This window comes from Bacillus sp. UNC322MFChir4.1 (assembly GCF_000746135.1).
Classification (GTDB): Bacteria; Bacillota; Bacilli; order Bacillales; family Bacillaceae_G; genus Bacillus_A.
In genome coordinates this window covers 1-57,671 of the sequence record NZ_JQKQ01000015.1, presented here as the reverse complement: position 1 = coordinate 57,671, position 57,671 = coordinate 1, and the positions used below count along the sequence as shown (strand labels likewise).

The following is a 57,671-nucleotide window of genomic DNA, read 5'->3' as shown; positions in this document are numbered from 1 at the left end:
TAATTCTAAAACACTTAATTACGATAGACCGTTTTGTACACTATACGGAATATATTTACTAGTATAACATATTAACCCATAAGCGAACATACGTTTCTATAAATGTATGATATATAACATCATCAAATTTCTATACTTACAATTTATAACTATATATCCTGTCATATATCGTTATATTTATTTGTAAAATTTAAATGTTGTAATATTTATAGGGTCGCTGTAACAAGATTTGACATTAACTTATTCCCTAGCTAACAGTTAAAATATTCTTTTAAAAACGCATAAAATGTTGACCAAGTTTCCTTTAACTCTCCACTTAAAAGCAGCTCATCTCCGCCTTCAAAATGAACCGAATAAACTCGATCAGTTACACTATCAAGTATTAGTATGGCATTTGCTGACATCTCACTTAAAACTAGATACTTTTTAGGAAATCCATGCTCATTTCGAGCAATCATTGTATTTGATTGAATATTGTTCTCTTCATCTACAATATCTAACAACTCGTAGGGAACGTGCTCTTCCCAAAAAGGGCCAGCATACCGATCATAAAATTCACTGAATGTATCAGATACTTCTACACCTAAGCTAATTAAGGCCTCTTTCACATTTTTCTTATCTTCACGCTTATAAATATCTTCTTCAAGAACTTGGTTTAATTTATTGGGCAACACATTCACTTTCATTCCCTCCTAAAGCTTCTTTCCCTGTGATTTTCCAACGATTTACAAAACCTTTTTTAGTGTTCCCAACCAAACTTCCCCAACATTAACCTTATAAAGAACGTCATCTCCATCACTGAGCTTAATCTTCTGTGTTTTATAAGCCTTATTTATTATTTCATTTACCTCGTCTTTTGTTCTAAACCCTGTTACTATATCTTCTTTTAGTTCCTCATCCCAATACATTTCGGTATCAATGTGAGCTTCCCAATCAAACAAAGCTAACTTATCCTTTAATGATTCATATTTATGAAATGGAAATTTCTTTGTAGTAAGGTTTTTGTCAAAGGTATCATTGTAAGTATTTATACAATCCTTGTAAGAAACGACAATTTGAGAACTTATAAAGTCTGGTTCATATAACCAAATTTTTAGGTAAAAGTTTTCATCCTCCATTGTCATTTTTTCATACCAGTTTAGATATACATCTATCATTTCATTTAATAATAAACGGTTATACCAAGTAGGAGGGTTTCTACGGACTAAAGAATAAAAGGGATGAATCCACAACTTTGCATAATCTCTTTGATGCTCACGAATGTAATCCATATCTATGTCGATTACATTTTGCTTCCATCTTTCTATCTTTCTCTTATGTCGTTTCCACCCTCGTATTTTCTTCTTTTTAGAGTGATAAAACTCTTTCATTCACACACATCCCTTCCACCTACTGATTTCCAGCTAATTTTCTATAAGTTATTACTATCTCATAATGATTGTATTGAGTCGTTTCATACCATTTTAAAGTTGATTTCTTCAGTGGTGGTACAAACACGTTTGATACGGATATCGCGTATCAAAAAAGACAACAAAAAACCGAAATGACACTAATTTATCAAATCGGTTTTTATTCTATATGAAAGAATTTTCATCAGCCTCTTTTAATTTACTAAGAATTTCATTAGCAACGCCCTCGAATCTTTTAGGATCGTCAGAAATAATTTCATTAAGCAAATTGATTACTGTTAATTTTATATCACTATTCATTCCTACAAGAATTTTAGCATACTCACTTCTATATAAATCATTATTTAAAATTCTTATGTTTAGTAGCATTGCCCACTCTTTTGCACTCTCAACCATTTTTGGTAAAGCTTTAGGCATCTCTGTTAGATATTTTTCTATTTCAAAACTTTCAATTAAGTGAACTAGACCAAACATAACTTCTTCCTCTTGTGTTTCATCATCAAATATCATACACAAATCTTGAATAAGCTTTTCATCATCATAATCCGCTAAGCTTTCTAATGCACCGTCAAACTCTTCACATTCTGACTGATTTTTTAAAAATCTACAATTATATAATCTCTTGATCTCAAATCTACTATCCATATGAACTCCCCCTTTAAAAAAATTAACGAAATCAGATATTATTGAAAAACATAAGACACATGAAATGACAAACTATAATGTTCTACGAAATCAATAGCTTTCATTTTAAAGTCAATCGAAAAAATCTTCTTTTCCCCCAAAAAAATCCCCTCCACAATAAACAGTACAGTAACTTTCTTTCAGCTGTCTACTACAGGGGGAATGCCACAATACAAAAATCATCTTTTTAAATTAATGTTCTTTACAAAGGACATATTTCACAAAATTATTAAGTATCTTTATTCATTTGTTATCAAAGATTTTCTATTCAGTGTCTTCTAATATTCTATCATCTAAGTCTTCTCTTTCTCTCGCTATTTCTCTATACGTTTCAATTAAGTTGCTCAACAGTTCAAGAGAGATCTGTCTATCTCCTTCCTCAAGAATTCTTACTTCTGCACCCAATTCGTTCAAATAAACAACAACATTTTTAAGTTTAATCAATTCTTCTGTATCATAATAACTAAACTTTAAAACTGGAGTTTCATCTTCTATATTTCTTTTCAGCTCACTAATTGGTTTATGACTAAATTTTCTTAAAGAAGTAATGTACTTAACAATATTCTTATCTGGTCTAACTATTAAGGACATATAATACACTTTAAAACCCTCCTTAAAAACGTAAAACATCTAGCATTGGCTCTCCTTGTAAACTATTCCCCCGTACCATCCATACAAATCATTAAGCGTAGCATGGAAAATTCCTAGAAATACTAAGTGCTACACTGAATGATGTATTCGCTGAGGAATTTAAAGTTCGTTATCAAACAGGAAACGAACTTATAAAATTTATTTTAAAAAAGGAAAGGATTATTTACCCTTCAACCACTTAGCTCTAAACAATTCTTTATCTTCAAGTGAGTTGTTCCTAGCTAGTTCATGACACACTAACCAAAAATCTTTTTCCCACTTTGTACAATCTTCCTCGTAATCCATAAGCATCTGAATCATACAATATGAATCAGATGGTTCAAAATGAATCATGTCATTTTTAAAAAATAAAGCTATAAGACCATGTTCAATAGATAACAAGCAACCTTCATCATGAAATGAAATTGCAAAGTAAGCATAGTTGTCCTTCGTATAGTTAGGTAAAATCTCAAATGTAGGAGTCCCTAAATAAGGATGAATTTCTTCCATACTATTAAAAGTAATAGGACTAAAGGAATAATCATTTTCATTATATATCTCGTAACTCATGAAACCTTTCACTTGCAATTCAAATAGACCCTTTAGTATATTTTCATAAACAATATCAAAGTGTTCCTTTACATAACATAGCGTATTATAAGCTTCTTTTGTTAAAGGCTGATTACTTTCTAAATACCCCCCTAACTCAATTTTGTTTTGTCCAAAAAACGAAACAGAACAATTTACGTTTATAGATCCATCCCAACAATCATATTTTTCAGAGAAGCAAAAATCATCCACTTTATCTACCATCATTCACACCTACCTAATTGAATTTTGTTATTCATAATTAATGCCCTAGGGCGTAGTATAAATACTAAATCCAGATGGTACAACGGTGCAACTTTTTTAGAAACTGTTAATCTTTCTTATAAGCGATTAAACTTTATTTCAAATCCCCATCAGTTTCAGCCGTCAAATTTTCCTTTTCCTACTTTGTTTTTGGCCATAAAAAAGGCTCATTCCTCCTCATTATTCAAGTTGGAATAAGCCTTCTAAATGTATTAAGCGTGTTTGTCATTTACCTTTAAAAACGTCTCTTAGATTCTTGCTCAATTTATACCTTCTTTTTCTGTTAATCCCTATTAATAAATTCCCTATTCAAATCGCAACATCCTGGTAACCTACTTCAGTTACTATTTCATTTAATAAAGTGAAACTTTAATCAGTGGGGGTTTTCTTCATCCCCCACTGATTATTAGTTGAACCAATCGGGCTTTTACGGGCAGTAATACTCCCACCTAACTTCTTTGCCTTGAGGTGGGAGTATTACTGCCCGCGAATAGCGGGATAAACGCAGCCCTAGTCCATTAACTCTTCCAACCCTTTAGGGTTTTCATTTTCTGACATCGGTTTAAGGAAATTTGAATCCACGACAATAGCATGCATCTGTTGTTGTACATTGACGCAAACAGGACAAACTCCATTCATTAGCTCAGTTTCATAACCCATCTGAAAATGATATGATTACAGTGGCAATAGCATTAATTATTACCTAATTATTGAAATACAAAATGAGAAAATGACAACGTGGAGGGGAAATTATGGGCTTTTTTAGTAGATTTTTCAAAAAAGTAGAACAAGCAAACAATGGAGAGGTAACCCTCAATGAATTAAATGAAGAATTATATGTTGAATCTCCAATAGAAGAAGCTAATAGTTTTTGGGTATCAATGGCACAAAATTTAATTGTCAATACTGTAAAAGCCGCCGACAATAATGTGGAACGCGCTTTTGTTTTGGTTAATTTTAAAAAAGGAGAGGCTTCTTTTGATATTTTTTATCAAATTAACGGGCAATTGTATTTCTGGGATCAGCTAGAAAATCAGACGATTAAAAATAGAATTAAGAATGAGTTGTTACCACAAGCTTCGGAAGTTTCAGATGCAGTAAACCTGCAATTTCACGAAGCGGACCATCCTACAATCTCGTTTGCAGAACTGCAATTTGAATGGGAAACAAAGGCCTGGTTTTCACACATCATCTGGGAAGACGATCCCGCCTCACAATTACCAAAAGCTCAAATATTAAACGAATGGTTCAGCCTAATTAAAAAGGAAACTCAGAATAAACCACTTGATAGTGATACAAAATTTTCTTGGTATCCATCAATCCCTTAAAGTTGATGAGCATGGGTGCTACCTAAACGTCAAGTAACTCCAAAATATACAATAAAAGTTGATTTTGGAATTATTTTTTGTCTACGTTTCAGATAAAATTAAACAAAAACCTTGTATAAAGGTGGAGAACAGATGAACATTCCTAAACAATTCATTAAACCCTTTCCTGCATATGAAGAAGTATTTTATGATAATTTAGAACAGCATAAAAAACACTTTTTACCCATTTGCTCTATAAACTTACAATGCATTGAACCAGAATGGGACGAATGGTTACATATTGTGTCAGCAAAGGAAATTCACGAGGGATGTGTTGGCGATTTTACCCAACCATTTCACACGAGTTTTACGAAAGAAGATACGTTAGGCTTTGCTGTCGTTGACGGAAAGTATAAATTTGAAGCAGATTGGAATTACTTTAGAATTGAACAGAGCCCTTCCGACATTGTAGAGAAAGCCTATGTGCGTAATGAAAAAGACTATCAAATCCGTAAAGAATTTTTCCAACGTAATCAGAAAATTTATCCTTATTCTAGCTTTGGAAAAGAATTAACATCCGTAGAAGCATTAGAGCAAGAGTTTATCGAAAAGCAAACAAATGGCTGGGGATTAGATTATCCCGAGGTAAATGGAATTTTGGATGATATACGTTTTATGACAGAAGAAGGGCAAGAATTATTGGAAGATTGCGTTAGCGAAGACGAAATTTTTGACTATACCAATCTACTGTATGTGCCAAAAGATGAAGATGGCCATCCATTTACATATGTTGGATTTGCTACAGGCTATTATTTTCAAGCTTATGGTGCGGATCGTATATACCTATTTTTCAATAAAGAATTAAGAAAAGCAGTAATTTGTTTTGAGTATACATAAGGTACAAGAAGCAAAAAAGGCCCTTGAGAAAAAGGGTGATTATATGAAAGTTTTACAGCTTACAAAGTGAAAAAGGAAATCATTTCGATTTCCTTTTTTATATTCTATTCATACACCAGAAGATCATTGATGAATGTTTATCTATAAATACTTAATTTCTTTAACTAGTCATGAGCGCGGATGAATTGCTCAACAGTTCAAGAGAGATCTGTCTATCTTCTTCCTCAAAAATTCTTACTTCTGCACCCAATTCGTTCAAATTACGACATCCTGGTAACCCACCTCAGTTACCTCACCTTTTATAAGACAAAGACCTAACCCATTTTCTATATCCCATGTACAATCAAACGTAAGTCCGATATCAAGAAATTCAGAGAGCTCATTGTCTGGTACAAAAATCCCAACTAAGGTTATTTTTTTAAGAAGTTGATCAGTTGCTTCAATTTATAGAGTAATAGTATCTGTCCAAGTTTGAAAGACTATTTTCAATCATTTTAAATTTTCTGCACCAGAACCAGTTTAAGTTCGTTTAGAAAACTTTGCAACAGAACCAAAGTCCCATTATAAATTAACATCTGTGAAATTATTTGAAGTAGGTAAATCTTTCGGTTTCATTATTACACTCGCAAAAATCCCAGTTATGACCAAAGAGATTCCTATGAAATGAGCTAATGTAATTTTTTCTTGAAGAATAATATAAGATAAAATAATGGTAACTACAGGTATCACAGCAGTAAATACAGCTGATATACTTGCGGGTACTTTCAAAACCCCGTTATACCATAAATAAAATGCTAGGACCGTTACTACAATAGCATAGTATAATACATAAGACCATTCTAACAATGTTGGATAAGTAAAATCGAAATTGATACCCTCATAAATACTAAAAGGAAGAAAAAAGACAAAACCAATTAGTGTTACAAATGTTGATATAGCTAAGGGGGTTATATTAGGAGATAATAGTTTTGCAAGTATTGCGAAAAGAGCCTCACCAATCACCGCTACTATAATTAAAGAATTGCCTAGTAGTGGGAAACGCCCTTCCAAAGTATTTCCCTCTCCAAATAAGTTAATTGAGATAAGACCAAGCACTGCCAAAAGTAATCCTATAACTACATTTTTAGATATTTTTTCTTTAAGAAGAATAACGGATAATATACCTATTGCCATTGGAGTAGTACTTGTAATAATTCCACTCTCTGTTCCTGTAGTAAATTGAACCCCGTATAAAAGACAAATACTAAATAAAAATACACCTGCAAATGATTGGATAATTAGGATACACAAGTCTTTACGAGTAATAGTGGGAAACCCTTTTTCAAAAACAAATAATAAAGTTATTAATATTATTGAAGCTAATCCAAAACGCAAACCAGAAGATAAAAATACGGGTATACTTTGAACCATCAATTTCCCAACAACTATGGAGCTTCCTACAATTGACATAGCTAATGCTAATGAAATATATGCTGTAATTTGTTTCCTCATAATTAATCACCTCACTTTTTATTAAATATAACATCAAAAATTGGTCTTCAGTAGTTCCACTAAAACATTATTTTTTAGTACCACTTATACCATGAGTGGCACTAAAAATAAAAATCTCATTACAAAAACCCTGATACCTATTTTGATTGCAGTATCAGGGTTTTTATCTAGCTAGTCAATAATTCTGTTTTTTCACATTTTTTAATCGGTTTCCCAATCATAAAAATATTATTGCCATCAATCCCATCAGTCACATTTTTGGTATCTAATATTTTCTTAGCATATTTTGATATTAGAAATGGATTGTATATAGTATGTGGTGTCATAAGTACTATACAATCATATTCATTTAATTGCTCATAGTGTAAGGAGATATTAAATATTTCTTTTCCTTCTTTATCTTGTATAGTACTAGCGTATGGTTCGTTGACCCAAACTTCTGCTCCAAAATTTCTTAGAAGATGATAGACTTCTAAACTTGGTGATTCTCTACAATCACCTACATTAGGTTTATATGACATCCCTAATAACAGAATTTTCGCTCCATTTAAACACTTTTTATCTATATTTAAAATTTCTCCAATTTTTTTCACTACGTATTGCGGCATACTTTTATTAACTTCTTGTGCAGTTTCAATGAATCGACTGAAAAAATTTGCACCCCTTGCTTTCCAAGATAGATACATTGGATCCAAAGGAATACAATGTCCTCCTATTCCTGGACCAGGATAAAAAGGCATAAAGCCAAAAGGTTTGGTTTCTGCTGCTTTAATAACTTCCCATATATTAATATCAAGTTTTTCACACATTATAGCCATTTCATTTATAAATGCAATATTAATACTTCTAAAAGTATTCTCTAGTAATTTAGACATCTCTGCTACACGTGGAGAAGATACTGGAAATATATCTTTTACTATGTTACTATATAATCTTTTTCCTAATTCAAGACAATTTTTAGTGATACCACCAATTACTTTAGTTGTATTATATAAGTTGTATTTTTTGTTACCTGGATCTATTCTTTCTGGAGAAAAACATATATATACATCTACTCCAGTTGTGAACCCTTGTTGAACCAAAGAAGTATTGAGTATCTCTTCGGTTGTTCCTGGATATGTAGTAGATTCTAATATGATTAAGCAATCTTTCTTCAAAAAAGATTTTAACTTCTCAATTACCGAAACTATACAGGAAATATCTGGCTGAAGATTTTCATCTAATGGAGTTGGTACACAAATAATTATAACATCTAAATCTTTTATCTTATGGTAAATGCTGGTTGCTTGAAATTTTCCTCTATCAACAAGTTCTTTAAGTATACTTTTATCTATTTCTTCAATAGAGGAGTCTCCATTATTTAATTGGTCTACTTTTTGTATGTTATTATCTATACCAATAACATCAAATTCACTTTTTGCAAAAGCGATAGCTAGCGGAAGACCAACATATCCTAAACCAATAACGCCGATCTTAGCACTCTTTGTATCTATTTTATCTATTAAATTCATTCGAGTAGCCTCCTAAGTATAGATTAAACTACGGTAGATATATCATAAAAAGATGCTAAACGATCTAGCGCTTGTTCAACAGCATTTTCAACATCTTCTTTTTTAATACCATTGATTTGGCAACCCATTACTCGAATTTCAGCTGTATGAGCAGTGATTTTCTGAAATTCACTATCTCTATAACAAAATTGAGAAAGAACTTTCTCTTCATCTCTTAGTATTAAAGTACCTGGATCCAAATTTATTATTTCTTCTGCCCCTAAAGGAAGGAATTTATCATTACATTTAGAAACATCAAGAATAATTTCACCTTTGACTTTTTGTAAATCAAATACTCCTAAAGGGATAAGTGAACTAACTGCTGCTAAATTAACTAAATCTACTATTTGATTTATCTTTGGGTACTTATTTATTTCAGTTTTTATTAAAAATCTCTGAATAATATTCTGAACAGAAGGAGGATACTTCTTCGTATCGATACCTAAATATTCAAAAAATTCTTTATATAAGTAAATATTTTTAAATTCTAATAGGTCTTTTTTTGATTTCCCTCTCCACTTATCATGCTGTTTTTTCCATAATATTTCTATCGAGTTATCCATTTCAGTTTTTTTGGAATTGAGATATAAATCTTTATAATATATATTAAGATGGGGAAATAAATTTTTTACTGCATCTGTTACATTCATACTTTCAAACATTAAGTATTCCTCCTACTTAATTAGATATTTTTGTTTCCTGAATCTACAAAAATAATAGGATCTTCAATTATAATATCTAGATCTTGAGAAGATAATACCTTATCAGTCTTAATAATAATGTTATAATGATTTGGAAAATGGCATTCATCAAAACCCAGCACTGTACCAATGTGTTTATCTGCCACTTTTACAATATCACCTTTTTGTATTACTCCACCTTTATTTATCTCAATAAATCCTAAAAAACCTACTACATTAATGATATCACCTTCAACCAAATCACCATAAATTGTAGTTACTATTTCGTGAATTTCCCCTTCTCTTATACATCTAGTTTTAAAATTGGCTAAATTCATTTTTCTGTTATCTTGTTTGTGAAATAATAGCTTAACAAATTGACCAGCTACATTTCTCTTTATTTTTTGTTTTACTATCATTTTATCCCCTCCTTACTTGCATTAAGCTTTTCCATAGAATAAACACTATTAACTAATCTGACAGCATCTAAACCAGCTTCTCCGTATTGAGCGCCTTCATTAATGATCTGACAAAAATCTTTAATTATTTCTCTATACTCGTGATACAGAGATGATTTAAATATAGTAAAGTTATTTAGCATATCGATAAAAATACACTTACCATCTTTTGTAAATATTTCTACATCTTTTTTTTCTCCGAATTTGTATTCCCAATCTAATTCCACTTCAATTGGTATTCCTTCATTGTTTTTTAATTTAACAAACGCCTGTAGATCGATGTCTTGATTATTTCTAATAACTTCTACATCTGTTACGTGAAGTTCTCCTAAAAAGAATGAGAGAGTATCAAACACATTTGGACCGTTATCAACTACACACCCGCCTCCACATTTTTTTGGCTCTAAATACCAGCTATCATTTCCGGCATGCTCTTTTATATCTTCAAGATAGCTTGCTTTAACTTTAGTAATATCTTTTATAAAATTAATTTTTTTCAACCCAGCTAAGAAGTTTTCATTATATCTTCTGTGAAACGCGGTAAAAAGTGTTGTTTTTTTCTTTTTTGCAATTAAAGATAATTCTCTCGCATCATCAATTTTTGTAGTTAATGGTTTTTCACAACAGACATTAATACCTAATTCCAAAGCATGTTTACATATTTCATAATGTTTATCATTAGGTGCGTTAATAATTACTCCATCAAGATCTGTTCTCTGAAATAGTAATTTATAATCTTTATAACAATCTATTCCCTGCTCAGAAAACTTTTCAAGCTTTTTAATATTAATATCGCATACTGCAATTAACTTCACATTTTCAAGATATCCTATAGCGTCCAAATAAAACTTTGAAATCACACCTAAACCAATAATACCTAATTTAAATTCCACTTGATTTCCTCCTTATAAATATTAATTAATAATAAGATCACACTCTTCTAATAACTTGTGTTCAGGAATAGATATATTTATATTTCGAGATAAATTTTTTAATGATTTTACAATTAATTCATCAATAACTATATTTTCTTGTTTCCGTGTACTTTCTAAATAACCAGGATATAATACCTGTTTAGAATTTGTATTTGTAGGACAGTTAAGTAAAGCTTCTAACATAGAATCCATACGATTTTTAAAATTATCTATAGATTGAAAGGCCTCAATATTTATTGCCATAAAAAAATGCCCTATATTATAATCGTTTTTACATAGATCACTATGAATAAGCGCATTCTCATTAGGACCAACATCAGCTCCTGATAAGATTCCACATAAGATATCAACTAATAAAGCTAAACCATAACCTTTATTACCTCCAGTTTCTGGAGATCCTCCAAGAAACTGAATATAACCTCTTTGCTCTATATAATCGATAGGATCTGTTGTTGATTCACCGTTTTTATCTATTAACCAACCTTTTGGAATCTGTTTTCCTTGTCTAGCTGCTTCCTTAATTTTACCTGTAGCTGCTACTGTAGTACTCATATCTAATATATAAGGAGGATTCTTTTTTGCAGGCGCACTAACACTAATAGGATTAGTTCCTATCATATTCACAATCCCCCCTACTGGTGGGGCTACACCTTGTGAACCAAGATTTGTCATTGAAAAACCTATCATATTTTCAGATAGCGCCTTGGTACTGTAGTAACCTGCACTACCAAAATGAGAACTATTGCGCACTACAGTTATGCCTACTCCAAATTCTTTTGCCTTTTGAATTGCAATATTCATTGCATTGTCTCCCACTACCAGCCCTAATCCGTTATTACCATCTAACACTGCAATAGCTTTTTCGTTTTTTATAACTTTAACTTGAGCTTTACAATTAATTTCTTTGTTTAGTATTTTAGTAATGTAAATTCTTTCTAGGTTTGCGATACCATGTGTTGAAAAACCATTTTTATCTGCATACGATAAAACTTTTGTTGCTACTTCGCTATCTGTTGCATTAAGGCCGTATGATACAAAGACATTTTTTACAAAATCAAATATATCTTTCTGATTGAAACTATAGAATTTCAAATAATCACCTTCTGCTTTTGAGAATTTTTATTAAAACATAAAAGAATATTCTTTATATCATTACAAAAACTTTCAAGTTGATTCTTATTAATAAATTCATTGTTACTGTGTGCATGATTCTTCTCTAAACTACCTGGACCATATACTATTGTGTAGTTATTTTCTTTTTGTGCCCACATCGCATCACATGTAAATGCTTTATTACTAAGCTGACTTGGTAAGCGTTTAAGTCCAGCATCATAAAGTAAACGCTCAAAAAAGTTATTTCGATTATTTAAAACTGGGAGTCCCTTTTTTAGCCACTTTAATTCAGTTATATCTTCAATCGTATTTACAGTTCGGGTTATTTCTACAGTATCCCTAAACTTGTCTTTAAATTCTCGAAGAGATTGATGGTAGGTTGCCTCTACTTCTCTTTCAATTATTTTTTGTACCTCAATAGATGGATATGCAAAATTAAACTTTAACGATCCAGAACCATAAATTTTATTATGCATGGAACCTGTATATAGTCCTGATAAGCATATCTTTGCACCTATTGCATTTAGTTTCTCTGATAGTGGTTTCATCATACTTTGAGCTAAAAAACCTAATATCAATGTAGCATTATGTCCTGAATTAGGTGCATCATCTGTTGAATCTTCTCCTTTTACAACGATATTAGCAGTCATTGAAGTTGTAGATTTGTCAATAAAATACCCTTCTGTCGGTTCTACAAATATATTTAAAGACCCTAAATATCCTTTTTGACACATTAATTTTGTCCCATAAATCCCCATCGCACCACCTTCTTCACCCGATACAGCTTGTATCAGAATTCGAGTATTATCTTTTAGAGATGGCACCTCTTTCAAAGCAGCATCAATACCAGCTAACAGAGCAACTGCAGGTCCCTTCATATCCACAGCCCCTCTTCCAGTAAAAACACCATTTTTATAACTACCAGGAATATATCCTTCTACTGTGTCTATATGGAAATTAAACATAATTGTCTGGTTAATATGCTTTGCATTTCCATACTCCAATACTAAATTAGGCTGTGAAGATAAAAATGTTTCGCCCATACTTTCATAATGCTGTATTACAATTTGAGGAGTTTTATCTGTTAACACATCCTCTTTACTAGGTGATTTAAGATATATAGTTTTAAACCCTAATTTATGTGCGGCTGTTTTGTATATATTTAAAGCTCTTAAGTTTTCACTAGGTGAGTTAGTCTCCATTGGCGTTACCGTATTAACATTTATTAAATTCAGGAGTAAACATTCATAATATTCATTCAAAAATGAATGCACCATTTTAATACCCTCCAATTTTCACATCTTGTTCAATTATTTCCCTCAATGCTCTACCATACCGAATATAAGAAGAGAGCATATTAGTTTCACCTAAAGTATTTCTAAGATGAGGAATTAAATGGATATGTGGTTCTATAGCTAATATTCCTTCATATCCTTTATCAAACAGAAACTGTAAACAACTAAGAACATTTGAATTTCCCTCCCCAGGAAATGTGAAAATCACTGTATTATCTTCTCTTCTTAAACTATCCTTAACATGCACATGTACTGTAAATGGATGTACTTTTTTGAGAAAGTCAAGGCTTTCATAACCATAAGAAACACCATTACCAATATCAAATAGAACTTTTAATGAGTCACTATTAATTTTTTCAAGCATTTCAAGTGTGTGCATAGCGCTTTGCCCAGCCCATCCAGCACAATTTTCATGAACAAGAATAACGTTCTCTTTTTCTGCGAGTTCTGTTAATATACTGATTCTTTCAAGAACTCGCTCTTTCCAATCATAATCTGTCATTCCATCGTTTGGATATGACATTATCCTTAAGTAAGTTGAACCTAATTGGTGCATCCTATCAGAAAGAACTTTTAATTCTTCTTTATCTTGAAAAAATTCAGTGGTAATTGGTTTATCCCAATTTCCTATTGTGGAAGATACCGTTGTAACTTTTAAGTGGCTGGAATGAATCATTGATTTTAGTTTTTGAAATTTGATATGGTCTACTTCTGCCAAAGCTATTCCTTCAATTGATCTCAATTCAATTTCATCCCAACCTAGTAAAAGATGTGCTTTAATTTGAGATTCTATAGATGAACCAGCTTCATCAGCTATTCCACTTAACTTAATACTTTTTTTGATCATAGAAGGCTTTCACCTCATTTACAATACTATAAGCTTCTTCTTCAGACATCTCCGGATACAAAGGCAGTGCTAAACTCATTCTTGAAAAGGCCTCAGCTTTAGGAAAGTCTCCTTTCGCATATCCTAAATAACTAAATGCCTCCTGTTCATGAAGTGCAAGCGGATAGTAAATAACAGTCTCAATACCTTTTGAATATAAGTATTTCTTTAGCTCATTTCTATCCAAAGCTTTTATCACATATGTGTAATAGACACGTTTATAATCAACAGTTGGTGGAATTTGAAGATAAGACTTTAATAAAGATAATTCTTCATTGTATATATTTGCTATCATCTGCCTCCTATGATTAAGTTGATCAAGCTTTTCTATTCTAGAACTAATAAAAGCCGCTACTAGCTCATCCATACGACAGTTATATCCTAAAAGTTGATGATAAAATCGTTTTTTTCCATCTTGACCATGATTTCTCAACATTCTACACTTTATAGCTAATTCATCATTATCAGTTATAATTATCCCTCCATCTCCAATACCACCTATAGGCTTAGCTGGGAAGAAAGAGTATAAACCAATATCTCCTAATAATCCTGATGAGATACCATTCATTTTGCTACCTAATGAAACCGCACTATCTTCTACTACTGTCAACCCATATTTATTTGCAATTTTTTTAATCTTTATCATATCTGCCATAACAGAAAATAAGTGAACAGCGATTATTATACGGCTATTAGATGTTATTTTTTTTTCTAAATCTTCAGGATCAATCATTCCTGTATTTTCATCAACTTCTACAAATACCGGTTTTCCTCCTAATAAAGCTATAGCACTTGCAGAAGAAATAAAAGAGAATGCAGGAGTTAAGACCTCTACGCCAGGTCCTACTCCTAAAGCTTTTAATATAATCATTAACGCAGCCGTTCCATTAGAAACAGCAATAGCATTTTTTGCACCTGTATAACTTTTTATTTTCTTTTCTAACTTCTCTACTTTTTCTTTTAGTATAAAATTATCTGAGATACCCACTTCATAGACAATCGATTTAATGTTTTCTTTTTCATGAGCATATCTCTTAGCATAATTTAGAAATGCATGCTTCATTTGTATCCTCCTCCCGCATAGAAGCCTTTTATCACATTACATACATACCCAATCTCTTTTTCAGTTAGATCTGGATAAAGTGGCAACCCTAAAGCGTGTAAGGAAGCTTTCTCAGCATTTGGGAAATCCCCTAAGTTATAATTTAGGTAATCAAAGCAAGGTTGCATGTGTAGAGGATAAGGATAATATGCCTCAGTACCAATACAATGTTCCATCATATATTTAGCCAGTCGGTCTCTATTTTCAGCTTGTATTAAATATACATAATATACGTGATTAAACGAATACGTATTTTGAGATATCACGGGTGTTTTTACAAACGGATACATTTCCTCTAAATGTTTATCGTATAACCCAGCTAAGTAGTTTCTTCGTTTAATATCATCTGAAAGATACTTTAGCCTTACCTCTAAGACAGCTGCTTGAATATCATCCATCCGACTATTAAAACCAATTATATTGTGTATATATTTGTTATTATGTATTTGTCCATGATGTCTAATCGCTTTGCATTTTTCTGCAAAATCATCACTGTTTGTAAGAATCATTCCTGCATCCCCAATTGCACCTAATGTCTTAGTTGGAAAGAAAGATAATACACCAGCTTGGCCGTGCAAACCAGCATGTATTCCTTCTGTCCACATTCCTATACCTTCCGCGCTATCCTCTAAAATTGTAAGGTGATATTTGTGAGCTATCTCTTTTATTTTTTGCATGTCTGCCATTTGTGTGAACAAATGAACTGGCATAATCGCTTTAGTCTTAGCTGTTATTTTTTGTTCGATTTTTTCCGGACAAATATTATAAGTTAATGGATCAATATCGACAAAAACAGGTGTAGCACCTATATTAGCTATGCTAGAAGCAGAAGCGAAAAAGGTATAACAGGGTACTATTACCTCATCTCCAGCCTTTATTCCAGATGCTTTTAAGATAATTTGTAATGCATCTGAAGCATTATTAACAGCAATGGCATGTTTCGCATTGGTATATGTTTGTATTGAAGATTCAAATTTTTTCACCATAGTTCCATTTATAAACTCTCCATCCAAAACTAACGAATCTAATAATTCAGATATTTCATCCCATTGACTTAGAAATGACTGTTTATTAGAGAAAAATGGCACATCTATATCCATCTTCACATTCATAACATTTCTCCTTTTGATTAATTAATGATTAAATTCTCAATAGCCAGTTTTTTTGCTTGATCAAGCATAGCCACTACTTGTTTGTTAAAATGCATATCACTAACCGGTTTTTTTGATTTCATATCATTAAAATAAGTATAATATTCTAGAAAACAGGAGCTAAGTGAATCATCATAAATTAATTCTGATGTAATGAGTTGGTGATTTTTATTAAAGAGCATAAATTTTGAATAACTATCATCTGAACCTGATGGATAATATCCAACTATGGTGTATTCATCAAATGAAACTTTTATCATTCTTTTCCGTACCAGACTAGTTAGATTCGATTTTATAAAACACAGGCTACCACTGGGATGTTGCAGTGTGATTTCTGCTCCTCCCATACCAACTAGTTTCTTTTGATCAATATTCATATCATAAATTTTAGAATGAACAATTTTTGTATTAACACCTAATAAATAACACGCAAGTGCTAATTGGTGTGGTGTTTCAACTTCGAAAGCATTTGTGTGTGAAGTATTATTTATACTCCTACTAAATCTAGGTTTATCTTGTTCTAGTAAAATCTCACGAACATTTCCATATAAACCATTGTCAATATGATCCTTTATTTTATATGTCAAACTACTGGACAACCAATTAGCAATTATAATAATATTAATATCTTTATCTTCTGAGTATTCAATCAATTTATTCAACTCTTTTATATTTGTAGTTAAAGGTTTTTCTACTATAATATTTTTAAAACCTAAATTTACACCTTCCATAATTGTCGGAACATGTTGATTTGGTGGTGTACATATATGGAGCACTGAATCTTTGATAACATTTGGATTACACTTAACTAGTTCATATATACTTCTATATAATGGTAGGGGTTCAATACAATTATTTTTCTCTATAAACGGATCTACTATTAATATATTTTGTTTAAATAATTGTTTATTTTCAGCAGAAAAAGCTGCTTTTTTTATACAAGGAAGATGTAAATACTGACCAGAACGACCAAATCCAACTATTATTGACTGTAACATGATTCGCTCATCCCCACTTTTTGTATATTATATTTCTGACATATTTTCACAAACTCATACATTCGTTTCATATCTTTCATACCATCTTTTTCTACTCCACTACTAACATCTACAGCTAAAGGCCTAATTTTTTTAATAGCTTGAAGTAAGTTTTCAGGCGTAAGCCCTCCAGCTAATATGACGTTTCCATATTCACTTGCCTTTGTTGCTAAATTCCAATCAAATACTTTACCTGTCCCACCAGATTGACCTTGAACAAAACTATCCAGGACAAAAGCATAAGTATTATATTTCTTCATAGAATAGATATCTTCTTCACTTTTTACTTTTATCGTTTTAATAACAGGTACATTGATTTTAGAACAATATTCAGGAGATTCTACTCCATGAAGTTGCACATATGTTAAACCACAGTATTTTGCTATTTCGTTTACTTTTTCTATTTCTTCATCAACAAATACTCCAACTGCATTAGTAAAAGGAGGTAGTTTACTAATTATTTCCTTCACAGTATCTGAGTCAACTTGTCTTTTACTAGATGAAAATACAAACCCTATAGCATTAGCCCCTAAAGAAACAGCTGCTAAAGCTTCTTTATATGTTCTTATTCCACAAATTTTTATAAGTGGCATTATTTATTTTCACCTCAAACTCTATTTTCACTTAATTTAGTACTTTCTTTGAGTGCTTTAATAAAATTTGAAACAGCTCCTAATCGATTTTGAGGAGGTGTTTCTTTTATTAAGCGTATTAAAGCACTACCAACTATTGCCCCATCAGCATATTTCGATACACTTGCAACATGACTAGGGTGTGATATACCAAACCCAATGGCAAGAGGCAGTTTAGTTCTAGGTCTTATTTTTTTCATGAAATTTGGAAGGGCCTCCGGTAGATTATCTCTTTCTCCTGTTATACCCATTACAGCAATACAATAGATAAAACCTGAACCAGATTTTGTAACAAAATCTATTCTTTCTTCATCACTTGAAGGAGATAAAAAAAATATAATGTTAATATTGTGGTTTCTCGCATAATTAATCCAATCTTCAGCCATTTCTGGTGGTAAGTCTGGTATAATCAGGGCGTTAACACCCACCTCATTAGCATCTACAACAAAATTTTTAAAATTATAAGCTAAAAATGAGTTACAATACCCCATTAATGCAATCGGGATATTATTACCACTTTTTCTAACTTGCTTGACAACTTCAATGCATTTTTTCAACGTAACCCCTTCGCTTAATGCTATTTTTGAAGCTTCTTGTATAATAGGCCCATCCGCTAATGGGTCTGAGCAAGGAACACCTAATTCAATAATATCTGCTCCCGCTTCAGTAATAGTGTTAATATATTCAACTGTCTCTTTTAAATTTGGATATCCTACAGGTATGTAAGGAATCAGTGCCGCTTGATCTTTATTCTTTAATTTTTCAAAAGTATTTTCAATTATACTTTTCATAGCATAAATACCTCCTTAGAATAAAAGTTTAAAGCTTTTATTGCCTGATCTAAATCTTTATCACCTCTTCCTGAAAGATTTACAATTATTGTTTGGTCATTAGTCATAGTAGGAGCAATCTGCAAGGCTTTTGCGACAGCATGTGCTGATTCTATCGCTGGAATTATGCCCTCTGTTTTACTTAATATTTGAAAAGCTTTTAAAGCCTCCTTGTCATCAATAGCTGTGTATTCTACCCTACCAATATCTTTTAGATAACTATGCTCGGGCCCTGCCCCAGGATAGTCAAGACCAGGTGCTATACTTTTTGTTTCTTTTATTTGCCCATCTTCATCTTGCAGGATATAGGTTTTGAAACCTTGTATAATACCGATTTTCCCTTCAATAAGAGGAGCAGCATGTTGTCCGCTTTCTATTCCTAGACCAGCAGCTTGTACGCCAATTAATCTAACATTTTTATCCTCCAAAAAGGAACTAAATATACCAATTGCATTACTTCCTCCTCCTACACAAGCAATGATACAATCAGGAAGTTTACCAGTTTCAGTTAATATTTGTTGTTTGGCTTCCTTTCCAATGATAGATTGAAAGTGTCTAACAATTTTAGGGAAAGGATGCGGCCCCACTACTGAACCTAACAAATAATGGGTATTATCAGCGTTAGTTATCCAATCACGAATAGCTTCAGTAATAGCATCTTTAAGAGTCCCTGCTCCTTTTTCCACCAACCTTACATCTGCTCCTAACAGCCTCATTCTTTGGACATTTGGCGCTTGCCTTTTAGCATCATAAGCACCCATGTAGATAACACATTCTAAGTTAAGGAAACTGCAAACAGTAGCCACTGCAACACCATGTTGCCCAGCTCCAGTTTCAGCAACAATTCTCTTTTTTTTCATTTTCTTTGCCAAAAGAGCTTGTCCCAAAGCGTTATTTATTTTATGCGCTCCAGTATGTGTTAAATCTTCTCTTTTCAAATAAATCTTTGCACCATTTAAATCATTAGTTAACTGCGTAAGCGGCGTAAGCGGCGTTGGTCTTCCTACAAATTTTTCTAATAACCTATCTAATTCCTCATTGAATAAGCTATCTTTAATTAAACGATTAAATTCACTTTCAAAAACATTTAAATTTCCAACTAAAGATTCAGCCACATAGGCACCGCCATATTCACCAAAAAAACCTTTCACTTCTATCATTCCTTTCATTGAATAACTGTATTTTAATGTTATTTAACATTTATCAATTCTTTAATCTTTTTTTCTATATTTGTTGACTGCAGTATTGCTTCTCCAACAAGCATACCGTCAAATCCCATCTCTTGGGCTAGGATTACATCCGATTGATTTTTTATGCCACTTTCACTTACAGTTAAATAATTACTAGGAATCGCATTTTTCATAGCTTTTGATTTATTTAAATCTACCTTAAACGTTTGTAAATCTCTATTATTTATACCAATAATACGCGCACCTGCTTCAATGGATAATTCAACTTCTTCTAAAGTAAAAGTTTCAGTAAGAACTTCCATTTCTAACTGATGTGCAGTATTTATTAGTTTTATTAAGTTTGGTTTATCTACTGCTCTTACAATAATGAGAACAGCATCAGCACCATTAGCTCTTGCTTCGTAAATTTGATATTCATCAACAATAAATTCTTTATACATAACGGGAAGAGATATTTGAGGATCAGTGGCAATTAAACGTAAGTTTTCAACACTCCCGCCAAAAGATTTTTCATCCACTATCACCGATATAGCCCTCGCACCACTTCTTTCATACGCTCTTGCTAGTTTAACTGGTTCAAACTCTTCCCTTAGTACCCCTTTTGACGGAGATTTATGTTTAACCTCAGCAATAAGTGACATATTTTCTTTCCCTATTGCTTCATAAAAGTTCCTTGTTTCTCTAACATTTTTAATTCTTTCTATCAGTACTTCTTTGGGTATATTTTTCTTTTTATTCTCCACCTCTGGTATTTTATATTTAATTATTTGGTCAAGTATATTCATAAAAGTCTTCCTCCGGCTAAAAGTTTATTTTGTTCTTTAATCTTTTCAAATTTTTCTTTTACTTTCCCATTGTGCAAATTTTTTTGGGCCAGGTTAACTCCCTCTTTCAAAGACTCTACCCTATCACCGATATAAAGAGCTGCTGCAGCATTTATGACACAGAAATCCTTAATTGGAGATGGTTTATTATTTATAATATCGTTAAATATTTCTATATTTCTCTTTACACCATCACCTTTAATATCTAAAAGACTATATCTTCGTAACCCTAGCTCTTCTGGTGTAACAGTGAAATTTTTTATCTCACTATTATGCACTTCATATATAACAGTAGGGGAGCTTATGCTCATTTCATCTAAACCATCCATGCCATGTACTATCAAAGCCCTTCTTCTTCCCACCTTCATTAGAAGATCAGCATATAAAGGGAGTAGTGATTTTTTAGATACACCTACTAATTGTGATGTCGGACGTGAAGGGCTACAAAGTGGACCTAATAAATTGAAGACGGTTTTAAATCCTATACTGCTCCGAATATTAGCTATCCTCCTCAGCCTCGGGTGATACAACTGTGTAAATAAAAAAGCAAAGTTAGTTTTCTCTAGCAGTTCCTGTGATTTACTAGGTGTTAAATCAATACTAATCCCAATAGCCTCTAATAAATCAGCACTTCCACATTTGCTGGTAGATGCTCTATTTCCACTTTTTGCAACAAATACGTCAGCTGATGATGCAATTAGTGCAGCCATTGTAGAGGCATTGAAAGATCCACTATGATCTCCACCTGTACCACATGTGTCTATAACATCCTGTTTAACTTCAAATGGTACCACTTCATCCATAATGTAATTTGCAAATCCCATTATTTCTTCTGTAGTTTCTCCTTTTGCTTTCAATGCAGTTAACAATGTAATAATTTTATCCCTGCTTAAAGATTTGCTAAGTATCTCTTTCATACAAAAATAAGCTTCTTCTTTGCTTAAATCATTTTTATTAATTAATTTAATGAGAATAGAATTATAGTCACACACGAACATCGCTCCCCTAATAATCCATAATTAATAAAATATGTTTCACTTGTGTATTAAATCTAACATGGTAAAATTCTCATATAAAGGACCATTCCAAAAAAAAACAGTAGTACCAATTTAATGGAAAATAGAGGTGAACTAGTACATGTTTTGGATTAAAATTGATAAATCATCATGTGTTTCCATAACTAGACAAATATACACACAAATTAGAAATGAGATTCTCTCAGGTAAGTTAAAAAAATGTAAGAAAATCCCTTCCACAAGGGAATTAGCTAACGAATTAAATGTTTCGAGAAATGTTGTATTAGGAGCATATGACTTATTGTATTCAGAAGGATATATTGAAAGTCGACAAGGTGCAGGAACTTTTGTAGCAACAAATATTTTATTTGAAAAAACAAATGTGGTTAATAATAAAGATATAAAGATGCATGATCAACTAGTTAAAGACGAAACTATTATAAATTTCAAGGCCGGATCACCAGATTTAACATTATTTCCAAGATGCCAGTGGCTTAAATGTTACAATGATACTATAAAAAATTCTTCAGATTTAATATTCGGTTATCATGATCCAGAAGGTTTATATGAATTGAGAAAAGCCTTGGTTGACTATTTATATATACATAGGGGAATGTGTTGTAAAATCGATAATATTATTATTACTAATGGTGCTGCCCAGGGATTATCTATCGTTTCTCAACTTCTAATCCATAAAAATAATTATATTTCTTTAGAGGATCCAAGTAGCCCAGATATTTATAATATTTTTCACAGTAGAGGGGCAAAGATAGAGTCTTTAGAAGTAGATGAATGGGGTATTTTAACTTCACAGTTAAATGAAAAAAAACCACCTAAGTTAATTTATGTTACTCCATCTCATCAATTCCCTATCGGGGGAACTCTTCCTATTCAACGTAGAATAGAATTAATTAACTATGCACGTAAACATGATGTTTATATAGTAGAGGATGATTATGATAGTGAATTTAGATATACAAGTCCAGTACTTAGTCCTCTTCAGGAATTAGAACCAAATTATGTAATATATTTAGGGACGTTGAGTAAAACTCTATCTCCCGCACTAAGAATGGGGTATATGATCTTACCAGATCATTTGGTCGAAAAGTGTCGGGAGATTAAATGGTATATCGACTTACATTCACCTAGTATAGAACAAAAGGTTCTTTCAAACTTTATAGTAGATAATCATTTAGACAGACAAATAAGAAGATCTAATAAGATATATAAAGAAAAAAATTCTTTTCTGGTAAAATCTTTAAAGGAAACATTCAAAGATATCAAGTTGTATGGATTTTCAACAGGTTTACATTTAGTAGTGGAATTTGCTGACCTGAAGTTTTCAGAAGATTTAATCAAAAATTTCAAGAACCAGGAAGTAATCCTTTATCCAGTTAAAAACTATTCAAGACAATCATCTAGACATGATAACAAATGGATTTTAGGATTTGGACATCTAACGTTGCCGCAAATTAAATGTGGTGTAGAAAGAATTAATAGTGCTATAAACTCGTGCTAAAAAGATTATATATCATTACATATGATTTTCTCTGTGCAATATAAAAAACTGATAGTTCTAACAAATGTTGGTTCTGGTGCAAAAAGACAATAAATAAAAAAAAGAATAATGGATTCCTAACGGAATCTCCAGTTATGCCGTTACTCCAAACAGCTGGTTGATAAAGATATTCTGCTTTTGAACGGACTGATCCCGTAAATCTATTTGTCCTTTTTTGATCATATGCATAGCTTCCACACCACTCAATATAAAGGCTGCTGTTTGGTATGATTTGAATCCCAACATAGAGCGTATTCGTTTCTTAATAAAACGATGGTCTTGTTCCACCATGTTATTCAGATATTTTATCTTCCTGATTTGGATGCTGGCTGGCATCTTTTTTTCTTTCTTCAACTGTGCTATAGCGACCGGATAAGCAGGATTCTTATCAACTGTTATGACACGGGGTTTGGAAACATAAAAAGACCGCAAAGCCTTTTTGAAAAGCATTTTGCAGCCTTGTGATTTCTTGTTTGACTCAGATAAAAATCAATGGTGTTTCCTTCGGAATCTACAGCTCAGTACAAATACATCCATTGACCTTTCACTTTTACATATGTTTCATCCACTCTCCAGGAATCATTTAGTTGTTTCAAATGTTTTCGAATTCGCTCATTTAATTCAAGCCCATATTGATGTACCCACCGCATAATGGTTGTATGAACCAAAGATAGCCCTCGTTTCTCCATCATTTCCACAAAATTATTGAAAGAATCTACACGAACGTACTAGAAGGCCTTCATTTAGAGTAATCATATATTAGGAATACGCTCAACCTCAACTTCGTATATTCCAAATTTCTTGTCACTATAATAAATACTTCTGTCTATCTTATCCATTTTAGATATTTGTAAAAGTAAATCATTGTCTATTATCTTAAAACACCGCTTTAATGGTATTGTAGACTCTTCTTCAAAACAACCTAGTAAAAGATCTTTTATCGTTTCTTTCTTCTTTGTTTCACATCTTACTCCGATATACATCATTTCAAATTGATCGTCAGGGACTAAAAATGTATCAATTACTATGAATTCTTCTGTTTCTTCGTTTTTCAAAATATATACTTTACCGATTCCATAATCACTTGGAGAAAATTCTCCTCCAAAAAAAAGCTTATCTTCTATGAACTCTTCTGTAATTGTAACATTTATTTCCTTAGCCATTTGAATTAAAACTTCATCTTCGATATTGCTTCTCTCATAATGAAGAAGGTATTCCGTAAACATCTTCTCGCTCCTTCATTTCAGATTTAATTATGATATTTAAATATCCATTTATAAATTATGAAATTACCTCTCTACAACACTAATCTGCTCATCCCATTATCTACACAATGCCCAGAATCCTAGTATTACTCTTAATTCACTGTTAAGCTATTTACTTGCAAATGCTTTTTCTATAATTTGCTCGGCTGTTAAATCTTCATCTGAATAAAAAATATAATCTGAGATGCCTGGATTCTTCACTGCAGTTTCTACTATTAATAGAAGATTGTCAATTTCATACTCCTCCCCAGAAACATCTTGTATCTTAGTGACCATATCAATCAATTCTTTTTTTGATAGGTTATCTTTTTTTCTGTTCTCATAATCGATTATTCTATTACTGATGTATTCATGACCATGATCCGCATAAAATAAATCACCTACATCAGGAAAAGTTACGAGCGACTGAAGTTCTATAATTAGTTTATCCGTAAGTTCCAAGAGGTATCTTTTACCCATTATTTCCTCAACTAGTCTTCTTTTTTTTTCTTTCTTGCTTCATCTTAAATACCCTTGCATAAATGTACCAAATCCATAATTACTCCATAAATTTATTATTTCATTTGGTACTACGTATTTATATTTTTCAATGATTTCACTCGGAGCTTTGCTATGCAACTTAAAATCTTTTAAATATTGTTCCATTTAAACTCCTTCTCTAATGTGTTACATTCAAATAAGTATTTTTTAGTTGTTCTGGTGTCATATTTTCTTACTAATCCCTTGATTTGTTCATCTTTAAATATTCAGCAATTTCTGTTTGCCCTCTTTCAATAGCAAATTCATAAGCTCCCATATCTTTCATAGTATCCCCTGTATACTTAACAGTAATATCAATACCATTCTGAACAAGATACTTTACAATATCAAGATGCCCACCATAAATCGCTGAGAATAGAGGATTTCTATTTGGATCACTAACATCTAATATTGCACCATTCTCAAATAAGTACTCTACAATACTAATTTCACCTTCACTAGCTGCATGTGCAATAGGCGCTGACTTTGGTACACCTTCGTTTATATTAATATCCATACCAGATTCAACTAGAAACTTTATCATATCCAGTTTACCGGCTCTAACCGCAACATGTAGCCACGTTCCAAAAGGTGTTACAAAATCAAGCAAACTTTTATCAGTAATAATTATCTCTTTCGCTTGTTCTATATCATCATTCTCAATTAAATCATAGATTTTTATTGCTTTTTCCTTATTATCCATAGAGTCCTACTTAGGTCTATCTATAATACTTGATACACCTTTCTGAAAAAGGGATTCTATCATCGTGCAGCACTTCTTCTTGCAGCAATTTTGCTATATTCTCTATTTTTCCAATGAATAGTGCGAAGAAGTCGCCCGAATTTGGATATGAAAATAGTCCATACCCCTTTGGTGACAGTATTTTGTTGACCTCCTTGATCTTTTCAGGTAAAAATTCATAATGAAATGCTTCTAATTTCTCGAGTTCTTCTTGTGTTGCTAATTCAATTTGGTGGGCAAATTCGTAATCAAGAATAAAATTGACAATTTCTTGGTATTCCTCACCTTTATAGTCAACGTATAAAAACTGTTTCGTCGTCAATCCATATTTTAATAGGTCTTCATGTAAGTCATAACTTCCTTGTTCCTTCAAAAACGTTTCCAAATCCTTGCTATCAGGAAATATAATCTGTGCTATCCCTTTATCAGGCATATTTGCTTCCTCCCTTTTATTAAAATAATTCTCCATGCTTGTTGGGAATATATTCTGGGTAGTTTTTACGATAAAATTGATCGATCATCTGAAGCACGGGATCCCACTCAGGGTATGGCTCACGTTCTCCAAATACCATTTTCGCTTCTGGAGTATTCATCAGAAAATTATCGAATTGAGTAGGTACTGGCAACCCTAGTTGTTTCCTTACATGGATCAAAAATAAGATTTCAAAAGGATAAAATCCGAATCCGAAATCACCAAATTCACCGAACTGTCCGATTTCAGAAGCTAATGCAGAATGATACTCAGACATTATCGAAATTAGATGTTCTATTGCTTCTAAATCACCAGTCGACCAACGTCCCAGCACTTCATCATAAATGTTCAGGTCTTCAGGGATTAAATCACATCGTAGTTCAGCTTCCTTAAACTTATTTATCACGGCTAGATGCACTTTTTCATTCGTTCCCATGATGGTTTTATTTCTATACTGCAAGTACAGCTCTAGCAAAAACCAAATATGTCTATCCTCTTCATTGGCGTCTATTAAATGTTCACCGAAGTGATGAGTCATAAAATCATATAAGATATGTTCTTCTTTCTCCCATCCATACATTGCAAAATGAACTAATGTGAAGACGACTTCGCTAAACGAATATTCCAACATCATCCCAGGATACTTGATTGTATAGAGATCCTGTCCCATGCACTGGTAAAATAAAACCTTCTGCATGTTCTTTAATCCTTCTACATTGTTTCCACCGCTGATCAATACATCATTTTTCCATAGTGACAAGTGATATGAAGAAATTTGGTTTAGATTTATTAATAGTATGTGATCTTTCTCTGTTTCATTTTGCTCAACGATTTTCTCAATCTTTCTTCTACTGACATTATATTTATCTTTCACATCTTCAAATTTGATTCCATCCACAAAATTTTTGCTATATCTTCTAAAAGCCATTTCTAACTTTTTTTGGTTTATCATTGCATCCTCCCTATAAATTAATCTATTTTCTTATTCCAGTCCTTTACCTGTAACTCATCAACGCCGAATCCAGTATCAGTGACTCTAATAAAATCGAATTGTAGACCAGGACTCTCCTCCATCAGTTCCTCTAAGTTATCTCTAAAACTGGCATACCTCGAATCATCGCTGTTAACCATGTCTTGGAAGTACTTATCTCCGCCCTTTTTCTGTTTATCCGAGTAACTAAAACTAGCGGAATCTGATGCTAATTAATTTTTTCGCTATTTGACCATAGTAATTCACCTTTTTCGCCTAATTCATATGTTTTTACTTCATTTGCTTGTGATTTTACTACTAGTTTACATTATTTCTATTTTCTTTATCAATTTTGAATGTATAAGCCTCATCAAAGAAAAGTTGGTGGATGTCTTCATTAACCACTCCATCTAAGTTATTTTTCTTATGATATTGTTTCGCAATTGCTATTGCTTCCTCAGGTTTTAATACCACATCTACAGTAATTTCATTTATTTTTCTATTATGTCTAAGGCAATCTTCTTTCTTCAACTTAATATAATCTTGGAATTCTTCATTAGACAATTGCTTAAACTCTTCATCAGACATGTTTTTATACTTTTCTAAAGACATAAAAAGTCCCCTCCATAATAAACAGTACAGTAACTTTCTTTCAAATGTCTACTATAAGGGGATAATGCTAGAATACAAAAATCATCTTCTTGATGTTGCATAATTTTTTTCAAAATATCCTTTACAGAGGGTACAGACTATTGCTTGGGAGTCTTAAATATTTATTCTTCAATATAATACTGAGAACATAATATCCAACCGTTCAATCCATATGAAGATTGTACTTTATAATAGTTTAAGCTATTCTCATTCAAATATTGCAGTAGTTCTTCATCTGTTTCGTAATCCAACGGCCAATAATAGTTTTTTCCTTCAAACAACAATTCTTTATTTTCACTTAAAAAATCTTCTATTTTTCCTTTAATAACATCTAAAAGGATACTATTAGGAAGTTGATGTTCAAAATGAAATGTTAAAAGTTTTTTGAACATAATTCTATGTTTTATATTTCCTTCATCTTCTATCAACATTTTTAATTCCAATTTTTCAAAATCTACTTGATAAGATAATATCTTACTATCATGAATCTCACTAATCATTTCTAACACTCCTTATTTTTATGGTTGTCTCGGCGGCCTTTTATCCCAATCCCATTTATGTCTATGTGAAAATTCATGTGTTCCATCATCAGAATGATTAAAATCTATCTCTTCTTTAGCTCTTCCCTTATCATCATAATATCTTCTTTAATGATTGTATTACTTTGCAACCCACTACCAATAGGATAATTTTCTAATAAATGTTTTTTTACTTCATTAAGACTTTCCATCTTAAAAAACTTAGATTCAATAGCAAGTTCAGCTAATCTTACTAGTGTTGTATCATCTATTGGTTGTGGAAAACAATAGTCATTTTCTTTTTTATAAGCTTGCCAAGTCGTATATGAAACAGCATATAAAACTGAACCTAAAACATCTGCTTCCTTTCTATCTTTTATCCTAAGAACAAGTGTAGCAAGGTTTAGATAATCTTCACCATCTATATAATCACATAAATCATCTGCTTCTATTTCTTCATCTTCAAGCCATTTCCAGCAACTATCTAATGCTTCTCTACAAGTTTTATACCTATTATCATTTTTATCTATTAATTCAAACATTCTTTCAGCTATTATTAAGCTGATTATAGCTTTAGCATTTTCATCAATATTTTCTATAAAATCCATGATTAATTACCACTCCTATTCTGTAAATTGATATTCTTTTTTTAGTTTTTTTCTAATTTGAACTACATTTTTCACTTCAAAAGATAAAGTATATCTCGGATTTTTTAAATCTGGATCTATTTCTGTTGAAACCTTTACAGTTAAATTTGGATACCTATCAGTTAACTGTTTAAGCATTCCTCTTTCATCATAAGGAACTTTCTCAAATAAACCCCTTGTGTACATAAAAAAATAGCAGAGATTTCTAGCATTTATCTCTACTATTTTTCGCTATTAACTTCTAAAACAAACCAATTTCCATTCCATATAATCACACAAATACTATTCAGATAAGATTATCAAATGAGAGTCTCTTATCTCTTTCATAACTTTTCAAATTATTTTATTCATATCTCAAGTCACTCAAATTCGTCTAAACTATTCAGAGTTTCATCACTTATGTCAAAAGGCTCAAATTCCTCCCAATTGTTTAATTGAAACGATACTCCATCTACATTTACAAAGCCACTTCTCTTATAGAAATAACCACCGCGTTCATAAAGTTTTATTACTGGCTCAAATAAATCTTTGTTTTCAATAGCGATTTGATTTCCCTCATCTATAAGTGCATTTAGTTCAAGGAAACTTGTAACTATTGCCTTTTGATAACTATTCTTCACTTCATTAATTAATTCAATTTCTTCTATATTTGCTTGTGGTGATGTGATTGAATTAGAAATACTTATAAAGGGATAAACACATTTACCTGGATACGTTCGGAAAAATATCGCCGTTCTCCTTAAATACTCTTTGCACAATTGGACATTCGATTTTCGTTCTATTTCCCCAATACGACTCCAATCGATTGCTGAAATTCGCTTAATTGCTTGGTCTAAATTCCCCAAATATTTTCACCCCTTACGTATTTTTCATAATATAATCAAAAGCTCCTGGAAATTCACCTGCATTTTTTATATCATCTCTTGTCCATGATTCAGGGAACCACGACTGACCAGTCCTTGTTCTCTTAGTAGGAGTTTTATGATACGTAGCAATCCGATTTTTATTTCTTTTAACTGTTTTGGAGTAAATATTTCTTTTGGAATCTCTCCATTCTCTATAGCCTCCTTTAGCATTTGAGTACACGCTTTAAACTGCATATCATCTAGCTTAATATATAAACTTTTATCTAGTCTCATTGTAAGCTTAACATCATACCCTTTAAATATTGGGAATCCTAAAATATCAAACGGACAAACTATAATATCAATGGTATTGCCAATGAAATTAATATTATTGAGGATTTGCGGACAAATGCCAATTTTTATCAAGAAAACAGGGATGAAAAAGGCGAGCTTTTTATTTAGATTGATTGATTCAAGTGCATGTTGGAAGTGGAATGAATATTTTAGAGCATTTGCAGAATTTTTCTTTACAAGCAACGAATCGAACGAGACATAGAAAAAGCTATCCTTGAAGTTCGTAAAAACAAAGAAACCATTAACTTAAACGAAGATGATGAATAACTCTTATCATGAAATAACACTATAAAAAAAGTCAACAGACCACTACGTTCTCCTAACGTCGCTGTTGACTTCTTTTATTGGGCATGTTCTTTTATCAGTGCCCGAGGAACACACAAAATAGCTAATACATTAGATAACCCCTCGAGCTTTTTTAGTTTAACATGCCCACCGTTCGCTGTAGCATTCGAACCTGTTTTTCAAAAATCTTTTCTCTTTGCCCTCAGAATCTAGCAAAATAGCTTTTAAAGACTTATATAGAAAAACAGTATCAGTGATTTTTTATTCACCAATACTGTTTCAATAATATATAACCACTAACAATTTACTTGTTAGTTTAGATTTACTCCCTCACGTAAAAGTATTTTGTGACTAAAATGGTTTTTCATTTACTATTTCACATTTAAGACTTTCACTTGCAATAATTATTGGCGCCTCTTCGAAATCTTCAGCGTTAATTTTAAAAATATAATTTCCTTCTTCAACTTGATATCTATCAATAATTTTCCACATTTCATCTCCTTCTACTAGCTCTATAAATGGTTTGGAATCATCCAAATGCCAATTTAATAAACTGGAAATATAATAGGGTATTCCAAATTCTATATTGATGGCAAATTCATTGTACGAAGTATCTATTCTACCAGCTACAACAATATCTCCACCATCCATTCTTGCAAACTCAAAAACCATCCATAAACATTTTTTCAAATAATTGTTAATTTTTAATATCTCATTACTAATTTCTTCTGTATTCATATTTTTCTCCTTTTTCTCTATTTGTCAACAGGTATATGAGTATCTTTAGCTGCTTTATGATTAAAATCAGGATTAGGTGTTCCACCTTTATGAAATTCTTTTAGCACACTTTCATGCCACTAATTTCCATCAACATCCATATATTCCATTCCGCTCCCTTGTTTTCCCGGAACAGGAGTAGCCTTTCTTGACACTCTATATATAGATTCAGCATCAGTATGTGCACTATTTCCAGGATGAACTCTTACTTCATAATTATAACCATCCTTTGTCCATTTCTGTTTTAAATTTTTAGGAACTTCGTCTAATCCTTGTTGTTTTAATGCTTCATCTAAATAGCTTTTAGGAAGGTTAGCCCCGCTAGCTTTCTCACCAACATCACCCGTACCCTGAGCAAGCAAAGCCTCCTGCCCCTGAATCTTATCATTCATAAACTTAGTGCTCTTTGCATGATGCTTATTAACCCACTCGGTAACCTTTCCTGGACCGCCTTGCTTCCCTACCGATGCACTGTCTCCAGTTGGTCCAGGACCCTTGAAGAAGGCAAGTGTATTATCCATACCTTGGGCCATTTTTCCGCCAAGTTGATACATTTTGTCATTTCTGGATTCTCCTGTTTTTAATCCAGACAATTTGAAATAATCTAATTATCATTTTATATACTTAAATGTTTTATCGAAACTATTTTTATACTAAAACAAAAAGGGCTGTTCCATAAGCAAGTAAAACCAACTTATAGAGCAGCCCTTTTATTTTTACTATCTATTAATCATGTAATTTGTTTAAAAACTCAGTGAAGTTACTTGCTACTTCCTCTGCTTCTTCTGCTGTAATCCCTTCACTTTCCATCAGTGCTTCTTTTTCCCATGCATCTTCATGTTCCCAAAAGACAACAATCGGATTTTCTTCATGATTTTTATAATCAAAGCAGATTAAATTTCCTGCCGAATCGATTCCAAATAGTACTAGTTCTTTTGGTAATGTATCTTTATATTCATTTTCAATTAAAATTAGAAAAATATATTCACTACTACAATAATGGCCGAATTAAAACAAAATTAAAAGGAATGAGCCATGTACAATACAGAACTCATTTCTCATTAGCTGCTTAAAATATGTGTCTAACTTTTTGGGTTCACTTCACCATGACTTCCCTTGTTCGCTTCGACTCTTTTCAGAGCCGTTATTAAATTTTCCCGTGACAGTAGTTGTTTCATCAACATATTGATATTCCTTTCTTCGTGAACGTTACGTTCTGTTTGTGCCGTTCTTCACTTAGCCATCTTGAAGTCCCCCATGTATTCACCATTTCCTCCTTCAAGTAAGTCCGTTTGGATTGTCTGCCTCTACGTAAAGAATGAACGTCCAGTGTATCGTTCTTCCTAATTGCTCGGTCCTTCCCCATCTTTGCGCGAAGATAGGTACTATGACCTCTGCTGACTTCTGACTGTTCACCTTACTTTCACAAGTAAGGTTATCAAGTTCACTCGACATGCCAGTCAGACCTCCCCAGGTAAGCGCATATTCTTCCTCTCCATCTATCTGCTTCATTTACTCTGTATCACCTTTGGCAGTAAGACTTTGATTTGTTGTGCAATCTCATCCAATGATACCTAGCCTTATATGAAGTTCGTGTTCCTCAGACCGGAGATTTGCCGCCGACTTCCTTCAGATTCCGCGTCGCCACGGACACCCTTGTCTTAAGCTAATCGTTACTACTGCCTTCACGATTGGGGACTTGAACCCTAAAGAATAGACACATGCTGGGCGCACACAAAAAGGGCATATCCCTTTCGGAATTGCCCTGTACCTTAAGAATATATGTCAGTTTATTATTTATTCCCTTTCACAAAATGATGAATCCCTTCAAAAATAACTTCTTTTAAGGCTTCTGGATAATCCGAATAACCTTGTTTTTCCATAATTCTTTCCAATACTTTTTTTACATTTCCATCAAGTATTATAGTGACTCCTGGCGTTAGTTCACCAGTTTCTTCATTTTTAAATGTTTCTTTTATCATAGTTAATTTATTTTCTTGAATAACTTAATCCTCTCTAACTAAATAGTTTTTATTCTTATCTTCCCAGTATCTATACTCATAGGGTACTTGCTCATCAAATCGTTGTAAATAACCTTTCCAGTTATTTGGAATATATTCTTCAAAAGATATTGATTCTGGATAATTAGAATAAAAAATTAAACGCTCAAAATCTATCAAGAAGCATGGATTATAATCATAATAGGCTTCTTCTCTATTAGTTTTTAGTTCCCTTAAAAATTCTAACCTAATATCTTCTGTAAACCGTTCATATTTTTCTATTCTTTCTAAAAAACCAGCTATTGTAGTCTCATTCAAAATACTAATGCCTTTTCTTTCTTCTGGATATTCACTAGGAGGGCACCCAGCTTGATTATAATCTAAATACCATAAATCTGATTCAGTTATATACCAATTTAACTTATTTTTATATTTTATTCCTACTATAATATTTTCTGCATATAAAGGCTTAATCATTTAATTAGTTCACCCCTCTTACCTAATAATTTTAGCATTTTTACCATATTTGGATTTGAGTCAATATTTTGGACACAAAAAAGTTAAATCTAAGCTACTTTTTTAGCTAGATCTTCTATTGCTTGGGGAGTTTTATAACCAATGCTACTATGAATCCTCTTGCGGTTATACCATCCCTCGATGTATTGAAATAATGCTAAGTTTGCTTGTTCAAATGTGACATATTTTGTACGATATACTTCTTCTTTCTTTAAAGTGGCATGAAACGACTCCATACAAGCATTATCATACGGACAGCCTTTTTTGCTGAAAGAGAGGTTGATTTTATAATTCGCGAGTATCGTTTGGAATTTTCGACTTGTATATTGTGTTCCTAAGTCAGTATGCAGAATGGGACCTTCTGGTGGTTTCTGTGTATAGTAAGCGTTTTCTAACGCTTTTACCACAATATTCGTTGTCATATTTCGTGAAAATGAATAGCCAACAATTTTTTCAGAATACAAATCCATGACAGATGCAAGGTAACACCAACCATCTTTTTGCGTGTGAATATAGGTAATATCTGCTACCCACTTTTCATTAATTGTCGTTGTAGAGAAGTCCTGTTCTAGTAGATTTATCCGTTCCTCTACATTTGATTTTGATGAATTTGGTTTGTATTTCTTTAAGATAACGGAACGAATATATTCTTTTTTCATGAGCCGCTGTACACGCTTTATACTTACTTGTAATCCTTGTTCCAATAGTATTTGATGAATCTTGGGCGCACCGTAACGCTTTCCACTGTCTTGATGAATTTGTATAATTTTTTGGGTTAATTCTTCATTTTCACGACTACGCTTTGACTCTGTTTTGTGCTGAGATTGGTAGTAAGAATTTCTCGCTATCCCGAGAGTTTGGCACATCATATGAACAGAGTGCGTTTCTTTTTGACAATCGATAAATTGGTGTAATTCTGTATCTTTTATTTTCTCGCGAATATAGCCATAGCCTTTTGTAAAATTTCATTTTCTTCTTTTAGACGAAGCATTTCTTTTTTCATTCGTTTTAGATCTTCTAGCGTCATTTCATCCTCATCAACTGATGCGATAGGAGAATATATTTTAATCCATTTATAAACGGTTACTTCTGATATGCCATACTCGCTGCTTAATTGTTTTACAGATTGTCCTGAACGATATAATTCAACCACCATTTTTTTAAATTCTTCATTAAACTTCTTGTTTGTCATACGGACACTTCCTCCTTGAAATCCATTGTAAGGACTTAACTAAGTTGTGTCCATATGACTATACTAACTCTATTATTTTTGTAGTTAGTTTTACATTTAAATGTATCTAGTTTGAAATATATCCAGACACTTCACTTATTTCTTCTTTTAAAGCTTTTAATTCATCTTCGTTTAAATTATACTTTGATAAATCTAACATATTAAAACTTTCAATCTTCTTTTTTAAAACTTGTTTAAAATCATCACCTAATGGTTTTCCACATCTAGCAAATCTAGTAGCAATTGTTATAGGCATCACTATTTCATCAAGCTCATTCTGTGGTTGGTCATAATACATACATTGTGATGCTGCAACATCATAAGTACTTCCTTGTTCTATCCACATGTAAAAAGATTCCAAAGTTCTAAACTTACTTTCATAAAAATTGTATTTGTTCATCAAATATAACCTGCTTTCTATTTTTTTATCTTATATATTACTTCAATATCTATTTATGATATAATTTTTTAAATTGTTCTATTACATCTAAACAACTTGGGCAACATTCCAATTCAGTAAACAATTTAATTTTCCCTGCTGTACTATACTTGGTTCCCAATTTATTTTGTATTTCTGAAAGTATTTTAAATTCAGTATCAACATCTCTTAACCACGCTCCAGCTCCATCTACTACATTGTTTCCATCAACTTTTATTGCCTTTAATAAAGTTGAATCTGGTTTTATTGAAATGCCAGTTCCCTTAATACTCTCTATCTCTGCCTGTATTGCACTATGTGCAATATATTCATTTTTAGTTATACCCTCTATAGTTACTTCAGCACATCCAAAATTACCTTTTCCTATAGCCCATTGTGGCAATTTATTTTTATATTTATTGATTATATTTAAGAAATTAGAATCTACCACTTCATCAAGTAATCTTATAGTAGTTTTAGCATAAGCCCCCAATCAAACAACGCATATAAACACGTAGCGCCTCCTGGTACGATGAATGTATCAATTTAAGGAGGTGCTTTTCATATGCCGCAACAAAAACTAACTATTGTCCCCGTAACATTACATACGGAAAACAAAAATACTTCCACAACAAAGCCAGACATTCTTTCCTCAAATCCTACTTGCACGATCAAAACGGCCACCGCTGAAATTTCCTTCTTCACGGGAATAGATGAGCACATCATCCAAACAGTCATAAGAGAGTTGATTAACAGTACGAGCTTTGTCATTCTCGTATTTAAATGTACTTGAGTAGTAAGTGTGGTGATTATCCTAAAATTCACAGTAACCATTCTAGTATATTTGCTAACCATCATGAGTATTTGATTCAAAACTCATATTGCTTTTCACCCTAAATATCTAAAAGTAAAAACCTTGAAAGGCAAAAGCCAATCAAGGTTCTTATATTGTGCTATATTTCTTGCATACCTATATCTAATAAAAAATTTATAAAATCATAAGCAAGCTATCAAGATTCAATAGTTGTTCGATCAACAAAATTTTGATTCTCTTTAATAATCATTCTTGAAAGTCGTCTTCCTGCTCTCTTAAAAAAGAATTCATCAGCGAACTCTTGTGAATCAATTTGCGATAGCTGGTTGATAACTCCATTTTTTTTATCATATTCAATTCGTCCCATTAAATCTTCATTCGGTCCATATTGATATACTACCCTCTCTTCATCCTCAAACTCCTTCAACATTAAAACAAAAACTGCCATGAATCTTTACTCCTCATAGTTTTCCTCCCAATTCCAAGGCCTTCCAAATTCTATTATTTTGTCATGAGCTGTTCTATAATTAGTCTGAAATATACCCTCAAATTTTGATTCGAAAATTTCGTGATGTAATAATTGTATATCAGAATCTACTTGTCTCCCATCTGTCAATCTTTCCCATAATTGAGCTAGTTCGTAGTCCGGATCAAATCTCCCAACTTCGTGATCCTTTATATGGGAGTTATTAAAAACATGATCTTTAATCCTTTGCATTCTAGCAACAGAAAAGCCCGTATTTTTAGCGATAGCATTCACATCTTCTGTTCCTAAATCCCTAAATTTTTCATGCATCTCTTCTGCAATAGCTTCTTCCTCGAAGAACCGCTCTGGGAATATATTTCTTCCACCAGTTTCAGCATATTGTATAGAATTACCCGCACCCTTAATACCACTCTCTTCCAACTTCGAAATCCGACTCTGAATAAACTCTTTCCTATTTTCAAAGGTCGCTTTCACTGAACCTCTCAAATCCGTTCCGCGAAGAACTGTTTTGGCCCCACTAGAGGCAGCAGCATCAGCGAAAGCGTAGGCTAAGGAATTATCTAGAGATATACCGAATAATTTCTTTGATACCACATTAATTCCACCTGCTACACCATTTCTTACCTTGATCCATTTTAAAAACATCGGAACATGGCGGCAGGAGTGGCACAATCAAATGAAACAATACCAAAATACATTGAAAAAAAGGAATCACGCAAAGTATGCCTCGTAAAGGCAATTGTTTAGATAACGCAGTCATCGAAATTTTCTTTGGCTTATTAAAGTCTAAACTACTTTACTTACAAGAGTTCGAAAGTATGGAACACTTTAAATTAGAAAAATATATTCACTACTACAATCATGACCGAATTAAAACAAAATTAAAAGGAATGAGCCCTGTACAATACAGAACGCATTCCTCATTAGCTGCTTAAAATATTTGTCTAACTTTTTGGGTTCACTTCAAAATCTAGTTATACCACATCTTAAAGAGATTTATTGCCTATATTCCTTGCTCTTCCTCTAACAATTCTTCAAAGTAATCTGCATAAGTCCTCCACTCATCTGGTTTGGACGTAAAAGAATTTTTCTCTAATCCAGAAATTCCCACTCCGTCAAACCAAATAATTGCAGGATTATTTAGAGTGTCCATTACTATTAAACTTTCAGGTGGTTCAGCTAAAACAATAAATCTAGAGGGTAAATGGACAACCTCTCTTAATCTAATTGTTTCATCTATGATATTTAGACTGTTATCTACATTCGAAAATGAGTAGTTACTTATTCCCCCCAGATATCCCCCGCTGAAAAATGTAGCTATCTCACAAAAATCTTCTGGTAATTTTATATTCAATTTCTCTTCTATTTTCACTAAATCTTCATCCGTAAATTCATTTCCTTCAAATACTGGATGTCCATTTGGATCAAGCATCCCCATCACTTTTTTATCTTTATCAGACACAATCAATGTGTAGTTCTCCATAAGAAAAGGATTTTCCGGTAAATCTACTAATACTGCCTTCCGTTATTTTGGTGGACGTACAGAAGAAATTGTTTACGACCAAGATCATCTTTTAAGTGTTAGTGAAAATGCGGGAGATTTAATACTAACAACTGAATTTCAAGCATATGTAAAGGAACGGAAATTCCGTGTTCATTTATGCAGAAAGGCTGATCCAGAATCTAAAGGAATGATAGAAAATGTGATGAAGTACATCAAAGGAAATTTTGCGGATAGTCGTGTATTTACAAACATTGATGACTGGAATACTCGAGCACTAGAGTGGCTGGGACGTACAGGTAATAAGAATGTACACAACACAATAAAAAAGAGACCTGTTGAAGTGTTTCTCCTGGAAAAGCAACACCTTCAACCCGTCTCCCCACTACTTTCTAAAGAAAGTATCTGTGCAGATATTATACCAAGGACCGTTAATAAGGACAATACTATTCGTTTTCAATCAAACCGTTATTCAGTTCCTGTAGGAACTTATAGATCTCAACCAGATAATCAAGTATTTCTAGAGATACAAGGTGAAGATGTTAATGTTTTAGTTATTCGCAAACAACCAGATGGTGATATCATTGCAGAACACCAAATTAGTTTTGAAAAAGGAAAACTGATAAAAAATCGCAACCACACGCGAGATCGTTCAAAGGGAATTGAAGAGTTAAAACGCAGTGTTATCTCTCATTTCAAAGATCAAGAGGCGGCACATATGTATGTAAATGAAATTTGCTTAAAATATGCTCGTTATCGCCGAGATCAATTAGCGATTCTTAAGATGGTAATGAAAGAAGATTCGGAGTGGATCAATCTAGCACTTCAAAAATGTATAGATGAGAAACTCTATAGTGCAAATGATTTTCGTGATGTCGTGAGTTATTTAAAGAAATCAAATGATGAAATGATATGGATAAGTGAAGAGAAAATTTGTATTCCTACATCTGAAATACAAGTCGAGGTACCGATACGCTCTCTAGATACATATACAAGTATTCTAGGAGGACCAGATCAATGAATAAAACAATGACGGAATTACAAGCTTATTTTCGCCAATTACGTTTATCAGAAACGGCTGAGGAGCTTCCTAAGCTCCTTCGCGAAGCCGAAAAATTGTCTTGGACTTATTTCGAATTTTTGGAGACAATCACGTCCTTTGAAATCAATAAGCGAGAAGCAAAAAGCATCGAAAAACGAATTAAATGGGCCCGTTTCCCTTATTTTAAAACACTTCGTGAGTTTCAAGTTGAAGAACAAACAGCTCTGACAGAGCGTCAATTAACACAACTCCAGGAATTTAGTTGGTTAGAACAGCAGTATAACTTAATTTGATTAGGACCTCCTGGCGTTGGAAAAACGTTTCTAGCAATAGGATTAGGAATAGAAGCGATTCACAAAGGGTTTCAAGTATATTTTGTGACCATGGGAGAATTGATTCAACTATTGAAAACACAAGAGTTTACGCATAAATCACAAGTACAGATGAAGCGATTAAGGGCGTCAGATTTAGTCATTATTGATGACTTAATGTATATGGCAATGGATCAACGAGAAGCAAATTTATTTTTCCAGCTCATTAATCATTTATATGAACGAAGTTCAATCATTTTAACATCAAATAAAAGTCCTGAGGAATGGAGTCATTTGATGGGTGATCAAGGTATTACGACAGCAATTTTGGATCGTTTATTACATCGTGTGGAGGTTATCCATATGGACAGAGATAGTTATCGTATGAAGAATAGGAAAAGTTTATTCTAAGCAGAATTGTAAAAGGCAACTTAGCAAAAAGTGTAAAATTCACCTTGACGGTTACAGGTTTTCCTAGCTTATCAGGTTACACATATCTTCTATTCTTGATTTACTGGTTTCTGAAGTCACTAGCCTTAATTAGCTAGGAAATCCTTTATCAGATGCTTATCCTTGAGAACCTGCTAAAAATTTTTAAATCACCTATCACTCTCTATTAAATCAGTATCTTTAGCCTTTATTCAACACTTTTAAAGTTTAATGCCACTCTTATTCACAGTTCTTTAAATCTCTATTTTCTGAGGTGTTATTGTTGCTTTTTAATGTAGTTCTTTTGAAAAATGTATTTATAGCGTATGTTAACTACTAAAAAAATAATGAACCAGCCTACTTAATTTCAGCTGATTCATTTCACCTTTTTACTGCATTATTAGTATTATGAAGTCACTTTTATAATCATTCAATTATTTTAATTCTATATGACCCAATATTTAGTTTTGAAAAAATATAATACTTCAAAGTATTGAAGTTAGTCTACTATAAATTATGTAGTTAAATTCAAGTTTGTTCCATATTTCTATGTTTTACAACAAAATACATTATTCATATACTTTAAAACTAATTAATAAAAAAGGAAAGTTTAATAGACTCTATTTGTTATAGCCTCTATTAAATTTTCTTTTAATTTTTCATAATAAAAATCACCCTAAAAATTATTCATTCTTAACTTTAAACTCGTTAACAAATTCATTATAATGCTCAGAAATTCGTTCCATTTCATTTTTATTAAATAATCTATATTGCTTCATAGCAAAATTCACATATTGGGGAACATAATCACATGAAGCATAAATAACCATTTGCTTCATAATTTCTCCTAATAAATATGGTTGAATATTATCTTCTCGCTGTGATATACATTTTAATACTTTGTGAAAGTCAATATCATTTATTATTCCTATTATCATAGTTTGAAAATATGCATCACCTTCATTATTAGTTAGAAAATTTATTCCTTTTTCTAAAGTTTTTTCTCTATCCTTTTCCCATAATATCATCATTGCTTCAATGGTTTCATCAATATCATTAAAATCATCTATTATTTTTACTAATTCCTCTACATTTTTAGATTTTAAATAATCATACTCTTCTTCCACTTAATATTTCTCCTTTCCTATTTTACTTCAATTAGTATAATAGTACTGCAATATGGTGTTCCACTTTTATCCAGTATCCACCAACTCTCTACTATGACAGGTTTATTTCCTACATTAATATAACTTCTAATTTTAGTATTCTTAGATGTGACTTCTTTTGCAGCATCCAAAACAGGCTTTGCTATCATTTCATTATTCTCAGCAGTATCTGTTATTCTAGCATCATCTAACAATTCCCCCATACCTTTGGAACGTTCGTAATTATGCACTATCTTGTCAGCCGCCTTAAATTCTTTTTCCATTTCTTTGGTAAATTCGGATGGATTTTGCTTCTTTAACTTTTGTAATTCTTTAATCCTATTCTTTAACTCTGCATAATTTGGAGGTTCTTTAATTTTACCTCTAATATAAATATCAATTTTTCCCTTATTTACTTGTGCATAACCATCTGTATATACTTTCACAGGATTCTGTGAGCCTGGTGGTGTTACTTCTTCAACATTAATATTTTTAGGATTACCTACCCCCTTAGCAAGCGAAGCCTCAAGCCCCTGAATCTTATCATTCATAAACTTACTACTCTCTGCATGGTGCTTATTAACCCACTCAGTAACCTTTCCTGGGCCGCCTTGCTTCCCTACCAATGCAATGTCTCCAGCTGGTCCAGGACCCTTGAAGAAAGCAAGTGAATTATCTATACCTTGGGCCATTTTTCCGCCAAGTTGATACATTTTGTCATTTCCGGATTCTCCTGTTTTTAATCCAGACAATTTGAAATAATCTAATTATCATTTCACCTACTTGAATGTTTTATCGAAACTATTTTTATACTAAAACAAAAGGGGCTGTTCCATAAGCGAGTAAAACCAACTTATGGAACAGCCCTTTTATTTTAACTATCTATTAATCATGTAATTTGTTTAAAAACTCAGTGAAGTTACTTGCTACATAAAATACATTCTCTCTTGCTACTTCCTCTGCTTCTTCTGCTGCAATGCCTTCAATTTCCATTAGCGCTTCTTTGTATTCAAAATCATAGAGTACAATAACAGAATTAATACTATATGCTAAATTATCACCATTTATTAACTCTTTTATTTTTGGGATAATTAGTTCACTATAAGAAAAATCATTTAAAATATCGTCTACATTATTTTTAGGATCTTCATAAAAACAATTTTGTAGTTAATTTATATATCCTCTACTCATCATCTTTACTATTCAAGTATCTAGCTATCATTTCCTTATGACTTTCATCAGTAGGTTCAATACCTAGAACTTCATACTCCCATATTATTTGTCTTTCTCCTGATAAAAATGGGGATTTTAATATATCATCATAATTAAATTTAATATTGAACTTTCCACTGCTGTCTAATAAAAAAGTAAGATTGGTCCATTGCTTATCATTATTTTCTTTATATTCCACATGCAAATCAACAACTAACTTCGTTAATTCTCTTAATAATTGACGATATATTTTTTTATCAACATTGTAAGTCTTAGGAATATCATGTCCATACACTATATGGCTGCTAGTCACAGAATCAAAATAGAAATATACTTCTCTAGAATCCTCCAAAACTTCCCCATATAAATATATTTTACTCCATTCATCTGGTATTATTTCATTTAATTTATTAGCAATTTCTCCATAAATAACTCCCATCTTCTTTGTTTCCATTTTACTAACCTCCTACTTGATTTAGTATTTCTATAAATTTAGTCTTCATTCCTAATATTCTATATATATATCAATAAAAAATGATAGGAAATAAATATCCGAATCCTTATACGATAGAAAAAGGGGGAAAATGGGTATTTAATGATGAGGGAGGAATTATAGAAACCATCCCTGACAACCCCGATGATTTTGAGGATTAAGTTTATAAAACAATAAAAGCCTGCAATAACATTTGATGAAATGCAGACTCTTCCTCCTTGAGAACAACATGGTTTTTATCTTAGTTTTAAGGTGTAAAATATACTGTGTAAAGTTTAAGAAACGAAGCTTATGCAGTATATTTTACACGCCCATTATATGACTGTTTTTTTGTTTAACCTGTTCTGTTTCGTGTCATAAGACTATTAATCATATAGACGTTTCTCTTCAATTTCATGTAAAATTTTCCCGATTCGAGAAAATAATCCTACATATTGGTCGCGAGTTAACTCTTGTTGAATTAAATCTGAGTTTAGATGCTTGAGTGTTTCAACTAAGTTATTCTTTGAATTTCTATAGATCTTTGGCAATGATATTAGAAGTTCTCCGTAAGCAGTATAGACAATTGCCTTTTTGGATTCTGATTGGTTTAAAACTGTCTCATATTCTCCGAAAGTTCTTTCTATCGCTTCTTCACTATCCATCTTTTCATCTTCTTTAAAATCATTATACGTTTCATTAAAATACTCAAATATTTCTTCATATGTTAATGCCATTGATAATTCCCTCCTATTGTTTAGGGTGATATCATATTACCATTATTGTGAACCACTTTGATTTCTATTTTGGGGTACCTTATTTTAAATTGATTTATAACTCCATTACAACTTGAGCATGTATCTTTTTCAGTAAACAGTTTAATCCTTCCTTGGGCATTCACATTATCACCTAATAAAAATAGACTGTGTCCGCTACATATCTGTAACTTACACAGTCTATCTTACACCCTCAAGAAAACACGAAAATTGTTACACATCCTTATTAGTCAATTCGATTTTTTGTTTAAAAATCAGATGGTAAACTCAAAATGTATTCAATCCTGCCTGTATTTTCTGTTTCTATTATTTCATAACCTCCTTTTTTTAACATTTCTTTGCACAATTCTATATCACTGCAAAGCTGATCTATATCTTTTTGATCCCTGCTATCTTCAAAATCTTCAATATTAAAGTATCCTTCCAGCCTATTGAAAATAAAATCGGCAATTTGTTTCGACTTAAGACCCTCTAATGCAATGGATACAAAATATAAAGATTTAGTAAATGGACTATAATTCAAACGTCTCGCTTCTTCTTCTAAAATTTTTGCTGAAGCTTGTGCAACAGTTAAACCTTCCTCATCAATATACTCTTCAAATCCATATGCCACTGAATTTTTTATTCTTTCATAACTATTTATCATACTATCAACTCCTTTATTTCATGCTATTTGTATAAATATCCAACTTAATATTTAGGGATTTTTCCCCGGATTCAAAAATTAAATTTGTACAGCTTTGACATACGTCAAAATCTGAAAATAGATGTATTTCCCCTATAATATTTGGATCTTTTATTTGTGAAGCTATATCTTCAAGAATCTTTACTTCAGTATCATTATATCGAGGAAATTTGTCATCTACATACGATTCAAGTGATTTAGTATCTTTGGAATGTGTAAAATCTCCGAAACTATCACCAAAGCTATCAGCAGAATGAACCTGACTATGCGCTTGATAATTAGTTTTTACACCAGGAATATTTACATCTGCCACTGCCACATTACCATATGTTAACGAATCTAACTTTCTATCAAGTTTATTCTTTTGAGTATTTGAAAGGTTCTTATATTCATCAGAATTCCTTATTTCATCAACTTGTTTCTGAATATCATTTCTTATATTTTGAGCTCTCTCATAAAGTTCATCAAATTTACTATCCCCACTACCTACCTTAGGTACACTACCACCCGCACCAAAGCTTTTTTTCACATCTCCAACAGTTGAATATTCTACATAAGGAAGTTTTACTCCTATTCCGGTATCTGCCCATTTAACTCCTACTGGAATTGGCGTATTTTTCACTGTATTTAGTGCATTTTTTAACTTTTTTACTACTAGCATTATCATTCTCGTATGCAAATATAAATATGTTAGTAAGTACGATAGTTTTATCTCTTTTCGCTGCAACCAATTTTGTCAGTTTACAAGTCATCGTGAGTTTTTGATTCAAAATATGAGATTGTTTTTAACTATAAAATTGTTAAATCATAAAAAAACCTTGAAAGGCTTTTAGCCAATCAAGAAAAGAAGTAAATTAATCCTTTATATTATATTTCTCTCTTATTTTTATTAAGAGATTTCTTACATATTCAGCTTGTTCGGGATGACATCCAATATAAAATTCACATGCTGTTTGCAGGTATTCACATAATTCTTCGTGGGTCACGATGTTTTCCCATTCTTCGTCTATACCGTAATAGAATAATACTTTATTTTCTCCGAAATACTCTTCATCATTTTGATCAAATTCATCTGAATATACTACGCCAATGGTATCTCGTCTTTCAACATCCTCTTTAAGGAATCCCTTTAAAATATCTACAAAATCATAATTAAACACAAACTGTCCTAATACAATAACGGTATAATTCTTTTTTAAGTTCTTTTGTTCAAAAATATCATAAAATTTTTCAAACCCTTCTTTTCTGTTTTGCATTTGTTCTCACTTCCTAACTATTTATTGCTAAATTCGAAAACAAGCCAGAAATTATCAATCTAAAACGTGATTTTGGAGCGACGAGACCAAATGAGAAGTGGGTTACAGATGTGACAGAATTCCACATACATGGTGAGAAGTTGTATTTATCTCCGATACTTGATTTATATAATGGTGAAATTATTGCGTATAACGTAGAGAAACGGCCTGTTTACCTATTAGTCTCAAAAATGTTAGATAAGACTTTTCAACAATTAAAAGATGGTGAGTTTCCTATCCTCCACTCGGATCAGGGATGGCACTATCAAATGAAGCAATACCAAAACGTATTGAAAGAAAAAGGAATTACACAAAGTATGTCTCGTAAAGGGAATTGTTTAGATAGCGCAGGCATCGAAAATTTCTTTGGCTTATTAAAGTCTGAATTACTCTACTTACAAGAGTTCGAAAGTATGAAACACTTTACATTAGAATTAGAAAAATATATTCACTACTACAATAATGACCGAATTAAAACAAAATTAAAAGGAATGAGCCCTGTACAATACAGAACGCATTCCTCATTAGCTGCTTAAAATATGTGTCTATTATCTTGGCGTAGTATCAACTCTTCATCAAACATGTTTTTATACTTATCCAACGACATAAAAAATCCCCTCCATAATAAACAGTACAGTAACTTTCTTTCAAATGTCTACTATAGGTGGATAATATCACACAACACGAGTCACTTTCTTTGAATAAAAAAGAGCTAATGCTCCTTTCTTGAAACATTAGCCCTTATCACTATTATATTACAATTATACATTCGTTCTTATTTACACTTTTATTACATTTATTATAGATAATTCATATTTATATGCAATTTACAATTCAAAATTTTGTAGTAATAATATATTCATATTATCTTATTTCACTAATAATTTTTGTAATGCCGTTACCTATTATCTTTCCAATTTCGTTAGCATATGATGAATCGGGTGACTTTTGCTCATCAATCTTTTTTCTAAATCTCCCTTTAACCATTATTCTTATACCTGTAATCTTCTCCCCAGTTTCAGAATTAATTAATTCATCCTCAATAATTTCAAATGTATCATCATTCATTATAATTATCTCCCTTCATTAAAGCATCTATTATCAAATCAACATAATCAGAATAACTACCTTTCTTCTCTATAATTTTGTCAAATATTTGCTTTACATCACCATCTATAACAATTGTGACTCCTATCACTTCTTCATTAGTTTTTGAATCAATATAACTTTCCTCTAACAATTGCATATTCTTTTTCATTTATTATTCCCTCCAATACGCCATACTACCAGGTATTACTTTGTTACAATCATCTAGCAAATATCCTTGCCATCCGTCTGGAATATACTCTTCGTATGAACCTGGTTCTGTGTAGAATGAATAAAATACATTTTTATCAAAATCAATATAAAATGTAGGTAAAATTTCACGAATATCATCTTCAGGTTGTTGTGTTAATCGAAATAGTTCATAATAATCTTTCAACTCGTTATAACTCACCTTATATTTCTCTATTTTATTTTTGTATATACTATACTGCTCTTTTGTCAAAATATCAAATCCAGTTCTTTCGCCTTCAAATGTGCTTATTTGATATCCACTTTTTTTAAATGCTTCTTCTAATTTTCTTAAATCAAGAATCCATAATTCTTTATCTGAAACATAATATTCATATTCTTTATCATCTTTAACTAAAACAACTATATTCTCATAACCTTCAGGTTCTAAATACATATAAATACTCTCCTACTTTAATATTTTAGCATTATGTGCTACTTCTTCAAAAAAATCATTCCAAATTGGCGGGAATTCAAGTGAAATGCTAGTAGCGTTCGGTCTTGGCTTGGTTGGATCAACTATTTTAGGAGCTGTAAAACCTTGATTGAATGCTGAGTCCCTATATCCATATTGTTCTATAGCATTCTCCATAACCATTTCATGAAACCAATCATCTACTTCAAATTCTAGAATGTATCCATCTCCCTTTCTAACATCATGAAGGAAATATTGCGCATGTTCATCTGTAACTGCACTTAAATTCAAACTAGACCTCTTAGTTAATACTTGTATCTTTCCATCATCACTAATTTGCAATCTTTTGAATGAACCATCTGAACCATCAGATTGAACTCTATAATACTTTACACTTTTAGGGTTACTCTCTCCCTCTGTAGGAACATTTTTCCCACTCTTCAAATTCAACCCATCAAAAAACTCAGCCGATTTCTTCTCAACCACTGGCGTATTTCCCACTGTATTTAGTGCATTTTTTAAAGTATTATTATCTCCCAACGATTGTACCACATGTTTCCCTTCATTTGGGTTGAAGCCCAATGCTCCCTCTGACGATCTTCCTAATGATCCAATATTTTTGAACCCTTTTACAGCTCCTACACCACTCGTGATAAACTCGAGGGCACCAGAAACATATCGTTCCGTCCGTTCCCCTTCACTTAATTTCCGGTTTGTTTCCCAATCTTCTCCGTCAGAGGCACTTTTTACTTGGAGCCGCCCAAATATCAGTGATGCTGCAACCCCTAATAGTGGACAAATGAACGTTAATCCGACTGTTAGACTTCCTAATCCAAAGTCACGCCACGCCTCTAGCTTTTTTTGCTCATCCTCTATTGATCTGTATTCAAATCCTCGCGTCGAGGGAACTCGTCTTCTGTACTCTTCATAGTCTAGCTTCATGTTTGGATCTCGTCTTTTCCATTCTTCATACTCTGCACGAAGAACCTCATTAAATGCCTCTGAGTCTCTGAAAATATCATCCACTGTTATTTTCGGTTTTGTTGTTGTGATAGTTTCCGGTGCGCCACCGTAGCTACGTGAACCTGATACTTCAGTTGTCGTTGTAGAACCAATTCGGTTTGTAGTCTCAAAATTTTTAATTGATATATCTCTCATTTCTTGTGCAAAGCGATCCATTGTTTCCACAAATGGTTTGTCGATATGTTCATAGACAGCTTGCCCTGCCTGATCACAGTAGGTGTCTAGATCCGTATAGGCATCATGTAGTTTACCGATTGTTTCAAGCTGATCTTTATGATGAAAATAAATACTTTGATCTGAATCTAGATCTTGTATGCTTTCCTGTATATCTTTTACAAGACTATTAGCTTGGCGTAATTTTACAAATGTATCTTTTGTGAGCTTGTTCATACCTTCTTTCATATCTTGCCAAGCCCTTACCTTATAACGAACATCCATGTTTCTCCATCCCCTATTCCTTTATCACGTAAAGTTATTCTTGAGGTTGTAGTTTATTATGTAATTCTTCATCCTGTTTTCTCATTTCTTCGCGAACAATCTCTACAATGGATGCCGCTCGGTTATAATGTTCTGCTAGTTCCAATATTTTATTTAATATTTTAGGATATATGTCTATGACTCTCATCGCTTCTCCTTCAAGATAGAATTGACATTCTGCTAGACTTTTTGCATTTGTCGCTATAACACCTGTATAAATGTTATATATACTTTGAAAACGTCTTATAATCTCTTCCATCTCATCGTAATTCATTACAATTTCTGAACTACTACTTGCACTGCCATCTCCCATTGGTACTTGCATTAATGGATTCCTCCTAACGAGAATTGTCTTGGATCGCTTATTTTCTTATACGGCATTTTTAAAACATCATATAACTTCTTATTCACCGCATACAGACTAGCCCATTCATAACGCTTACGGTCTACTTCAATTTGAATAAAGTCTTCTCCCTCTGTAAAGTACAAGAAGCATTCCCATTTCCCGCTATCTCCTGCTCTTCGATTTTGCGGGCGAGAAAACATTTCAATAGCTAATAGATCTTTTTCAGATAAATCCATTTCTTCAAATGTTTGCTGCTCTTTTTCTGTCATTTTCTTTGTAAAAAAAGTATCTTCGATTTCTCTTGGTTCTCGCATTAAAAACGGAATTCGTTCTAATAATGAAAAATATACATCTCGTTTCGCTATGTAATGAATTTCATATTCTTCATTTTGTTTTCGTTCTGTTAAGACAGCCACTCTATCTTTATCTTGTGGCAAAAATCCAATTAATAGATTATTAATTCGCGTATATTCTTGGCTTTCTTGATATGCCTTCAGTAATTCAATCAACTGAAAAGCCGCTGGTGTCAGTCCATTATTCTCCGTAATAAGCCCTTTCTCTTTCAACTTCACTGTCGCCTTCGTTATACAGCCTTCATCAGTTAAAGTAAGAATTCCACGCTCTTGTAAGCCAAATATGTATGTAACTCCAGCTGCACCAGCTAATATGTACAGTTCAGCAGGTGTAAAGCTCCACGTATCTTTTCCCATTCGGTTTTACCCCCTTTCTATTACAATCTTTTTATCTTTTCCACTTCAATTCTATTTGTAAATGATTGAATGCTCTCATCCAGCTCTTTCAAGGCTTTTGTTTGTCCTTCAAGCACAGTTGCAACTTTAGCATTATACTGAATGAGCAGTTCTAAATAGCATAAAAAAGCATCGCTTGTTTTCCCGCTCCAACGAGTACCCGTCACATATGATTGTAAAGCTTTAGCCTGCTCGAGCGAGTCTTTCACACCCTTTTCAATTTGCTCTGCATAAGAAATGGCACTTGGCACTTCACTTCCATGAATCTCAACGTCTTGACTACGCATATTCTTATTCCCCCATTTCCTTCAATACATTTCCTTATATTCACATCGCTTTATCGATTATTTATACTTTTCAGCCTCCCAAAAGTTTCTTTAACGCTTCAGCTGTCTCTTTATCTTCCGCATCTGCTTTCGCCTTATATTCCTCCCATTTGTAATACGCTTTATTTTTCGCAGATGTCACATCATCTAATGTTTTTTCGAAGTAACGTATCAGCTCAGATAGTTCTGAATCCTTTTCTCGTCGTTTTCCCACAAACTCACGGGCTGGTATTTTATCTTGTGGTAATTCTTGACCCGTTCCCTCATAAGCTGTCTTTGCAGATCCAACATCGTGAATTATTTTTTTTAACTCACTTTCTTTATCCTTTAAAAATTTATACAATTTATCGTAATTATCACGCTTTCTTTCACTATCCGTATACCCGATATGAAGAAAGTTACCAACGGAATCTATGAAGTTATCTGCCATATTTATTCCCCCTTTATTTCCTGCAAAAAAAAAGAATATATTTCCCTATCATTATATCTTATAACTTAAATTTGAAATTTCTACCATATGAGGAGTCTTTTTTATATCAATATTTTACCAAAAACTAGTGACTGTTTCACTATTTATTAAGATGAAATGCTTCAGTATTTCTCCTTTCTTCTCTCAAGTTACAAAATAATGTAAACCTTTAATTAGTAAGGGCTTCTTCATACCTACTGATAATTAGCCCAACCAATCCGTTTTTTACAGGTAGTTGAGTAAAAAAGAAGATAACTCCCTACTATATAATAGGAAGTTATCTTCTTTTTGATTTCAGCAGCCTCTTTTCTGACCAACCTTGTCTTAGGAGACATGCTACGTTTGTAATCGTTCGTTTTTCATCGATTACATTACGAGTTGGATCACGTACTTGCTTTCATTATTTTCTTTGACCATACGCGGCTGTTGGTTTAACAGGTTTTGCATCCGTCGCTTCCCATATAGGGGCAGTTAATGTTGGATATCTCAAAGCTTCTACTTTTTTTCTCGTTTCTGGTGATGCTTTCAGTCCCCATTGATCAAAAAATGGAAGTACATTTTGTCTCGCCACTTTTGATGTATTGTAAATAAATGCTTGTATTTTATCTTCATTCGTTGCTGGAAGTTTGTCTTTTGGTAACTCTCGATATAGTTTGTGAAGATTTGGATAGAAATCTTCACCATATGCTAAATGAAGTTGCCAAAACATAGCGACTTTCACAAACGGGTCATTAATCTTTTCATATTCTTTATCTGTTTGTTTTAAGTATTGAAAGGCTCTGTCATAATCTCCTTCTTTTTCTAAACGTGTTGGTTGACCTGGGAATAATTGTTTTTGTGCAGCTAAAGAGTATATATTAACATTGACTTCAACTACTCCATCCCACGTCCAAGGGTATTGTTGCCTTGTATGCCCTGCTTCATGCATTTGTCCCCATCCAAATTCATTTACATTTAAAGCACTTTTAATTGCGTCATAAGCAGTAGTAAATACGACTCCATCATGACCTGCATACATATACATGCCCGGTGGATTATTAGGATTTTCTACAAAAGCCCAAAGACGGCGAGTTGAACAATGTAACGGATTAGAACTTGTTTCAGATAGCCCAGAGAATCTATCTTGTGCTAGAATCATGTCATCATATCTTTTTAATAAAGGAACAGGATCTTGATCCACAATATATTTCTTCGCACTATCACGAGTAACAGTAAGTACTGCTTTTTTTGACTTTAATTGTACAGCATGTGCATCTGGATACTTATCCATCATCGCAATCCAGTCTGCTTTCGTATGCTTCCCTAATTCAAAGAACGGAACAGGGCTTCCGCCTTGTGTGACTTTTACCTTAACTGTTCCTTTCGCTTCAGAGTTATCAAATCCTAATAAACCACCATTTGGAGAGGAGATGGTGTTAGAACCAGGAGAAAGACGAAATGTTTTTCCCCCTTCTTTATCATATTCATTTGTCCCAATCGTTGCTCCAAGCTTGTCTAATCCCGATAGTCCCGATACTTCAATTGTGACTTGTTCATTCGGTTTTACATAGATTCCTGTTGGCACATAGTTTCGTTGCTGACTTCTTCTTTCTCTTTCTGCTTCACCCATATAATGTCCCGTACTTGGAAGTTCAAACGTCTTCGCCTCATATTGCGCCTGGGTTTGCGTAGTTTCAGCATGAATGTTCAAACTATTTACAGTCATAGATGTAAATAATGCCGTTGTCATAACAGCAGATGCCATAAATACTTTCATTGGTTTTTGTGATTTACAGTTATTTTTCCTATTCAAATAAATCAATCCTTTCATTCCAATCCGTTCTAACGTTTATACAAAACGCCGATTTTCTCACTAAGACAATAACTTCTTAAACTTACTTATTCCTTCTCTCTTATTTCATACACGTAAAAATTATACCTACATGCCCTTATATAATATATAAATATGCATAATTTCATATTTATATATTGAAAATATCACTTTTAAAGAGATTACCACATGTGAAATTCCGCCACGCCGATAGAGGACTGCCCCTTAACGGTCCTTCTATCATGTTTATTCACATTCTCATACGATATCGACCGTTCTTTGGAATATATCGACGTTTCGACACAAGATATTTCGATCTTATCAAAATAAACAACAAGACAAATCAAGCCGAAGAGTGAAATTAAAATAAACCTCTTACTACTTTTGTAGTAAACGACCTGTATATAACTATAAATCAATAAAACGATATCAGCGCTTTTCACCAATATATCGGCGCTTCGACATGAAATAAAGACCCTCCGACAAATTTCAACACGCAAAAGAGACTGTTCATAAAAACAGCCTCTTTTGTATGTGGTTACAACTCAACCCTCGTCCCCACGCCGTTTTTAATAGCTTTCTCATAAAAATACTTCGCCACGACAATATCTACAACAGCGAGCCCGACAGATTTAAAGACGGTAATTTCTTGGTCGTTTTCTCTTCCCGTTCTGTCTCCGCTTATAATTTGGCCAAGTTCTGCGTGAATATCGCTTTCGTTGAAAGCTCCTTCTTGTATTGGAACTTGCAGATCGCCTGTTTCTTCTAATGCTGCTTCTTTTGATTCCACGACCACTTTGTTAGCTGATGAAATGACGTGAGAAGGAAGTTCTTGCATCGCTGGCCTGAATGAACCGACAGCATTTACGTGAACACCAGGTTGTAATGTGTCTGAAAAAACGGGTGTGAAAGAGTTCGTTGTTGTGACAACAATATCAGCCTCGCGCACTGCTTCATTTGCATCAGTGTGTACGCTAACAGGTTTATTAAATTTCTTCTTTATATATTCGGCGAACTCGGTAGCTTTTTGTTCTGTCCGATTGTAAAGCATAATCTTTTCAATGTCCCGCACAGTAAGCATCGCCTCAGCAAGTCCTTTCGCTTGTTCTCCTGTTCCGATGATGCATAAGTTTTTCGCATTTTGACGAGCTAAGTATTTCGTTGCGACGCCTGATAAAGCACCTGTTCGAACCATCGTTAAAAACGATCCTTCTAAAAGGGCGAGCGGTTCCCCTGTTTGAAAATCAGAGAGCATCACAACCCCGTTAATTGTTTTCTTTCCTATTTTCGTATTATTCGGTGCGACTGTGACGACTTTTAACCCAAGCGCACCAAGTTCTTCCGCTACAGAAGGCATCATTAATGCGGTATTTTGCGAATTTGCAAATGGCAACGAGTTGCGAATGGGAGTGATCGTTCTTTCTGCCGAAAACTCTTGCAGGGCAATGGCCGCATATTCAATTACTTCATTCATATCTACTAAACTTCTTTGTTCAGCTGCATTTATGACTAACATGTGATCTCGTCCTTTCCTATATCAAGAAGAGTTGTTTCCTAACTAGAAAACAACTCTTTCCCACATATTATGCTAATAAAAATCCTTGTTTTAACGGATCTCTTGGATCGATTAAAAATTGGTGGAATCCTGTAATAAACGCCTGACCAGTTACTTTTGGGATCACTGCGTCATATTCGCCTACTTTTGTTGATGACAATATTTCTCCGCCAAATTGTCCGTCAGTAATGCATTCATGGACGAAACTTCCGCCTTCTTGTAATACTCCACGTTCAAAAAGAGTTGCGAGTCTAGCTGAAGTACCCGTACCGCAAGGAGAACGGTCTACTTGTCCATCAGCAAAAATGGTTACATTTCGCAGCGTTGCATCTTTTCCGTTTGGTTCATCGGAGAAAATCACGCCGTATATGCCTTTTAAGCCTTCTTCAAGAGGATGTTTCACTTCCATCTGACTTTCAATGTAATGTTTCATTTTTCCGCCCCACGTTTGAATCGCAGATAAATCTTTATAGTTCACTTTTAGACCAAGTTCTTTACTGTCGATAACAGCATAGAAAGCTCCACCAAAAGCGATGTCTACTTGAAATTCATGGCCATCAATTTTTACAGGAACATCTTTCTTGTAAACAAATGATGGTACATTTTCAAATGACACGGATTCTACTTGGTTCCCATTATATTTTGCATACGCGATAACTTCTCCGGCAGGACTATCAATAATGAATCTTTGCTCTTCACCTGTCACCTCGAACATACCCGTTTCAATTCCTACTGTAATTACAGCAATAATTCCATGGCCGCACATTGTACTCCAGCCTTCGTTATGCAAAAACAGTACCCCAAAATCAGCATGCGGACTTGCTGGCGGTGTGATGATACAGCCATACATACCGTGATGTCCTCTCGGCTCATACATCAAAACCTCACGCAGATGATCTAAGTGTTCCATACAATAAGCGCGTCTTTCTAATTGCGTTTTTCCTTTGATCGGCGGTACTCCTCCTGTAATAATACGAAGCGGCTCCCCCGCTACATGTGCGTCAATTGTCGTGTACGTTTTACTAATATTCATTTCTTGTCCCTCCGTTATTTAAGTTCTCTCATGAGAGGCTTGTTATTTGAAAAGTGTCCTCATATTTTATTAGCAAATATTGTGCCGATTTTCAAAAACGAAATAATATCAATAATCAGTCAATTAGATCCACACTTTTTCAAAAAATTTATACCCTTTTCATAACAAAAATTTATACACGTGTATATTTTCTTTTACAGAAAAAGAAAAACGAATAAATAAAGTATATGCATCATACCTTGTTCATTCGTTTTGAGTTTCTTCTAAAAATAAGTACACCATAATTTCATGTTTTTTGTAAATTGATAAAAAAATGTTCATTTTCCCCTGGCTTTGAAATATTACACTACATAGATAGCAGACATCGTGTAAAATAATTACTCCGCCTCTATTCACAGAGCTTTACTCACCTAATTTCACCAAGCTGTAATTCTTTTTACCTTTACGAATAATGATAAATCTACCATCGAATGAGTTTTCTACCGTAACATCTGTACTTACATCTGTTACTTTGTCTCCGTTCATCAAAATAGCTCCATTATTAATATCTTCTCTTGCTTGACGTCTAGAAGGTTCAATTCCTAAATCTACTAACCACTCAACGATATTTTTTGTTTCCTTTGCAGCATGGAAAGTCGGCATATCTTTAAAGCCTTGTTCAATTTCATCCGCAGTTAAGGATTTGATATCCCCGCTAAATAGTGCTTCTGTAATTTTTACTGCTTGTAAAAGTGCATTCTCACCATGAACAAACTTCGTCATTTCTTCTGCTAATACTTTTTGCGCTTCACGCTTATGAGGCTCCGTTTGAACTTTAACTGCTAATTCATCAATTCTATCTTTCGTTAAGAATGTGAAGAACTTTAAGTATTTCATGACATCACGATCATCTGTGTTCACCCAGAACTGGTAGAATTCAAATGGTGTTGTTTTTTCTGGATCTAACCAAACTGCTCCTCCAGCTGTTTTACCAAATTTCGTACCGTCTGATTTTAATAGTAATGGAATTGTTAAACCAAAGACTTTTGCATCTGATCCTTCTTTTTTACGAATTAAGTCTAAACCACTCGTAATATTTCCCCATTGGTCACTACCACCAATTTGCAGTTGTACGTCTTCTTCTTTGTATAAGTGATGGAAATCCATCGCTTGTAGCATTTGGTATGTGAATTCTGTAAATGAAATCCCTGTATCTAAACGGCTTGCTACGATATCTTTTGCTAACATCGTATTTATACTAAAATTCTTACCGTAATCGCGTAAAAATTCAAGGATACTTACTTGATGCGTCCAATCGTAGTTATTCACCATTTTCACTTCGCTATTTCCGCCAAAATCAAATAGCTTTTGCATTTGTGCTGTTAGCGCTTCAACATTCTGCTGCACTTGTTCTAATGTTTGAAGTTGTCTTTCTGTTTGACGTCCACTTGGATCGCCGATTGTTCCCGTTGCTCCTCCAATTAAGATAACTGGATGGTGCCCAGCTAATTGGAAACGCTTCATCATCATAAATGGAATTAAATGTCCAATATGCATACTGTCACCAGTTGGATCTACACCACAGTACAAGGAAATCTTTTTCTCTTCTACTAGTTTACGTAATCCTTCTGCATCTGTTTGTTGATTGATGGCATCGCGCCATTCCAATTCGTCAATGATGTTCATATCCTTCCAGCTCCTTTAATATATAGTTTTTACCTCATTTTGGTAACAACATAAAAAAACCCTATGTCTACACTAGACATAGGGACGATTTTTAACCGTGTTACCACCCAAATTGCACAAATAAGATTATTTGTACCACTCTTAGCAATAATATCGATTGCTACTTCGCTTAGCATTACCTAAGATACTCCAGAGTGTAATTCACAAGTTTGTTTGTGCTAGGTTCCATCAACCCCTAGCTTTCTCGATAACAGTGACAAACTGCTACTGGGCTCCTTCGACGTATTCGAAATGTTAAATTATAGCCAATTATAGAGAAATTTAAATTCACTGTCAATTCTGTACAATTATATTTTTAAAGTGTCCACAATTACTTTATTCTATAAAAGTGATGAAATAAAGCTTCCATCAGCAGGGGTTTTCTTTTATCGTTCCAGAGATTTTTTTCACCTGCACTTTCATTGTTTCCTGATGATAAGAGGTGTGAATAACCCCTCCTTATCCACCTTACGGTCTGATTGAAGAAGGGGCTTCCTGTTTCATAGACCGTTGCGTAGTGGGG

Annotated in this window: 66 protein-coding genes, 13 pseudogenes and 1 other annotated feature; of the genes and pseudogenes, 9 read left to right on the top strand and 70 right to left on the bottom strand. The window is 32.9% G+C overall.

The annotated features are described in order from the left end of the window. Positions 1-251: 251 nt before the first annotated feature. The 5 genes from BR72_RS08455 to BR72_RS08435 form a co-directional block, all read right to left on the bottom strand. On the bottom strand, positions 252-680 hold the full coding sequence (locus BR72_RS08455; RefSeq protein ID WP_035431919.1) for an SMI1/KNR4 family protein: 429 nt from the start codon (positions 678-680) through the stop codon (positions 252-254). Positions 681-725: 45 nt separating this feature from the next. Continuing rightward, the gene (locus BR72_RS08450; RefSeq protein ID WP_035431918.1) at positions 726-1,370 is read right to left on the bottom strand and encodes a hypothetical protein; all 645 of its coding nucleotides are present in this window, start codon (positions 1,368-1,370) and stop codon (positions 726-728) included. Between the two features lie 204 nt (positions 1,371-1,574). Further along, the gene (locus BR72_RS08445) at positions 1,575-2,054 is read right to left on the bottom strand and encodes an Imm30 family immunity protein (RefSeq protein WP_035431917.1); all 480 of its coding nucleotides are present in this window, start codon (positions 2,052-2,054) and stop codon (positions 1,575-1,577) included. 303 nt (positions 2,055-2,357) lie between these two features. Continuing rightward, positions 2,358-2,684 (bottom strand): hypothetical protein, encoded by a 327-nt coding sequence (locus tag BR72_RS08440; protein ID WP_035432089.1) that lies wholly within the window; start codon positions 2,682-2,684, stop codon positions 2,358-2,360. Positions 2,685-2,903: 219 nt separating this feature from the next. Continuing rightward, on the bottom strand, positions 2,904-3,539 hold the full coding sequence (locus tag BR72_RS08435) for a hypothetical protein (RefSeq protein WP_035431916.1): 636 nt from the start codon (positions 3,537-3,539) through the stop codon (positions 2,904-2,906). 788 nt (positions 3,540-4,327) lie between these two features. On the opposite strand from BR72_RS08435, the gene BR72_RS08430 reads away from it, so the two are divergent. Further along, on the top strand, positions 4,328-4,903 hold the full coding sequence (locus BR72_RS08430; protein ID WP_035431914.1) for a hypothetical protein: 576 nt from the start codon (positions 4,328-4,330) through the stop codon (positions 4,901-4,903). Positions 4,904-5,035: 132 nt separating this feature from the next. After that, the gene (locus BR72_RS08425; RefSeq protein WP_035431912.1) at positions 5,036-5,779 is read left to right on the top strand and encodes a hypothetical protein; all 744 of its coding nucleotides are present in this window, start codon (positions 5,036-5,038) and stop codon (positions 5,777-5,779) included. A gap of 255 nt (positions 5,780-6,034) precedes the next feature. Here BR72_RS08425 and BR72_RS25445 read toward each other — a convergent pair. The 17 genes and pseudogenes from BR72_RS25445 to trpD all read right to left on the bottom strand — a co-directional run. Then, a pseudogene (locus BR72_RS25445) lies at positions 6,035-6,223 on the bottom strand (DUF6985 domain-containing protein); the annotation flags it as partial. A 117-nt stretch (positions 6,224-6,340) separates the two neighbouring features. Further along, positions 6,341-7,270, bottom strand: a complete 930-nt coding sequence (locus BR72_RS08420; RefSeq protein ID WP_035431910.1) for a DMT family transporter — start codon at positions 7,268-7,270, stop codon at positions 6,341-6,343. A gap of 167 nt (positions 7,271-7,437) precedes the next feature. Next, entirely contained in the window at positions 7,438-8,781 is a 1,344-nt protein-coding gene (locus BR72_RS08415) for a nucleotide sugar dehydrogenase (RefSeq protein WP_035431908.1), read from the bottom strand. 23 nt (positions 8,782-8,804) lie between these two features. Next, positions 8,805-9,482, bottom strand: a complete 678-nt coding sequence (locus BR72_RS08410) for a phenylalanine--tRNA ligase beta subunit-related protein (RefSeq protein WP_035431906.1) — start codon at positions 9,480-9,482, stop codon at positions 8,805-8,807. A 20-nt stretch (positions 9,483-9,502) separates the two neighbouring features. After that, positions 9,503-9,919: a DUF6917 domain-containing protein gene (locus tag BR72_RS08405; protein ID WP_035431904.1), complete on the bottom strand. Its 417-nt coding sequence runs from the start codon at positions 9,917-9,919 to the stop codon at positions 9,503-9,505. Further along, positions 9,916-10,851 carry a Gfo/Idh/MocA family protein gene (locus BR72_RS08400; RefSeq protein ID WP_035431902.1) on the bottom strand — a complete coding sequence of 312 codons (936 nt, stop codon included), beginning with the start codon at positions 10,849-10,851 and terminating at the stop codon, positions 9,916-9,918. Before BR72_RS08400 ends, BR72_RS08405 begins: the two co-directional genes overlap by 4 nt. Positions 10,852-10,872: 21 nt before the next feature. Beyond that, positions 10,873-11,985 carry an Ldh family oxidoreductase gene (locus BR72_RS08395; RefSeq protein WP_035431900.1) on the bottom strand — a complete coding sequence of 371 codons (1,113 nt, stop codon included), beginning with the start codon at positions 11,983-11,985 and terminating at the stop codon, positions 10,873-10,875. Continuing rightward, a complete protein-coding gene (locus BR72_RS08390; protein WP_051957264.1) occupies positions 11,982-13,283 on the bottom strand; it encodes a M20/M25/M40 family metallo-hydrolase in 1,302 nt (433 codons plus the stop codon). Before BR72_RS08390 ends, BR72_RS08395 begins: the two co-directional genes overlap by 4 nt. Before the next feature lies 1 nt (position 13,284). After that, positions 13,285-14,148 (bottom strand): sugar phosphate isomerase/epimerase family protein, encoded by an 864-nt coding sequence (locus BR72_RS08385; protein ID WP_035431898.1) that lies wholly within the window; start codon positions 14,146-14,148, stop codon positions 13,285-13,287. After that, positions 14,129-15,250: a DegT/DnrJ/EryC1/StrS family aminotransferase gene (locus BR72_RS08380; protein ID WP_035431896.1), complete on the bottom strand. Its 1,122-nt coding sequence runs from the start codon at positions 15,248-15,250 to the stop codon at positions 14,129-14,131. The genes BR72_RS08385 and BR72_RS08380 overlap by 20 nt, the downstream gene beginning before the upstream one ends. After that, on the bottom strand, positions 15,247-16,401 hold the full coding sequence (locus BR72_RS08375) for a DegT/DnrJ/EryC1/StrS family aminotransferase (RefSeq protein WP_035431893.1): 1,155 nt from the start codon (positions 16,399-16,401) through the stop codon (positions 15,247-15,249). The genes BR72_RS08380 and BR72_RS08375 overlap by 4 nt, the downstream gene beginning before the upstream one ends. Positions 16,402-16,418: 17 nt before the next feature. Then, the gene (locus BR72_RS08370) at positions 16,419-17,438 is read right to left on the bottom strand and encodes a Gfo/Idh/MocA family oxidoreductase (protein ID WP_035431891.1); all 1,020 of its coding nucleotides are present in this window, start codon (positions 17,436-17,438) and stop codon (positions 16,419-16,421) included. Further along, a complete protein-coding gene (locus BR72_RS08365; protein WP_035431889.1) occupies positions 17,423-18,070 on the bottom strand; it encodes a phosphoribosylanthranilate isomerase in 648 nt (215 codons plus the stop codon). Before BR72_RS08365 ends, BR72_RS08370 begins: the two co-directional genes overlap by 16 nt. A gap of 14 nt (positions 18,071-18,084) precedes the next feature. Continuing rightward, the gene (gene trpA, locus BR72_RS08360) at positions 18,085-18,900 is read right to left on the bottom strand and encodes a tryptophan synthase subunit alpha (protein ID WP_035431887.1); all 816 of its coding nucleotides are present in this window, start codon (positions 18,898-18,900) and stop codon (positions 18,085-18,087) included. Further along, complete coding sequence (gene trpB / locus BR72_RS08355; protein ID WP_051957271.1) at positions 18,897-20,099, bottom strand: tryptophan synthase subunit beta; 1,203 nt, start codon at positions 20,097-20,099, stop codon at positions 18,897-18,899. The genes trpA and trpB overlap by 4 nt, the downstream gene beginning before the upstream one ends. Before the next feature lie 29 nt (positions 20,100-20,128). Next, positions 20,129-20,914, bottom strand: coding sequence for an indole-3-glycerol phosphate synthase TrpC (gene trpC / locus BR72_RS08350; protein ID WP_035431884.1), 786 nt, complete (start codon positions 20,912-20,914; stop codon positions 20,129-20,131). Beyond that, the gene (gene trpD / locus BR72_RS08345; protein WP_051957263.1) at positions 20,911-21,945 is read right to left on the bottom strand and encodes an anthranilate phosphoribosyltransferase; all 1,035 of its coding nucleotides are present in this window, start codon (positions 21,943-21,945) and stop codon (positions 20,911-20,913) included. Before trpD ends, trpC begins: the two co-directional genes overlap by 4 nt. 145 nt (positions 21,946-22,090) lie before the next feature. On the opposite strand from trpD, the gene pdxR reads away from it, so the two are divergent. Continuing rightward, the gene (pdxR, locus tag BR72_RS08340) at positions 22,091-23,488 is read left to right on the top strand and encodes a MocR-like pyridoxine biosynthesis transcription factor PdxR (RefSeq protein WP_035431880.1); all 1,398 of its coding nucleotides are present in this window, start codon (positions 22,091-22,093) and stop codon (positions 23,486-23,488) included. Between the two features lie 132 nt (positions 23,489-23,620). On the opposite strand, the pseudogene BR72_RS25440 reads toward pdxR, so the two are convergent. The 17 genes and pseudogenes from BR72_RS25440 to BR72_RS08260 form a co-directional block, all read right to left on the bottom strand. Further along, positions 23,621-24,045: pseudogene (locus BR72_RS25440) on the bottom strand (DDE-type integrase/transposase/recombinase); the annotation flags it as partial. Then, on the bottom strand, positions 24,046-24,195 hold the full coding sequence (locus BR72_RS27620; protein WP_420482250.1) for a DDE-type integrase/transposase/recombinase: 150 nt from the start codon (positions 24,193-24,195) through the stop codon (positions 24,046-24,048). Between the two features lie 84 nt (positions 24,196-24,279). Then, positions 24,280-24,753: a hypothetical protein gene (locus BR72_RS08330; RefSeq protein WP_035431878.1), complete on the bottom strand. Its 474-nt coding sequence runs from the start codon at positions 24,751-24,753 to the stop codon at positions 24,280-24,282. 147 nt (positions 24,754-24,900) lie between these two features. Then, positions 24,901-25,251, bottom strand: a complete 351-nt coding sequence (locus BR72_RS24925; RefSeq protein WP_051957260.1) for a hypothetical protein — start codon at positions 25,249-25,251, stop codon at positions 24,901-24,903. Positions 25,252-25,293: 42 nt separating this feature from the next. Continuing rightward, positions 25,294-25,437, bottom strand: a pseudogene (locus BR72_RS25435) (GAD-like domain-containing protein); the annotation flags it as partial. A 70-nt stretch (positions 25,438-25,507) separates the two neighbouring features. Further along, positions 25,508-26,014, bottom strand: coding sequence for an ankyrin repeat domain-containing protein (locus BR72_RS08315; protein ID WP_035431877.1), 507 nt, complete (start codon positions 26,012-26,014; stop codon positions 25,508-25,510). Between the two features lie 16 nt (positions 26,015-26,030). Further along, entirely contained in the window at positions 26,031-26,486 is a 456-nt protein-coding gene (locus BR72_RS08310; protein WP_035431876.1) for a hypothetical protein, read from the bottom strand. A gap of 19 nt (positions 26,487-26,505) precedes the next feature. After that, positions 26,506-27,477, bottom strand: a complete 972-nt coding sequence (locus BR72_RS08305; RefSeq protein WP_035431875.1) for a hypothetical protein — start codon at positions 27,475-27,477, stop codon at positions 26,506-26,508. A gap of 345 nt (positions 27,478-27,822) precedes the next feature. Next, positions 27,823-28,107 (bottom strand): annotated as a pseudogene (locus BR72_RS08300) (hypothetical protein); the annotation flags it as partial. 161 nt (positions 28,108-28,268) lie between these two features. Further along, entirely contained in the window at positions 28,269-28,646 is a 378-nt protein-coding gene (locus BR72_RS08295) for a hypothetical protein (protein ID WP_035431874.1), read from the bottom strand. Positions 28,647-28,750: 104 nt separating this feature from the next. Beyond that, entirely contained in the window at positions 28,751-29,272 is a 522-nt protein-coding gene (locus BR72_RS08290) for an Imm6 family immunity protein (protein WP_051957259.1), read from the bottom strand. A gap of 15 nt (positions 29,273-29,287) precedes the next feature. Continuing rightward, positions 29,288-29,449, bottom strand: a complete 162-nt coding sequence (locus tag BR72_RS26700) for a hypothetical protein (RefSeq protein ID WP_231559688.1) — start codon at positions 29,447-29,449, stop codon at positions 29,288-29,290. A 221-nt stretch (positions 29,450-29,670) separates the two neighbouring features. Then, on the bottom strand, positions 29,671-30,156 hold the full coding sequence (locus tag BR72_RS08280) for a hypothetical protein (protein ID WP_035431870.1): 486 nt from the start codon (positions 30,154-30,156) through the stop codon (positions 29,671-29,673). A gap of 66 nt (positions 30,157-30,222) precedes the next feature. Continuing rightward, positions 30,223-30,693 carry an HNH endonuclease gene (locus BR72_RS26335; RefSeq protein ID WP_051957258.1) on the bottom strand — a complete coding sequence of 157 codons (471 nt, stop codon included), beginning with the start codon at positions 30,691-30,693 and terminating at the stop codon, positions 30,223-30,225. Positions 30,694-31,146: 453 nt separating this feature from the next. After that, on the bottom strand, positions 31,147-31,533 hold the full coding sequence (locus tag BR72_RS08270) for a hypothetical protein (protein ID WP_035431868.1): 387 nt from the start codon (positions 31,531-31,533) through the stop codon (positions 31,147-31,149). A 119-nt stretch (positions 31,534-31,652) separates the two neighbouring features. Next, a complete protein-coding gene (locus tag BR72_RS26695) occupies positions 31,653-32,165 on the bottom strand; it encodes a hypothetical protein (protein ID WP_197059933.1) in 513 nt (170 codons plus the stop codon). A gap of 133 nt (positions 32,166-32,298) precedes the next feature. After that, positions 32,299-32,565, bottom strand: a pseudogene (locus BR72_RS08260) (SMI1/KNR4 family protein); the annotation flags it as partial. Between BR72_RS08260 and BR72_RS26330 the strand changes: the two are divergent. Further along, positions 32,544-32,645 (top strand): annotated as a pseudogene (locus BR72_RS26330) (IS3 family transposase); the annotation flags it as partial. The pseudogenes BR72_RS08260 and BR72_RS26330 sit on opposite strands and share 22 nt — an antisense overlap. A 205-nt stretch (positions 32,646-32,850) precedes the next feature. On the opposite strand, the gene BR72_RS08255 reads toward BR72_RS26330, so the two are convergent. From BR72_RS08255 to BR72_RS08225, 6 genes are all read right to left on the bottom strand, one after another. Beyond that, the gene (locus tag BR72_RS08255; protein WP_156107921.1) at positions 32,851-33,027 is read right to left on the bottom strand and encodes a hypothetical protein; all 177 of its coding nucleotides are present in this window, start codon (positions 33,025-33,027) and stop codon (positions 32,851-32,853) included. A gap of 338 nt (positions 33,028-33,365) precedes the next feature. Beyond that, on the bottom strand, positions 33,366-33,575 hold the full coding sequence (locus BR72_RS08250; protein ID WP_035431864.1) for a hypothetical protein: 210 nt from the start codon (positions 33,573-33,575) through the stop codon (positions 33,366-33,368). Positions 33,576-33,578: 3 nt separating this feature from the next. Then, on the bottom strand, positions 33,579-34,049 hold the full coding sequence (locus tag BR72_RS08245; protein ID WP_035431861.1) for a hypothetical protein: 471 nt from the start codon (positions 34,047-34,049) through the stop codon (positions 33,579-33,581). 89 nt (positions 34,050-34,138) lie between these two features. Next, a protein-coding gene (locus BR72_RS08240) for an IS3 family transposase (protein ID WP_156107920.1) occupies positions 34,139-35,280 on the bottom strand; the annotation gives its coding sequence in 2 pieces (ribosomal slippage) (positions 34,139-35,046 and positions 35,046-35,280; 1,143 coding nt in all). A 106-nt stretch (positions 35,281-35,386) separates the two neighbouring features. Further along, positions 35,387-35,719 (bottom strand): hypothetical protein, encoded by a 333-nt coding sequence (locus BR72_RS08230; protein WP_091000212.1) that lies wholly within the window; start codon positions 35,717-35,719, stop codon positions 35,387-35,389. Between the two features lie 49 nt (positions 35,720-35,768). After that, positions 35,769-36,230 carry a deaminase domain-containing protein gene (locus BR72_RS08225; protein WP_035431855.1) on the bottom strand — a complete coding sequence of 154 codons (462 nt, stop codon included), beginning with the start codon at positions 36,228-36,230 and terminating at the stop codon, positions 35,769-35,771. 72 nt (positions 36,231-36,302) lie between these two features. Between BR72_RS08225 and BR72_RS08220 the strand changes: the two genes are divergently transcribed. After that, a complete protein-coding gene (locus tag BR72_RS08220) occupies positions 36,303-36,530 on the top strand; it encodes a hypothetical protein (protein WP_051957256.1) in 228 nt (75 codons plus the stop codon). A 217-nt stretch (positions 36,531-36,747) separates the two neighbouring features. Here the strand turns inward: BR72_RS08220 and BR72_RS08215 are convergent, their stop codons facing one another. Both BR72_RS08215 and BR72_RS26325 read right to left on the bottom strand, forming a co-directional pair. Then, the gene (locus BR72_RS08215) at positions 36,748-36,999 is read right to left on the bottom strand and encodes a hypothetical protein (RefSeq protein WP_035431854.1); all 252 of its coding nucleotides are present in this window, start codon (positions 36,997-36,999) and stop codon (positions 36,748-36,750) included. 6 nt (positions 37,000-37,005) lie between these two features. After that, a complete protein-coding gene (locus tag BR72_RS26325; protein WP_231559686.1) occupies positions 37,006-37,632 on the bottom strand; it encodes a hypothetical protein in 627 nt (208 codons plus the stop codon). 64 nt (positions 37,633-37,696) lie between these two features. Here BR72_RS26325 and BR72_RS08205 point away from each other — a divergent pair. Then, positions 37,697-37,973 (top strand): annotated as a pseudogene (locus BR72_RS08205) (transposase); the annotation flags it as partial. A gap of 68 nt (positions 37,974-38,041) precedes the next feature. Here the strand turns inward: BR72_RS08205 and BR72_RS08200 are convergent. Then, positions 38,042-38,554, bottom strand: a pseudogene (locus BR72_RS08200) (SMI1/KNR4 family protein); the annotation flags it as partial. 1 nt (position 38,555) lies between these two features. On the opposite strand from BR72_RS08200, the pseudogene BR72_RS08195 reads away from it, so the two are divergent. Both BR72_RS08195 and istB read left to right on the top strand, forming a co-directional pair. Next, positions 38,556-39,560, top strand: a pseudogene (locus BR72_RS08195) (Mu transposase domain-containing protein); the annotation flags it as partial. Next, positions 39,557-40,303 (top strand): annotated as a pseudogene (gene istB, locus BR72_RS08190) (IS21-like element helper ATPase IstB). The pseudogenes BR72_RS08195 and istB, both read left to right, overlap by 4 nt. A gap of 701 nt (positions 40,304-41,004) precedes the next feature. Here istB and BR72_RS08185 read toward each other — a convergent pair. The 9 genes and pseudogenes from BR72_RS08185 to cdiI form a co-directional block, all read right to left on the bottom strand. Beyond that, on the bottom strand, positions 41,005-41,448 hold the full coding sequence (locus BR72_RS08185; RefSeq protein ID WP_035431852.1) for a hypothetical protein: 444 nt from the start codon (positions 41,446-41,448) through the stop codon (positions 41,005-41,007). 17 nt (positions 41,449-41,465) lie between these two features. Next, entirely contained in the window at positions 41,466-42,218 is a 753-nt protein-coding gene (locus tag BR72_RS24910; protein WP_156107919.1) for a hypothetical protein, read from the bottom strand. Positions 42,219-42,351: 133 nt separating this feature from the next. Continuing rightward, a pseudogene (locus tag BR72_RS27615) lies at positions 42,352-42,471 on the bottom strand (SMI1/KNR4 family protein); the annotation flags it as partial. 178 nt (positions 42,472-42,649) lie between these two features. Beyond that, the gene (locus BR72_RS08170) at positions 42,650-43,132 is read right to left on the bottom strand and encodes an antitoxin YezG family protein (protein ID WP_035431850.1); all 483 of its coding nucleotides are present in this window, start codon (positions 43,130-43,132) and stop codon (positions 42,650-42,652) included. Positions 43,133-43,536: 404 nt separating this feature from the next. After that, positions 43,537-43,887, bottom strand: coding sequence for an Imm3 family immunity protein (locus BR72_RS08165; protein ID WP_051957254.1), 351 nt, complete (start codon positions 43,885-43,887; stop codon positions 43,537-43,539). A 20-nt stretch (positions 43,888-43,907) separates the two neighbouring features. Beyond that, the gene (locus BR72_RS25410; RefSeq protein WP_231559685.1) at positions 43,908-44,051 is read right to left on the bottom strand and encodes a deaminase domain-containing protein; all 144 of its coding nucleotides are present in this window, start codon (positions 44,049-44,051) and stop codon (positions 43,908-43,910) included. Positions 44,052-44,173: 122 nt separating this feature from the next. Continuing rightward, positions 44,174-44,572 carry a hypothetical protein gene (locus BR72_RS08160; RefSeq protein ID WP_035431848.1) on the bottom strand — a complete coding sequence of 133 codons (399 nt, stop codon included), beginning with the start codon at positions 44,570-44,572 and terminating at the stop codon, positions 44,174-44,176. A gap of 13 nt (positions 44,573-44,585) precedes the next feature. Further along, complete coding sequence (locus tag BR72_RS26690) at positions 44,586-45,272, bottom strand: deaminase domain-containing protein (protein WP_197059930.1); 687 nt, start codon at positions 45,270-45,272, stop codon at positions 44,586-44,588. Between the two features lie 193 nt (positions 45,273-45,465). Continuing rightward, positions 45,466-45,867: a ribonuclease toxin immunity protein CdiI gene (gene cdiI, locus BR72_RS08150; RefSeq protein ID WP_035431846.1), complete on the bottom strand. Its 402-nt coding sequence runs from the start codon at positions 45,865-45,867 to the stop codon at positions 45,466-45,468. A 44-nt stretch (positions 45,868-45,911) separates the two neighbouring features. Between cdiI and BR72_RS08145 the strand changes: the two are divergent. Then, positions 45,912-46,442, top strand: a pseudogene (locus BR72_RS08145) (IS3 family transposase); the annotation flags it as partial. Positions 46,443-46,770: 328 nt separating this feature from the next. On the opposite strand, the gene BR72_RS08140 reads toward BR72_RS08145, so the two are convergent. The 13 genes and pseudogenes from BR72_RS08140 to BR72_RS27015 form a co-directional block, all read right to left on the bottom strand. Next, positions 46,771-46,974: a hypothetical protein gene (locus tag BR72_RS08140; protein WP_035431844.1), complete on the bottom strand. Its 204-nt coding sequence runs from the start codon at positions 46,972-46,974 to the stop codon at positions 46,771-46,773. After that, positions 46,967-47,164 (bottom strand): hypothetical protein, encoded by a 198-nt coding sequence (locus BR72_RS08135; RefSeq protein WP_035431842.1) that lies wholly within the window; start codon positions 47,162-47,164, stop codon positions 46,967-46,969. The genes BR72_RS08140 and BR72_RS08135 overlap by 8 nt, the downstream gene beginning before the upstream one ends. A 3-nt stretch (positions 47,165-47,167) precedes the next feature. Beyond that, positions 47,168-47,638, bottom strand: a complete 471-nt coding sequence (locus BR72_RS08130; RefSeq protein WP_035431840.1) for a hypothetical protein — start codon at positions 47,636-47,638, stop codon at positions 47,168-47,170. A 12-nt stretch (positions 47,639-47,650) separates the two neighbouring features. After that, positions 47,651-49,117, bottom strand: coding sequence for an HNH endonuclease (locus BR72_RS27020; RefSeq protein WP_231559684.1), 1,467 nt, complete (start codon positions 49,115-49,117; stop codon positions 47,651-47,653). Between the two features lie 34 nt (positions 49,118-49,151). Beyond that, the gene (locus BR72_RS08120; RefSeq protein WP_035431838.1) at positions 49,152-49,481 is read right to left on the bottom strand and encodes a hypothetical protein; all 330 of its coding nucleotides are present in this window, start codon (positions 49,479-49,481) and stop codon (positions 49,152-49,154) included. Further along, positions 49,481-50,212: a DUF5081 family protein gene (locus BR72_RS08115; protein ID WP_035431835.1), complete on the bottom strand. Its 732-nt coding sequence runs from the start codon at positions 50,210-50,212 to the stop codon at positions 49,481-49,483. Before BR72_RS08115 ends, BR72_RS08120 begins: the two co-directional genes overlap by 1 nt. Before the next feature lie 20 nt (positions 50,213-50,232). Then, complete coding sequence (locus BR72_RS08110) at positions 50,233-50,538, bottom strand: WXG100 family type VII secretion target (protein WP_035431833.1); 306 nt, start codon at positions 50,536-50,538, stop codon at positions 50,233-50,235. A 70-nt stretch (positions 50,539-50,608) separates the two neighbouring features. Next, entirely contained in the window at positions 50,609-51,007 is a 399-nt protein-coding gene (locus BR72_RS08105) for a hypothetical protein (RefSeq protein WP_035431831.1), read from the bottom strand. Between the two features lie 439 nt (positions 51,008-51,446). Continuing rightward, on the bottom strand, positions 51,447-52,856 hold the full coding sequence (locus BR72_RS08100; protein ID WP_035431829.1) for a M60 family metallopeptidase: 1,410 nt from the start codon (positions 52,854-52,856) through the stop codon (positions 51,447-51,449). 538 nt (positions 52,857-53,394) lie between these two features. Next, positions 53,395-54,372 (bottom strand): ornithine cyclodeaminase family protein, encoded by a 978-nt coding sequence (locus BR72_RS08095; protein ID WP_035431827.1) that lies wholly within the window; start codon positions 54,370-54,372, stop codon positions 53,395-53,397. Between the two features lie 67 nt (positions 54,373-54,439). Next, positions 54,440-55,444 carry a proline racemase family protein gene (locus tag BR72_RS08090; RefSeq protein WP_035431825.1) on the bottom strand — a complete coding sequence of 335 codons (1,005 nt, stop codon included), beginning with the start codon at positions 55,442-55,444 and terminating at the stop codon, positions 54,440-54,442. 402 nt (positions 55,445-55,846) lie between these two features. Beyond that, positions 55,847-57,109: a tyrosine--tRNA ligase gene (tyrS, locus tag BR72_RS08085; protein WP_035431823.1), complete on the bottom strand. Its 1,263-nt coding sequence runs from the start codon at positions 57,107-57,109 to the stop codon at positions 55,847-55,849. Positions 57,110-57,186: 77 nt separating this feature from the next. Further along, positions 57,187-57,399, bottom strand: a binding site (T-box leader). An 80-nt stretch (positions 57,400-57,479) separates the two neighbouring features. Then, positions 57,480-57,671: pseudogene (locus BR72_RS27015) on the bottom strand (hypothetical protein); the annotation flags it as partial.

Bases quoted from the DNA above. Each gene is read 5' to 3' on its own strand.
- BR72_RS08450 (WP_035431918.1), bottom strand. From the start codon at position 1,370: ATGAAAGAGTTTTATCACTCTAAAAAGAAGAAAATACGAGGGTGGAAA.
- BR72_RS08100 (WP_035431829.1), bottom strand. From the start codon at position 52,856: ATGAAAGGATTGATTTATTTGAATAGGAAAAATAACTGTAAATCACAA.
- BR72_RS08365 (WP_035431889.1), bottom strand. From the start codon at position 18,070: ATGCCACTTATAAAAATTTGTGGAATAAGAACATATAAAGAAGCTTTA.
- trpA (WP_035431887.1), bottom strand. From the start codon at position 18,900: ATGAAAAGTATAATTGAAAATACTTTTGAAAAATTAAAGAATAAAGAT.
- BR72_RS08310 (WP_035431876.1), bottom strand. From the start codon at position 26,486: ATGCCTGATAAAGGGATAGCACAGATTATATTTCCTGATAGCAAGGAT.
- BR72_RS08440 (WP_035432089.1), bottom strand. From the start codon at position 2,684: ATGTCCTTAATAGTTAGACCAGATAAGAATATTGTTAAGTACATTACT.
- BR72_RS08405 (WP_035431904.1), bottom strand. From the start codon at position 9,919: ATGATAGTAAAACAAAAAATAAAGAGAAATGTAGCTGGTCAATTTGTT.
- BR72_RS24925 (WP_051957260.1), bottom strand. From the start codon at position 25,251: ATGGGTAAAAGATACCTCTTGGAACTTACGGATAAACTAATTATAGAA.
- BR72_RS08220 (WP_051957256.1), top strand. From the start codon at position 36,303: ATGCCGCAACAAAAACTAACTATTGTCCCCGTAACATTACATACGGAA.
- BR72_RS08290 (WP_051957259.1), bottom strand. From the start codon at position 29,272: ATGGATTTTATAGAAAATATTGATGAAAATGCTAAAGCTATAATCAGC.
- BR72_RS08115 (WP_035431835.1), bottom strand. From the start codon at position 50,212: ATGGGAAAAGATACGTGGAGCTTTACACCTGCTGAACTGTACATATTA.
- pdxR (WP_035431880.1), top strand. From the start codon at position 22,091: ATGTTTTGGATTAAAATTGATAAATCATCATGTGTTTCCATAACTAGA.
- BR72_RS08165 (WP_051957254.1), bottom strand. From the start codon at position 43,887: ATGGCATTAACATATGAAGAAATATTTGAGTATTTTAATGAAACGTAT.
- BR72_RS08230 (WP_091000212.1), bottom strand. From the start codon at position 35,719: ATGAACAAATACAATTTTTATGAAAGTAAGTTTAGAACTTTGGAATCT.
- BR72_RS08390 (WP_051957264.1), bottom strand. From the start codon at position 13,283: ATGGTGCATTCATTTTTGAATGAATATTATGAATGTTTACTCCTGAAT.
- BR72_RS08330 (WP_035431878.1), bottom strand. From the start codon at position 24,753: ATGTTTACGGAATACCTTCTTCATTATGAGAGAAGCAATATCGAAGAT.
- BR72_RS08435 (WP_035431916.1), bottom strand. From the start codon at position 3,539: ATGATGGTAGATAAAGTGGATGATTTTTGCTTCTCTGAAAAATATGAT.
- BR72_RS08215 (WP_035431854.1), bottom strand. From the start codon at position 36,999: ATGGCAGTTTTTGTTTTAATGTTGAAGGAGTTTGAGGATGAAGAGAGG.
- BR72_RS08410 (WP_035431906.1), bottom strand. From the start codon at position 9,482: ATGTTTGAAAGTATGAATGTAACAGATGCAGTAAAAAATTTATTTCCC.
- trpC (WP_035431884.1), bottom strand. From the start codon at position 20,914: ATGAATATACTTGACCAAATAATTAAATATAAAATACCAGAGGTGGAG.
- BR72_RS08425 (WP_035431912.1), top strand. From the start codon at position 5,036: ATGAACATTCCTAAACAATTCATTAAACCCTTTCCTGCATATGAAGAA.
- BR72_RS08135 (WP_035431842.1), bottom strand. From the start codon at position 47,164: ATGAAAAAGAATATGCAATTGTTAGAGGAAAGTTATATTGATTCAAAA.
- BR72_RS08140 (WP_035431844.1), bottom strand. From the start codon at position 46,974: ATGAATGATGATACATTTGAAATTATTGAGGATGAATTAATTAATTCT.
- BR72_RS26690 (WP_197059930.1), bottom strand. From the start codon at position 45,272: ATGCTAGTAGTAAAAAAGTTAAAAAATGCACTAAATACAGTGAAAAAT.
- BR72_RS08245 (WP_035431861.1), bottom strand. From the start codon at position 34,049: ATGATTAAGCCTTTATATGCAGAAAATATTATAGTAGGAATAAAATAT.
- BR72_RS26700 (WP_231559688.1), bottom strand. From the start codon at position 29,449: ATGCTTAAACAGTTAACTGATAGGTATCCAAATTTAACTGTAAAGGTT.
- BR72_RS08160 (WP_035431848.1), bottom strand. From the start codon at position 44,572: ATGATAAATAGTTATGAAAGAATAAAAAATTCAGTGGCATATGGATTT.
- BR72_RS08110 (WP_035431833.1), bottom strand. From the start codon at position 50,538: ATGCGTAGTCAAGACGTTGAGATTCATGGAAGTGAAGTGCCAAGTGCC.
- BR72_RS08295 (WP_035431874.1), bottom strand. From the start codon at position 28,646: ATGATTAGTGAGATTCATGATAGTAAGATATTATCTTATCAAGTAGAT.
- BR72_RS08105 (WP_035431831.1), bottom strand. From the start codon at position 51,007: ATGGCAGATAACTTCATAGATTCCGTTGGTAACTTTCTTCATATCGGG.
- BR72_RS08385 (WP_035431898.1), bottom strand. From the start codon at position 14,148: ATGATCAAAAAAAGTATTAAGTTAAGTGGAATAGCTGATGAAGCTGGT.
- BR72_RS08420 (WP_035431910.1), bottom strand. From the start codon at position 7,270: ATGAGGAAACAAATTACAGCATATATTTCATTAGCATTAGCTATGTCA.
- BR72_RS08315 (WP_035431877.1), bottom strand. From the start codon at position 26,014: ATGGATAATAAGGAAAAAGCAATAAAAATCTATGATTTAATTGAGAAT.
- BR72_RS08270 (WP_035431868.1), bottom strand. From the start codon at position 31,533: ATGAATACAGAAGAAATTAGTAATGAGATATTAAAAATTAACAATTAT.
- BR72_RS08255 (WP_156107921.1), bottom strand. From the start codon at position 33,027: ATGTCGAGTGAACTTGATAACCTTACTTGTGAAAGTAAGGTGAACAGT.
- BR72_RS27020 (WP_231559684.1), bottom strand. From the start codon at position 49,117: ATGGATGTTCGTTATAAGGTAAGGGCTTGGCAAGATATGAAAGAAGGT.
- BR72_RS08445 (WP_035431917.1), bottom strand. From the start codon at position 2,054: ATGGATAGTAGATTTGAGATCAAGAGATTATATAATTGTAGATTTTTA.
- BR72_RS08430 (WP_035431914.1), top strand. From the start codon at position 4,328: ATGGGCTTTTTTAGTAGATTTTTCAAAAAAGTAGAACAAGCAAACAAT.
- BR72_RS08170 (WP_035431850.1), bottom strand. From the start codon at position 43,132: ATGGAAACAAAGAAGATGGGAGTTATTTATGGAGAAATTGCTAATAAA.
- trpB (WP_051957271.1), bottom strand. From the start codon at position 20,099: ATGATAGAAGTGAAAGGTTTTTTTGGTGAATATGGCGGTGCCTATGTG.
- BR72_RS08305 (WP_035431875.1), bottom strand. From the start codon at position 27,477: ATGATAAACCAAAAAAAGTTAGAAATGGCTTTTAGAAGATATAGCAAA.
- BR72_RS08130 (WP_035431840.1), bottom strand. From the start codon at position 47,638: ATGTATTTAGAACCTGAAGGTTATGAGAATATAGTTGTTTTAGTTAAA.
- cdiI (WP_035431846.1), bottom strand. From the start codon at position 45,867: ATGCAAAACAGAAAAGAAGGGTTTGAAAAATTTTATGATATTTTTGAA.
- BR72_RS08120 (WP_035431838.1), bottom strand. From the start codon at position 49,481: ATGCAAGTACCAATGGGAGATGGCAGTGCAAGTAGTAGTTCAGAAATT.
- tyrS (WP_035431823.1), bottom strand. From the start codon at position 57,109: ATGAACATCATTGACGAATTGGAATGGCGCGATGCCATCAATCAACAA.
- BR72_RS08380 (WP_035431896.1), bottom strand. From the start codon at position 15,250: ATGAAGCATGCATTTCTAAATTATGCTAAGAGATATGCTCATGAAAAA.
- BR72_RS08375 (WP_035431893.1), bottom strand. From the start codon at position 16,401: ATGAATGTGAAGATGGATATAGATGTGCCATTTTTCTCTAATAAACAG.
- BR72_RS08415 (WP_035431908.1), bottom strand. From the start codon at position 8,781: ATGAATTTAATAGATAAAATAGATACAAAGAGTGCTAAGATCGGCGTT.
- BR72_RS08095 (WP_035431827.1), bottom strand. From the start codon at position 54,372: ATGTTAGTCATAAATGCAGCTGAACAAAGAAGTTTAGTAGATATGAAT.
- BR72_RS08090 (WP_035431825.1), bottom strand. From the start codon at position 55,444: ATGAATATTAGTAAAACGTACACGACAATTGACGCACATGTAGCGGGG.
- BR72_RS08370 (WP_035431891.1), bottom strand. From the start codon at position 17,438: ATGTTACAGTCAATAATAGTTGGATTTGGTCGTTCTGGTCAGTATTTA.